This is a genomic window from Psychrobacter sp. 1U2, assembly GCF_051847575.1.
Map to the genome: position 1 here is coordinate 1 of NZ_JBPYDC010000013.1, position 57,671 is coordinate 57,671.

A 57,671-nucleotide genomic window follows, 5' to 3' on the forward strand; every position below is an offset into this window, starting at 1 on the left:
TACTTCTCGCATCGTCTCAATAGATGCGGTATTGTAACTATTATTTATGGCTTATCCAATTGAAGACATGCCCTAGTTTTGATGATACTTCATGAGTTAGCATGTATAGCTCATAAACTCGTCGTAGTAACTAATAAACTGCTGAGAGATATAACTGAGTGAGTATTGTTTTAATCTCACTTTATAATCCATAATCTGTTAGTGTTTCAGGATCCAGACCAAGTAATTAGAGAAGGGGCATAGTTGGATTAGGCTTTTTTATTAGATGCCTATCTACTACAGCCTACTACAGCCCCAAATAAATAATGCGTATAGTATTTGGCTTTGGCATGTTAGCTTACTTTTAACTTTGGTACGAGTAGTAGAGAGAGCAATAGATTATTTGGATCTCTGACAAAGAGGAGCAAGCAAAGGCGTCGAGTCAGCGATTTAATGAGGCTGGCAAACATTATTTATGTGGAATAATAGAATGAATAAGTTATGAAAAACGAAATCAAAACCCAACTTGCTTTTAGAAGATACCCTTCGACAACTGCTCTGCAATGCTTTGAAACCGCTGCTAGGCACTTAAGTTTTACTAATGCTGCGCAAGAGATGCACATGACTCAGAGCGCTATTAGTAAGCAAGTCGCTCAGCTAGAAGAGATGTTAAACCTCTCACTTTTTTATCGTACACCGCACCGAATATCGTTAACACCAGCAGGTAAGACTTATTATCTTGAAGTGTTAGATATTCTCAAACATATCGAAGCGGCAACTACTAGCCTGATGTCAAACAGCGACAACTCAGAAATACTCAAAATTGTCTCACACCCTACCTTCTGCTCGCGTTGGTTGATGCCTGCATTAAGTGGATTTAGCCAAGCGCAGCCGTTGATTAACTTGAATATAAAAGAGCTAGCTGGGCCGTTTTTTTCTGAAGATCAAAATGTCGATGTTGCTTTTTTATATGGTGACGGAATATGGGCAGGCATGGAATCTATCAAGTTGTTTGACGAATATAGTGTGGCTGTCTGTCACCCTGAGTATTTAACAGAAAAATCACCATGCACACATAATTTAGATAACTGCACCTTGTTACAACTCAGCTCACGTCCTAGCGCTTGGTATGAATATTTTAGGCAGCAAGATATCAGCATTGACGGTACCTTTGTGGGTCCACGCTTTGATACTTTTCATACCACTATATCGGCGGCATTACTTGGATACGGTATCGCCTTAGTACCATTACGCTTAGTAGCCCCAGAACTGCGATCAGGCGCACTGGTGACAGCATGGAGCTATGCTGCAAATGGTAGGGGTGCGTATTATATGTCTTATCCTTTATCCTTGGGCAACTCACATAAAGTGAAAGTTATTTTGGAATGGGTCTCAGCTTATCTTGAAAAGTCAAACGAGCATAAGAAAGACTTAAATTTTATACTGTGATTTAGGTTAGATTTTAAGTTGTTGACTCTCAATAATTTTAGAAAATACAGCTAATAGATATATAAATGAGCCGGCTATATGCCGGTTTTTTATGGCAATGAATTAAAGGAATGGAGTCACAACTATTATTCGTTTGCTGATAATAGGTGGTTTTGTTCAAATGAATGTCTAACTTAAGGAAGGTAAGAGACATTCATGGAACAGCTATATAATGTCACCGATGCTTTTACGATGGTGCATCCGTTGACTTTAATCAAAGGTAAAAATGCAAAAGTTTGGGACGATAAAGACCGTTGCTATATTGATTTTGTAGGCGGTATCGGTGTCTTAAACTTTGGTCATTGCCATCCTCACATCGTGAGCGCGATTATCACTCAAGCACAGTCACTCATTCATTATGCTTATAATGCGGCTGCTCATATGCCGTATCAAACCTTTATTCCAAGATTGTGCGAGCTCATTCCTATCAAAGGTGAGCTTGCAGGAATGCTTACCAATTGCGGTGCAGAAGCTACCGAAAACGCTATAAAAATTACTCGTATGAAGACAGGACGCACAGGTGTCATTGCCTTTGATGGTGGCTTTCATGGCCGTACACTAGCGGCCGTCAATTTAAACGGTAAGGTCGCTCCATACAAGCGAGGGCTAGGCCCCTTAACTGGTGGTGTTTACCATATTCCTTTTCCAAGCTCCGATAATGATATCAGTGATCAACAAGCTATCGATGCTTTAGAGCGTTTATTTGCTGTAGAGACAGATATTGGCAACATCGGTGCCATTATTGTGGAGCCAGTACAAGGAGAGGGTGGTTTTCAGTTAATGTCAGCGACATTCGCCAAATATCTACGCGCCTTTTGTGATGACAATGGAATCTTACTCATTATGGATGAGATTCAGTCCGGGTACGGCCGCACTGGTACACCTTTCGCCTTTACGCATTTGGGAATTGAGCCTGACATGATATTGCTGGGTAAAAGCATCGCCGGAGGCTTGCCATTGGGTGCGGTGATAGGCAAAGCTAGTGTGATGAATGGTCTGCCAAAAGGGAGCTTGGGTGGTACTTATTCAGGTAATCCAGTGGCCTGTGCTGCTGCGAATGCGACTATAGATATCATGCAAGAAGATGAGGTATGGCAATCTGCTAATCATTATGCAAAGACTATCGAAGACACAGTAGCTCAGTGGCAGCAACAAGGCATCTCCCCGTGGTTGCATGGACTCACCGGAGTGGGGGCTATGCGTGGTATAGAGCTACGTCATCCTACTTATGGTACGCACCCAAGCGTTATGTCTTATGTACTAAAACAAGCTAGAGAGCGGGGATTACTACTGATGCCAAGTGGAAAGCATCGGCATATTATTCGACTATTACCACCGCTGACTATTGAACCTGACACCTTAACCTCTGGACTCGATATTTTAAAAGAAGTACTCGCTGCTATCCCTAATGAATCACCGAAATCATAGTCTTCAATACGGCCTGATTATTATTACCATCGTATACGGGTACATTATATATTCAATTAAAAACTCTCTATCAAGCAAGCTTTACCTAACAAGGATACTTATCTGTGAAAAATATATTTATAAGCAGTGATGATATTCGCCATGATTTCTCTATAGCGATGTCAGAGATGTACCAAAAAGAAGTGCCATTATATGGTGACCTCATCGATTTAGTGACTGATGTCAATACAGGAGTGCTAAGCAAGCAGCCTGAGATTAGAGAGCAGCTTGAACATACCGGAGAGATTGATCGGCTCAATCTGGAGCGCCATGGAGCAATCAGATTAGGTACCGCCGCTGAGCTTAGCATGATGCGTAGACTTTTTGCAGTGATGGGCATGGTCCCTGTTGGCTACTATGATTTGGCACCAGCTGGTGTGCCAGTGCACTCTACCGCTTTTAGAGCGACTGAAACGCAGTCATTACATAAAAGCCCATTTCGGGTGTTTACCTCATTATTACGCTTAGATCTAATTGCTGACAAGGTCTTAAAACAAGAAGCAGCAGACACCTTGGCTAAACGCAATATTTTTACAGACAATGTAGTTAGCCTAATTGAACGCTTTGAGGAGAAGGGTGGTCTAACGGCTGATGAAGCTGAGCGGTTTGTTAAAGAGGCTCTAGAAACCTTTCGTTGGCATGATAAAACGCCAGTCTCGAAAGAGCTGTATCAAAAGCTATTAGCACAACACGGACTCATAGCCGATGTCGTTGGTTTTAAGGGGCCTCATATCAATCATCTGACCCCTAGAACCTTAGATATAGATGCGGTGCAGGCAGGTATGCAGGCAAAAGGCATTCCGCCAAAAGCTATCATAGAGGGGCCACCAAGAAGAGACTGTCCTATTTTATTACGACAAACCAGCTTTAAGGCGCTAGAAGAAGCGGTTAGTTTTGAGAACTCAGCAGGCGGCTATGATAGCGGTCATCACACCGCGCGCTTTGGTGAGATTGAACAGCGCGGTGTGGCTTTAACCCCTAAAGGCAGAGAGTTGTATGACAAATTACTTAGTCAAGCTCGCAGTCAGTTAGGCGTGACGCCGAATGCAAATAATGCTTCAGAGTATTATCAAAAACTAGAAAAATCATTTAAAGCCTTCCCAGATGATTATCAAACACTACATGATGAGGGACTCGCTTATTTTTACTATCAGGCGGTTAATGATGCTCAAGATGCGAGTAGTGTTAGTTCTAAATCAGGAATAAATGAGTTAGAGGGAAATGGTTCAAATGACATCATCTCAAAACAAGCTATGACTCATTTGATTGAGCAAGGTGCTGTTCGTCTTGAACCTATCGTCTATGAGGATTTTTTGCCAGTAAGTGCTGCAGGGATTTTTCAGTCCAATCTTCATGATGACAAACAAAGCAGTTATGAGGGTAACTCAAACCAACAGGAGTTTGAGGGCGCATTGGGGGCGGGTGTACATAATGAGCTTGAGCTATATCAAGCGATGCAAGCCCAAAGTCTTGAAGCGTGTTTGATGGCATTAAATAGCCATGCTTAGTGTGGCAATAGATGAAAGCATCATATTGATAAGAGAGTTATTTAAGCAGCATTCCAAAAAGGAATGCTAGTAGGAGATTAATTATTTTGCAACTTAGTTTGCTGCAAGGTAACTTAATAAGTCTTCCAAGGAAGTAAAAATCAATATAAAAGGATGAGTTATGATTAAGCAGTATATGTCCGCTATGGGTGTCAAAGAAGAACAATACCAAAATGGCGACTTTGAGGTTAACAGCCCTATAGATGGTTCTGTTATTGGTAAGATTACCCTAGACAGTGTTAGTGATGTCAATACCAAGATTGCTAACGCTAAAAAAGCCTTTAAAGAATGGCGTGTGGTTCCTGCTCCAAGACGTGGTGAGCTAATTCGCCTATTGGGCGAGGTATTGCGTGAACACAAAGAAGACTTAGGAATGCTAGTGTCCTTTGAGGCGGGCAAGATTAAAGAAGAAGGCCTAGGCGAAGTACAAGAAATGATTGATATCTGCGACTTCGCAGTTGGGGTTTCACGTCAGCTCTATGGTCTAACGATTGCATCAGAGCGTCCAGGTCATCATATGCGTGAGACATGGCATCCGCTTGGTGTGATTGGCGTTATCTCTGCTTTTAACTTCCCAGTTGCGGTTTGGTCTTGGAATACAGCACTAGCTATCGTTTGTGGTAACCCTGTAATTTGGAAGCCATCAGAAAAAGCCCCTTTAGTCGCTTTAGCCTGTCAGGCAATGTTTGAAAAAGCCTTAGCCAAATTTGGTGATGCGCCAGATCATCTCTCACAAGTATTATTAGGTAAGACGGATGTTGGTAACGCCTTAGTTGAAAATAAAGACGTTGCTTTAGTTAGTGCAACGGGTAGTACCCGTATGGGTCGCGAGGTAGGACCAAAAGTTGCAAATCGTTTTGGTAAGTGCTTGCTTGAGCTTGGTGGTAACAATGCTATGATCTTGGCGCCAAGTGCAGATTTGGATCTTGCGTTACGTGGGATTTTATTCTCAGCGGTTGGTACAGCAGGTCAGCGTTGTACGACATTACGGCGTGTATTCATGCATGAGTCTGTTAAAGACGATATCTTGCCACGAATTAAATCCGCTTATGAAACCGTCACTATTGGTCATCCATTAGAAGGCAATCTGGTAGGTCCGCTTATTGATGAAGATAGCTTCAATAATATGCAACAGACCTTAAAGAAGGCAAGAGAAGCGGGTGGTAAAGTCACCGGCGGCGAGCGGGTACTCGAAGATAAATATCCTAATGCGTACTATGTGACGCCGGCTATTGTAGAGTTTGATGAGCAAAATGATGTTGCTAGAAGTGAGACTTTTGCACCCATTTTATATGTTATGACTTACAAAGAATTTGATGACGCGATTGAGATGCAAAACGATGTGCCTCAAGGCTTATCATCATGCGTATTTACCAATGATCTGCGTGAGGCTGAAACCTTTTTGAGTGATCGCGGCAGTGATTGTGGTATCGCTAACGTCAACATTGGTACCAGTGGCGCTGAAATTGGTGGAGCGTTTGGTGGCGAAAAAGAAACAGGCGGTGGTCGTGAGTCAGGATCTGATGCTTGGAAAGTCTATATGCGCCGTCAGACTAATACTATTAATTACTCAAAAGAGTTGCCACTGGCTCAAGGTATCAGTTTTGGTTAACTCAAACTTTAATTGTTGATGAGTAAAGGATACTTTTATTCGGTTAAGCGCACTTAAAATGCGCTTAACTGTCCTTGGCTTGAACTGTTCACCATCTAAGCGCTTTTACAATCTAATTGTAGAACGTAAATTAGGTTGTAAAAATAGTGGATAGCCATCTGAAGTAGTATTAATTTTTAACCTTCATTTTTAAATTTCATTCCTTTCTCAAAGTCTATTTTTTCTAATGTCATAGTGTGCTTTTAACGAAGTCATCGAATATTGTCTTGACTGATTTTTAAGGTAGTCCATTTGGAGAACTGACTTCGTTTGTCAGATTCTTTTTAACTGTTCGATGATTAACACTATGCTATGAAAATATACCAATGGATTTGGTTGTAACTACTAAGGATAGGTAGATATATTATGATTGCAGATAAACAAAAAAAGCCACATGACCCTGATATCGATGGTTATGACCCTTCTTCTAGCTTCCTGCTAGATATTGCTCCGCTTGTATTAACAGCCATTATTCTAATGGTGCAATTCTTTGTCTTTAAAGATTTTACTCCGCATATTCCGCTAGCTTGTGGCATCTTAATCACTGGTTTATTTATGAAGATGCGTGGCCGCAGTTGGGATGGTATGGAAGAGCGTTTTTTGAAGGTCATTAAAATCGGTCTGCCAGCCATGATCATCTTGATGGGTGTCGGGATGCTCATCGGTGCTTGGATTATTGCAGGTACCGTGCCAACGATTTTATATTATGGTTTTAGTGTCTTTTCTCCTTCTTCATTTTTAGTCTCTGTTTGTATTATTTGTGCCATCATTTCTGTTGCAACGGGCACCTCGTGGGGCACGGTTGGCACGGTCGGTTTGGCTATGATGGGTATTGGTCTAGGATTAGGCATTCCACCATCATTAACGGGTGGCGCTATCGTCTCTGGAGCTTTCTTTGGAGATAAAATGTCTCCTTTGTCTGACACTACGAACTTGACTCCAGCCGCTGCCGGTATTGAACTTTGGGACCATATCCGCGGTATGTTGCCTACCACTGTTCCGGCCATGATTACGGCTTTGATTATCTATGCTTGGCTTGGTATGAGCTACGGTGCAGAAAATGTTGATTTATCTTCTATTAAAGAAATTCAAACCTCTCTAGCAGCTAATTACAACCTGAGTATTATTACTTTATTACCGGCTCTTGTCGTCATCATTGCAGCCGTTATGAAAATGCCAGCTATACCAACCGTACTATCAGGCGTCGTAGTAGCAGGTTTGATCGCTTTTATTATGCAAGGCGTGGGGGTTAGTGAGATATTTAATGTTCTGCAAAATGGTTTTGTTAGTGAAACTGGTTTTGCTGTCGTCGATCAACTGTTGTCCAAAGGCGGCGTTATGTCAATGACTTGGGTTGTGACCTTGACCATCTTTGCCTTAGCTTTTATTGGCTCAATCGAACATTACGGTACATTGAAGGCCATTATGGCTAAAATTAATAAGATGATTAAATCGAGAGTGGGGTTAGTATCAACGACTTATGCTAGTACGCTCGGGGTCGGTACACTTATTGGTGACGTCTATACCACTTGTGTTTTACCAGGACGTTTATTGCAGGATAAGTACAAAGAAATGGGCTATAAGCGTACGACCTTGACTCGCTCTATCGAAGATTCTGGTACGCTCTTATCGCCACTTATTCCTTGGAATATGGGCGGTAGCTTTGTCGCTGCAACTTTAGGTATTGCGACTTTAACTTACGCCCCATTTGCCTTTGCCTGCTGGCTATCTCCACTATTTGGCTTGTTATGGGTCGTCTTGAATAAATTTATCCCTCGCGAAGAGCCTACTGCTATCAATAATGAGCGCATGATCTCTACTGTACAACAAGTATAATATATAAGGAGTATGAGATGTTGCAAGAGCAATGTTTGTGGAGCCTCACTGCTCCTAAGATTGATCGCTACAACAAACTTACAAGTGATATGCAAACTAGTGTTTGTATTATTGGTGGTGGCTATACAGGGTTATCAGCGGCGATACATTTAGCCGAAAAAGGCGTAAAGGTTATCCTCCTTGAGAGCCAAGCTATTGGTAGTGGAGGCTCAGGGAAAAGTGTAGGACTAGTCAATGCAGGAACTTGGGCACGACCTGATGATCTAAATTTGGTGTTAGGGGATGTAGAAGGTGAGCGTTTAACACAGGCGTTAGGTCAAGCGCCAAGTTTAGTGTTTGATTTAATCAAGCGTTATGATATCGATGCGCAAGCGACTCAGGCCGGTAATCTTCATATGGCCCATAACGCTAAAGGAGAAGCTGACGTTGACATTAGGTATGAACAATTACAGCGACGTGGGGTACATGTTGAAGTGCTAACAGGCAGTCGCTGTCATGAATATTGTGGCACTACTAGTATTAATAAAGCGCTATTAGATCACCGTACTGGTACTTTAAATCCTTTAGCTTATGTAAATGGTCTAGCTAAAGTAGCGACTAGTTTGGGAGTGACTATTTATGAGCAGTCTGCTGTTGATAGTTTAGAGAAATCCGATGGGCAATGGTATGTAAGAACACCTGAGGCTAATGTAAAAGCAGAGCGAGTCATTATCGCTACCAATGCCTATACTGAAGGGGAATGGACTGAGGTTACTAAGACTTTTTACATGGTATCTTACTATCAGATTGCCTCCGAGCCTTTAACTGGCGAGCTGGCAGATCGAATTTTGCCTCATAAAAATGGTGCTTGGGATACTCGTTTGGCCTTGTCCAGTTTTCGCCGTGATCATGATAACCGGCTGTTACTTGGTACAGTAGGGGGTAGTGCTTGTAAGCCCAAATCTTTTTATCAATCATGGGCAAATTGTGTGCAAAAAAGCTATTACCCTTATTTGCCTAAGTTTAATTGGCAGTATGAGTGGTATGGTAATTTTGGCTTTACTCAAGATCATATTTTTCGGGTACTGGAGCCAGATGAAGGCATCTTAACAGCAACTGCCTATAATGGGCGTGGCATTACCACTGGAACACTAATGGGGAAAAGTTTTGCTGATTATATCCTAACCGGAGATAGAAATAGTATTCCGCTACCTTTTAAAACCTTGGAAGAGTCAAAAGTTGCTCTATCAGGCATGAAATCTGGATTTACCGAGTTAGGACTTACTTTGTATCATACAGGGCAGTGCTTAAGAATCATTAGGTAGAACAATATCAATATGAAAACTACCTATACAGTATTTTATATTTAGGTAATTTTTCTATTTTTTATCATACGTAAGGAATATGTCTAGTGAAAGAACTTCTAAAGCCATCTCAAGCCATCATTGAGGTCCTTATACAATCGCTACAAGAAGATTATGGTTATGACTCCAGCCAAATAAAAACCGATAGCGAAAGCTTAGAGCATTGGGGTAAAGACTGGACCAAGCATTTCGCGCCTGCCGCCGCCGCTATCGTCTTTCCGAAATCAACCGAGCAAGTACAAGCGATTGTCTTATTAGCCAACGATCATAACGTCGTCTTGACCCCAAGCGGTGGTCGTACCGGTCTATCGGCAGGCGCAGTAGCTGCTAATGGTGAGATCGTCGTCAGTATGGATAAGATGAATGCTATTGGTCAATTCCATCCCGCTGATCGTATGGTTGAGATCGAAGCCGGCGTGGTTACAGAGCAGCTGCAGCAGTTCGCTGAATCCAAAGATTTATACTACCCTGTCGATTTTGCCTCGGCAGGTTCGAGCCAAATGGGCGGCAACATCGGTACCAATGCTGGCGGTATAAAAGTGATTCGCTATGGTATGACCCGTCAATGGATTATGGGCTTGACCGTGGTCACCGGCAAAGGCGATATCTTGCATCTCAATCGCGGCATGGTGAAAAATGCCACCGGTTATGACCTGCGTCAACTGTTCATCGGTTCTGAGGGCACACTTGGCTTCGTCACTCAGGCGCAGATTAAGCTGGATCGCTTACCGCAAGACTTGAACGTCATGGTGCTAGGTATGGACAGCTTCAACGATGTAATGAACGTACTATCCGCCTTTCAGGCTAAGATTGATCTAACTGCTTTTGAATTCTTCGATGAGGTAGCAATAGATAAGCTAATGGCGCACGGTCAAGTACAAGAGCCGTTTGAATCGCGTACTAAGTTTTATACCCTGTTGGAGTTCGAAGCGCCTTATGAGCCGATCATGGATAAGGCGATGGCGATATTTGAAGAATGTATGGAGCAAGGTTGGGTCGTCGATGGGGTGATGAGTCAGAGCCTGGCGCAAGCGGCTGAGCTATGGAAGCTACGTGAATACATCTCTGAGACTATCTCGGTATTTACGCCCTATAAGAACGATGTGTCGGTACTCATCAGCTACGTACCTGAGTTTATCGAAGAGATTGATGCGATTGTCAGTCACAACTACCCTGATTTTGAAGTGTGCTGGTTTGGACATATCGGCGATGGTAATTTACATCTCAATATCTTAAAGCCTGAAAACATGAGCAAAGATGATTTCTTTCGCGAGTGTCAAATCGTCAATAAATATGTGTTTGAAACCGTACAAAAATATGGCGGCTCGGTATCAGCTGAACATGGTGTGGGTATGACTAAGAAGCCTTATCTACAGTATAGCCGTAGCGCCCTTGAGATTGACTATTTGCGAGAAGTCAAAAAAGTCTTTGATCCCAATAATGTTATGAATCGCGGTAAGATTTTCGATATGTAGTAGAGTTTATTTATTTTATCAGTGAAAGGTCTAAGTATTAACTAATATAAAGTGTCAAGGATTGATGCTAACACTCCTATAAATATTAAGAAATCACTATGAGAATTTTAGACAGCAAAACCGTGAAAGATCAACTGAATATGTCCATGGCTATTGAATCCATCGAGATGTTATTGAAGCTACAAGCGCAACATCCAGAGTGGGTGAAGTGCCCTGAACGCTTAGTTATTCCGACTTTTACAGCCAGCGATAAAAACAGTGGCTCACACTTATCGATGCCTTCGGTACTGTTTGACGGTAATGAAGAGTTTGCTATCGTTAAACTGGTAACTATTTGCCCAGATAATCCACAGCGGGATCTTCCCACGACTACTGCTGTGGTGAGCGTCTCAAATAATGATACTGGTGAAATCCTTGCCTTTATGGATGGTGTTTACGTTACCCAAGTGCGTACGGCAGCACTATCGGGTATCGCTAGCAAGTATCTAGCAAAGCCGGATAGTCAGCAAGTGACGGTAATAGGCTGCGGCGGGATGGCTTATGAGCAGCTGAATGCTGTGCTTACGGTTTGTCCAAATATTAAAACGGTAGTACTTTGGAATCGAACTACTAAGGGTGCCAATATCTTTAAAACCCAATTCGCTGATCAGTATCCAGAGTGGCCGGTGACTATCGAAGTCTGTGAAGATATTGCTACTGCTTTAAAAGATGCCGATATTATTAACTTGGCGACTCGCGCAACCGAAGGGTTGTTTGAACACAGTCAAATCAGAGCCGACGCACATATTAATGCGGTAGGCGCTTATCAGCCTGAGATGAAGGAAGTCAGCGATTCTATCATTGAAGCCTGCTCGCACGTCTTCATCGACGATATTGAAGGTGGTCTTCATGAAGCAGGCGATTTGATTCAGGCGGACGCTGCTGAGGATTGTGACTGGACTTGGAAAAATTTAACTGGCGATTTAGCCGACTTGGTGACAAAAAAAATTACTATCGACCAAGATAAAAAAGGGGTAACACTGTTTAAATCTGTTGGAGCCGCAAGCTTTGATGCTGCAGTCGCTTTAAAAATTGCTCAAAAAGCTAAAACAGCAGGTTTGGGTCAGTTTGTTGAGTTATAAATATTAGCTGTTAATTATTTTATTAATCTTATAAAAGACTACTTAACATTGATAAAATTAACTTGTTATTTGAGAGTACTAATATGCGCTATGACGTGATTGTTATTGGTGCAGGCATAGTGGGAACCTCTATAGCCTGGCATCTGCAAAAGAACAACTCTCAAACTCTTTTGTTAGATAAGAAATCTCCAGGAGAAGAAGCTTCATATGGTAATGCCGGTATTATCACCAGAGAAGCGGTAACGACTAAACCGTTTCCTAGAAGTTTTAAAGAGGTTTTAAGGGTATTGCCTAATAACAGTACTGATATTCGATATCGTTGGTCTGCTATATATAGTCTTCAACGCCCTTTATTACAATACTGGATAAACTCAAGCCCAAAAAAGCTCGAAGAAATCGATAAAGAGTGGGCTACTTTAATTCAGAATTGCACGAACGAGCATAATCTTATGATTAAGGCTTCAGGCGCTGATGAGTTAGTCAGAAAAATAGGCTGGATCGAGCTTCATCGTAAACCAATTAATTTTGAGAAAGCTATTAGCAAAGCATTAAAAGCGGCTGAGCAAGGTGTAGAGTATCAGGTCTTATCACTCGCAGAATTGAAAGAATTAGAGCCAAATGTAAACTTTACAGACTATGTTGGCGGTATACATTGGAAGAACTCATGGCAGATAAAAAACCCAAGCCGACTTGTAAAAACCTATGCTGAAAATTTTGAAAAAATGGCAGGGCAAATAAAGCAGGCTGATGTACAAAGCATCATACAGACAGACGAGGGCTGGCAGGTTGTTACCGATAGTGATACTTACTTTTGTCAGAATCTAGTCATTGCTGCAGGTCCTTGGTCAACAAATCTTATCAAGCCATTAGGTTATAAGATTCCTTTATTTCCTATGCGTGGATACCATCAGCATTTTGCAATCACCGAGAAAAACTCATTTTCTCATAGTTTATTCGATGCTGATAAAGGTTTTGTCATAGGTGCAATGGAGCAGGGCGTTAGAATTACTACTGGCGCTGAAATGGCAATGCTAGGTGCTTCAAAAGACTTTAATCAACTAGAAACAGTGCTCACTTTTGCAAGAAAGGTTCTACCGCTTGAGGTTGCTGTGGAATCCGAAGCGTGGTGTGGTACTAGACCCTGCATGCCAGATATGAAGCCAGTTATCGGACCTGCATCAAAACACGATAGCTTATGGTTTGCTTTTGGTCATGGTCACCAAGGTCTTACCCTTGGACCAGTGACAGGACGTCTCATTGAAGAGATGATCAGTGGTAAGCCATTATTTATTGATGCCCAGCCATTTAGTAGTGAACGCTTTACTTCTAATTTTTAAGAAATATAAATTTTAAGCGGCCTAGGCAGTGCCTTATATATAAGGCTTTTCAAAACGTATAATTGAGGGTGGGGTAATTTATAATATTCACTTTCTCACAATTTGGTCACGGTGCTGATTTTTGAGCTCCTAATATATTAAATAAGCTTAACAATTAAACTGATCAGTTAACATTAAATCTTGCTACAACCCCGAAAAATAGACAAAAAAGAGCCTCACTTCCCATATAAAGAGTAGTGAGGCTTTTTGCTCTGATCGAGCCATATTTGGAGCGGGATAAGAGATTCGAACTCTCGACCCCAACCTTGGCAAGGTTATGCTCTACCACTGAGCTAATCCCGCTGATTCATCGTTTGATTAACTATCATCAGATGATGAAGGCGTATTATACGCAGTTTTTATATTCTGTCAACTAGAAAATGACAAAGTTTCAAATACCTGCTAATGGGTAATGATGTTCAGCGCTAGAAAGAAATCAGTACCATAAGATATTACTAAATAAGTCGTACTATAGCGTAGTAGCTCCTCTCTCAAATATTTAATCCTAAGGTTAGTTAAGCTGTTCCTGTTTTTAGATAACAGACTATAGGTAACAGAAGGACGTTGTTTAACAGCCGTTACCACTCTGTTATATTTATCATAGAGCGATTTTTAAATTTATAAGTGGTTATTTATTAAAATTGCCATAGCCTTAAGGAGAATGTCATGCGTTTATTGTTTGCTGCAAACACAGTGACAAATAACCATACCGCCAGTTATTTATGGAAAGTTTTTGGAGTTTTGGTATTGATAGTTGGCGCCCTTGTCGTTAGTACCTCTACCCAAGCGAGCAGTGGCTATACGTCAGACTACGCCACTCGAGAGATGGTTGCCAATCCTGATAACTTTAAGCGTATCCGTATCAATGGTAGAGGCGTCTCAGAGGCGATAGCGCCTTGTCCTGTCGCTGAAGGGGTTATCAGTTGCGCTGTAGAAAAACTCGCTTTGATCAATCTACCGATTAGCAGCGTGCATGAGGACTATGATCTAGCACAAGTGTTCTATTATCCTAATACCGAACAGCCCAAAACGGCAGTGGTCATCATGCAAAAAACAGGCTTGATGGATGACAGTGTCAGCGGTCATAGATATCGGGTGAGTTTTAAGCTCGAAAAAAGTGATGATTTAAATGCCATTTGGAATTTTGTCCAGTATGGTGAGCAGTTCCAGTGTGCAAGAGGAGATATGGCTGGCAAGTGGCGCAAGGAGGACTGTTTATAATTAGTCTGATTTAAAATCATGATGAGTAATAGGTAATTTAACTAATTATCCAAACTTGCATGATAAGTGAATTATAAAAATTGCTCTGATAGATTAGAGCTTCTGGCATCACACCGTTTAAGAATAGGGAGTGGTTTCTAGGGCTTCTGTTCTCTTTTTTGTAGTATATCTAAGCGCGCTATAGGTTCTAATTTTGTAAAACCAAGGGCCAATAGCGATATCAGTATGATAACTTGATTAAATAGTAACCATGAAAAAACGCTAAAAATAAGGTTGCTTAGCAGTGGCTACTATCAATATCTATAAAGGACGATAACAATGATAAATAATACAATGACTAAACCTTACACTATCGCTGACTATCTATTTGAGCGTATTGCCGAGGCCGGTGCTACCGAAGTCTTTGGCGTACCAGGAGACTATAATTTAGCTTATCTAGATAACATTATTGAGTCTAATAAGCTGCGCTGGGTTGGTAATACCAATGAGCTAAACGCTGGATATGCTGCTGATGGCTATGCTCGCGAGCGCGGATTTGCCGCCTTAGTGACGACTTTTGGGGTGGGTGAGTTGTCGGCTATCAATGCGACTGCCGGCTCGTTTGCAGAATATGCGCCAGTGTTACAAGTAGTTGGCACCCCGACTATGCAGCAGCAACATGACAAGCGCCGTTTGCACCATTCGTTAGGGGACGGCACCTTTAACCATTTTATAAAAATGGTCGAGCCGGTCACTGTCGCCCGTGCCCAGATTACGCCCGAGAATGCCGCTTCTGAGATTGATCGGGTGATACGTATGGTACTCAAAAAGTATCGTCCAGGCTATTTGATGCTATCGCCTGATGTCGCAGCTCTACCCATTTATCCGCCAACGACTAAGCTCGATGACAGTCAAGAGAATATGACCAGCCAAGCGGCGCTAAAAGCGTTTAAAGCGTCTTTAGTAGATTTTCTGCCTAATAAGACGACCACTATCATTGCTGACTTAATGGTGCATCGCTTAGGACTGCAAAACGAGCTTAAGGCCTTGATTGCAGATACTGAGGTTCCTTATACCACGTTATCATGGGGCAAGACTTTGCTTGATGAGCAAGACGAGCGTTGGGCAGGAACTTATGCTGGAGACGCCTCAAGGCCGGTGGTCAAAGATGCGGTCGAGAACTGCGAATGCTTGATTAAGATTGGCGTGCAGTTTACCGATACGACGACAGCCGGATTTAGCCAAGACATTGACGATGAGGTGGTGGTCGATTTGCATTACGAGCGGGCGAGTATCGGCGGGCAGAACTTTGCACCTATCGCGCTTAAAGACTCCTTGCAAGCCTTGCATGACGTGATGATTTCTGGAGTTGAGATTACGCCAAAACCTCTTAGCGAGGAGGTGCATGCCTTTGAGCAACAAGGCGGCGATGATGAAGCGATTCGTCAAGACGACTTGTGGCATATCATTGCTCAGCATCTACAAGCAGGTAACGTGGTATTTGCCGATCAAGGAACATCCTATTTTGGCATTAGCGATGTGCGCTTACCTGATGGGGTGACTTGCTATGGGCAGCCGATGTGGGGTTCAATTGGTTATACCTTGCCAGCGAGCTTAGGCGCTAGTGTGGCATCGAAACATAAGCGTAGCGTGCTGCTCATTGGTGATGGTTCAGCGCTGTTAACGATTCAAGAGATAGCGGTGATGCTGCAACAGCGCACTAACCCTATTATCGTATTGGTTAACAATAGCGGCTATACCGTTGAGCGCGCGATTCATGGCGAAAATGCCCGTTATAATGATATTCCTACCTGTGACTGGCAGCTGATGCCGCAAGCATTTGGCGGTAATGAAGACAACAGCCTATCACTGCAAGCGAATACCGCAGGCGAGCTCAAAGAAGCGCTGAAAACGGCAATGGCGACCACTGATAAGCTTGTTATGCTCGAGGTCATGACTGATAAGCATGACATACCGCCGATGCTAGCCAAAGTCACTGCGGCACTCAAGTGAGTGTCGACCAACACTCTAATATGATAAAAACAGCTTCACTGTATTTTTAGAAAAAATAGCACAATACAATAAAGTTAGGATAATAAAATGACTCATCAAAAAATCAATCCAAGCACTATTTATGACAGCCTACAGTTTGGCTTCTCGCACGCGACCAAAGCAAAGGGCAGTACCGTCATTCACTGTGCAGGTCAGCTGGCATGGGATAAAGCAGGTCAAATAGTAGGGGAAGAGGACTTAGCGAAACAAACCGAGCAGGTCTTTAATAATTTGCAAACGGTGTTGCAAGAAGCAGGAGCGACACCGGCAGATGTGGTACGTATGCGCACTTATATCGTCGATCTCAAGCCTGACGATTTAGAAGTTGTCGGGGCAGCTATCGCGAGCTTCTATGGTGAAGCGACCCCTCCTGCCAATACTTTGCTTGGCGTACAAACCTTAGCTATGCCCGGTCTGCTTATTGAGATTGAGATGACAGCGGTAATCGATTAAGCCGCCTTAATTGAAAGGAGTAATGAGCATGGCGGTCTATGTTGATTATGTGAAGATTGAATTTAGAGGCTATCAGTGGTGTCACATGCTAGCCGATAGTCTGCAAGAGCTGCATGATTTTGCCATGCTCATCGAGGTTGATGCGCGTCTGTTTCATCGTCATGCTAGCTATCCGCATTATGATATCACGGTGCAGATGCGAGAAGCTGCTCTCAATCGAGGTGCTATCAAAGCCACCAGAAAGCAAATTATCGACGCCGCCAAAAAGTTAAAGATTGAATTAAACCAAGCCTAATGGTTTTATCTTTATTCAAAAAAACCTGCTTTATTCTCAACATAATAGTCAGAAGAAAGCAGGAAGATTGAAATTCATCTCGCAAGAATATCTAATGACAATTACTCTGGCATATCTGCTAATTGATTGAGGATGCTAGTAAAATTCTCTACTCCTTGCGCACCGCTGACTAAATGACGCTCGTTAAAGACAATGGCAGGCACACCTTGTACCCCTTGGCGCTGCCAATGTTGCTCAATCTCTCGCACCTCTTCTGCAAAGCGCTGATCCGCTAGTACGGCTAACGCTTCCGCGCGATCAAGACCAGTCTCTGCCGCTATATCAGCGAGCACTTCCTTATCTGAGATATTACGACCATCCGTGAAGTGCGCTGTAAATAGGGCTTGCTTTAACTCATGCATACGCCCTTGCGTTTGTGCCCAATGCAGTAGCTGATGCAAATTAAAAGTATTATGCATGCGCAGCTCATCAGTGAAGTTAAAGTCGAAGCCGACATCAGCCCCTGCTTGAGTGATTCTAGCGCGGCTAGCGTCTGACTCTTGCGGAGTCGAGCCGTATTTTTCAATGATATGCTCGCGCATATTCTGTCCCTCACTTGGCATGCTTGGGTTTAATTCGAACGGATGCCAATAGATTTCGTAGTCAGTATCAGTCTGCTTTAGTGCTTGTGCTAGTTGTTTATAGCCGACCACACACCAAGGGCAGACCACGTCTGAGACGATATCGATACGAAGGGGTTTATTGGTAGTATTCATCATTTTTCCTTATGTTTTTGCTTTATTAGCTACTAACTATATAACTGCGAACGATACGACTCATTTTCAAGACGGGTCGTTTTTTAATCGACTATATAACTCAACCCATTAAAAGACAATTCATTAAAAGACATAATAACGAGAAATTCAAAATTTAAGTCTGATAAGTGGTTGATTTAAGGGTATAACGCTACTTGTGCTATATATTTATTTAGCGCAAGATAAGTAATGACTATTCAAGATAATAGCTATAAAAACAGACGACTTTTTGATGATTGGACTATGAACCGATTTCGATACCCCTCACTAATTGCCAAAGTATTATGATAAATAAACCATTTTATCGGCCTGTTCATGTATGGGTAATGATTTTGGTTATTGCCTTACATGGATTAGTAGTATGGGCGGGCATGTTGACTGAACCTATAGAGCGACCTAGTATAAAAGCTAAGTCGTCAGCACTCATTCAGTTGGAGCTTGTCACGCTTGATTCAATTGGCTCAGCCGCCGCTGAAACTTCCAGCGATGCAGACCCTCAGACTAAAAAAACGGTATTACCAAAACAAAAAGTCGCATTAGAAGAAAAAGTTAGCACTGCAAAAGCGAGCATCGTAAAAGCTGCCGAGCCAAAAGAGGCCGTTGAGACAAAACAGCCGCTTGTAGAGAAAAAGACACTTGTAGAAAATAAAGAGGTCACAAAAGAGCTAAACACTGAGCAAGCTGACTTAGCAGATGAAACTAATCAAAGCCAGCCAGTAACAGATAACCGTGAAGTGCTAGCCGCTAAAGCCTCGGGCAACCCGACTAATACTGATGTTATGGCATCTGCACAAAATAGCTCGAATGAGTCTGAAGCCGAAGATGATTTGTCAGCGATGATCCGAGCAGTAACCGTGCAATTCAATCGCGAACAAGCCATACAAAAACGCGCTGCCACCCAGCAGAGCAATCGCAAAATATCTGCGCAAGCGCAGTGGCAAGCACAAGCGGACGAGGAGGCTATCACCAAAATATTAGCGCTAGCTGCAGAGCAAGCCGCTAATCAAGACCTAAATCAAGAGCGAGAACCAACCGCTGATACTGATGTAGACAGTTTAAGCAATACGAACGCCGATGACAAAACGCTGATCCCTTTTTTGGAAGAGCAGGGCAGCTGGCTTGAGAAGCATCAGCCTATCACCGATGTTCCTCTACTGATTTGGCGCAGTACTGATGCTATCCCTGGCGACGTGTTTATTGTGCTTTTAGAGCTCTCTGTAGATAAAGAGGGCGTTATCACTGAAGTGCAGCTGCTTGAAACCTCTGGTAGTCCTATCATCGATGCGGTTGCCACGACTCAAGTTAGGACAGGTCAGCTCACGCCTTTACAAGTAGATGGCCTTGCAGTCGACGCTACCATTCCTATGTCTTTGGTCTATCAACGACCTTAATGGAATGAAAGTATAATAGTTGAGTAGCCCTCATAGGTATTCATTAAAAATATGACAGCCACTCGACCTCTTAAGAAGTTCTAAAGCTCACAATGCGCAAGCTAGCCTATAAACGCTCGCTCTACAAACCACCACAGAGCAATAACAATACTCACGAGTGAGCCAAGGTAAAAGATGACCGTTTTATAAAAACGAGTATGGCGTAATAATAAAGCTAGCGGAAAGACTAAAATGATGAAAGCAAGCTGTCCAAGCTCAATCCCCACATTGAAGCTCAATAATGCCAAGACGCGCTCGCTAGTCGCTAGAGGCAAATCAACTAAAACATTGGCAAAACCGAAACCGTGTATCAAACCAAATACAAAGGCCAAATAAACGGCTCTAACGCGCAGCATCGGTACTAAATTATTCAAGGCTGCAAAAGCTATCGATAATGCAATCAAGGATTCGATAAAGCGGGCAGGGATGCTAACGAGACCGAGCGCCGCTAGGCTCAAGGTGATGGAGTGCGCAAGCGTAAAGGAAGTGGCGATCCAAAATACCTCTATCAACGCCGACTTAGGCTTGGCAACAGCAACCAGTTGTTTTTGTTTACGCCGGTACACAGCAGGAACCAACAGCACAAATAGGAATAGTAAATGATCGATACCAATCAATAGGTGATGAACACCGCTTTGCAAAAAGTTGCTTACTATAGATAGCCAACCTGCGCCAGCGTCCTCACTAGCACCTAGTGGCGTTTGACCAACGCTGAGTACCTGTACAGGCAACTGACTATCCACTTGGGTCAAAATTAGGCGGTGATTGGCATCAATCCCTGCAAGTATCTGATAATCAAGGTTGTCGATAGGCGCATCACAGCTCAAAGTAAAATTGCTATATAAGTAATTAAAGCCGCCACGAGTATTAATGGCTAATGGGGCAAAGTTAGTCGTTTGGCAGTTATTACCATCACTTTGTAATTGTACTTGCGCCGCAATTAACTGAGCGATAAGCGTTTGTTGCGACTTGACTTCCGCCCAGCTCACTTGCTGATCGCCGTTACCGTCTATATCTACCAGCAAGGCTAAATCTCTGAGTGACACCTCATATTCTGCGCTATAGTTATTTTTTGCCGTATTGTCAGTATCAGCCACCGTTAAGTTTAGATAAGCAGTGCTAGCCTCATGTGCTTGCACTAAGGTGGAGCTCATCGCCAACAGCATGACTAATAAGGGCGCTAGCAGATAACGATAGCTTTGATGCCAACTTATTGTCTTTGATCCTCTAAACGCCTTTGACTCACTAACTTTCTTTAACCCACTAAATTTCTTTAAAAGGCTCATAAGTGCGTCTCCTTGCTGAGATGGCGTTTATTTAGACTACGCTCTAGGGCTGGATATTCAAAACCAGTCTCTTTTATAAACTGTTCTACGATGTCAATATCAGCCTGACTATTAGCCTTGATAGCAGCGGTGGTATAAATAGCAATATCAGCAGTTTCTCGTTGCTGTTGCCAGTTTTCCTGCGCTAGCTTCAGCGCTAAGTTGGTCTGGTTACTAAGCAGAGCATAGTTTGCCTGTTCTCTTTTGTGGGCGTTTTCTTGACGAATACGCCAAACCTCAATACGGTCTTGCATCAACGCTAAGTTTTGCTGCGCCTTAGGATCCTCTAATGCAACTTGTGCGCTAATGAGCTTTAGCAATAAAGCGTCTTTGTCAGTATGGTCTTGGAGCAACTGCCGCACCTTGTCATATTCGCCTTGAGCCAATAACCAATCTGCGCGAGCCATCAGTGTAGGTACGGTTTGACTATCCATCATGGCAAAGACTTCTTTTGCTAGCGGCGCGTCTTGGCTACGCAGCGCCGCATCCGCTTGAATAAGGTATATCCACCGCGCGGTCGCAGCATCAAGCCCAGGAGCTAAACTCGCCAATCCGCTTAAGGTCTCCTTCGCTTGCGACAGCTTGCCTGTCATGCTATTGATTTGAGCCACGCAGGCCAGTTGATAGACTCGAAGTGAGGCGTCATTCAGTCTATTACAGTAGCTCATCGCCTCATCAAATTGACCTTGTACTAATAGCAAAGAAGATAGCGTCAATAGCGCATCAGGGTCGGAGGGGTTTTGACTGAGTATCTGCTCTAATACTCCTTTGGCCTCATCGAATTTATGCGCCGCTTGTAAGGCGCGTGCTCGCAGCATAAGAGTTTCAGCGTTTTGGTCATCAGATTGATCTAGCTGCGCTTGTGCTTGGCCTAGCGCGCGGGGATCTCCTTGCAAATACGCTCGTTCTAATAACTGCCGAGTCTGCTCGGGACTAGTGTTTGTGCTACCAGAGACAAAGTCGCTAACCGTTGAGTAACGCGGCGGCGGTGAATCAGTAGGTAAGGTCGCTAGAATTTGCTGATCATCATCAGGGGTGAAAGGCGCGGCAAAAAGTGTAGGACTAGCAGTAGCAAATAGCGCTAATGATATAAAGAATGATTTTAACCTGTGCATAGTATCTCTCAGCTTTTGACATAAATAAGCACCCAATCAGTAGAATGATCAGGTGCTAGGTTAATCTGCCAGTGCTCTACAGTGAAGCGTTTGCATCAGTGATAGCAACGGGTTCAGCGGTGTTAGCCTCAGGTAATATAATTCGATCTATATCTTGCGGCTCATCAGTGTTGACATCGTTGCTAGCATCAATGACATCTGATGTTCTATCAACAGCTAATTGAGCATTCGCTTGATCAACTGAATTAGCATTTTCATTTTGATTATCAAAGTCAAAGTCGTTATTGTCACTGTCAGAGCAACCAATAAGAGCAGCTGATCCAGTGACCAATACGGCTAAAAATAGATAGCGCATAGTATTTCTCCTTGGGTTAGATTCAGCTTATCGGCTACCTGGATTCGGAGTCGTTAAATATGGGAAGACCGAATCAAATTCAGTAGCAGGCTTAAGAGCGCCGTCGGTGAAGAGCGCTTTACCGGCTGCGGCATCTGCAGGCACACACGTTACTGCTGCTGGTAAACCGGCATGACAGAGCGCACCCATAGAGACTCGAAGCGCGATATCGGTGACGTCATCACCCGGACGTCTACCATTCGGAAAGCCTGCGACATCATCGGTATTGGCATTAGGTCGACCATCGTCTTGACCTGGGATAATACTAAGAACGCCTAGATCGTTTTGATTGGCGGCGGCGACAGCGGCGATGCTAGTATTGAGACGAAGCATATCTGCCGGTACTTGTTTTGTATTAGCCGGTTTGTTGACTGTGGGGACCCCGGTCAAAAAGGCAGTGACTAGATCTTGACGCGGGAAGTTGGTAGGTGCCGGTGCACTTGGGTATAGCGTCTCAATTAGTGCAGGAAGCGTCGGATAGAAGACGTAAGGCGCAAATTTGGCCACATCATCTTTTGGTTCTGAGGCGTTGAACTTATCTTTATCTTTTAGACCGATAACGACTTCGTTGACTAGTGGCATACCCAATCTGGACACTTGCGTCCAAGCACCGCCTTTTTTGGCAGTGGTATTAATACCTGAACCAGGATTGCCATTTACTAGGGTCGCTTGACGGACACTAGCAGTCGTCCAAGCGCCAACGACAGGGTCTGAACCAGCAGTTAAACAAGCCTTGGGCACTTCCATAGCGATAGAGGTGACGTTTTTGTTGGCTAAAATGTTAGTACCGCCATCTCGCTCGCCTAGTGGGTTGAGGTTGATAAGGTCAAATACTTTACCCAAATCAATAGCAAAACCTTCAGCACGTTGACCGACAAACACTTTACCATTACCACAGCTACCTAAGTTTAAATTCTTGATAAAACTTCTAGCATAAGTAGGATAGTCAGGGAAAGATTTGGTACCAATGTAATCAAAAGGCTTATCAAAACTGCCTAAAGACGTGCGTGAACCACTACGGCGATCTCCTTTCACCATAGTGACTTCATACGTCTCATTGGTTTGCACATTGGCTGGATTTGAGGCATCGCCAGCATTAACTAGCGGTATGGCTACATTTGGCGTTGAAGAATCACCATCTGAGTCAATTTCAATGCTGTTTAGGTTTTGAGTAAAGTCAAACTGAAAAGTGATATCTTCGACGGCATCGCCGTTATTATCGATATGAATCTCATAAAGTGCGTCTGGATCTAAGGCAAAATAATTGGGTCCGCCATAAGCATCCTGCAATGGCAAATAGTTGGCGATGATAGTGACGTAGTCTGCTCGCCCATTCTCATAACTATTGAACATGTAAAGGTCAGTGGCATCGACTTTTGGGGTTTTAGTAATGGAAGGAGCTTCTCGGTGACTAGAAGCGACAGCGCTTGCACTAAGGCATATGGCCATCGCTGAGATTAAGGCCTTGGTAGTGTATTTCATACGAATCCTTGTAGAAAAACTAATGAGTTAGAGGCTGGCAGAAACTTTAAGCTTGAACGTTAAATCATCCTTATTAAGTTTAGGTAAAATACAAACTCAGCAAGTTAATATAAACTATACTCCTATTCGACTCTAATTCTTACACCATTCATCGGAAATATTGTTGTTTCCATCGGTTAAGGTAAATCCTTATTTTTATTAAGGTTTTTATGGCTTATCACTGCTTAAGTTAGGATTAAATGGATACAGTAGCAGTCATTTGCGCGCAGATTTGCTATCATAAGCGCTGCTATTTATAGGGTTTTATTGTTGAGTGGTTAGGATAGGCCCTAGTATTCAGCTCACAGGTATTCCGTTATTGGTGATAAACTGCTAGCACAAAAATGGCTATGTAGAGCATTTATGTCTAGATATCTATATAGTACGGCAGTTAAGTCTGGATAAAAGGTAACGCTTTCTATTTTAAGGGTGAAGTATGGACCAAGTTCAATCTAGGGTAGCTCCGCTAAACAAATGGCCTATGATCAGCCGTGTTTTTCATTGGATAAGCGCGCTGCTATTATTAGTGACGTGGGCGCTGATGTTTCTTTATGACACTACCGATGACTCGCTTTATATTGGCTTGCATAAAGCTTTTGGCGTTAGTTTATTGTTTTGGATGCTGGCCCGGGTCATTAGCCGAGTATTTGTAAAAGCGCCGCCTGACGCCCCAATGCCCAAATGGCAAGACGTCATCGCTAAGTTCACCCATTTTGCACTTTATGCGCTACTGATTGCGATGCCGATTGCAGGACTGCTGATGTCCGTTTATGGCGGCCGCGCGGTCGATGTGTTTGGCCTGTTCGAGATTCCAGTGTTCGTCACTCCAGATCGCGGTTTAGCGCGTACCTTTAATGACTGGCATACAGAGATCATTTGGCCGTTGATTTTGGCGTTTACCGCCGCTCACATTGGCGCGGCGCTATACCATCAATTTATCAAAAAAGATAAGCTGATGAAGCGTATTTGGTAGCGCTGCATGATGATGTTTATAGTGATTGCCCGATGGTTAGCTAAATACTGCTGTAGTTAGGATAGTGATCGTTATGCGTACCAAAAAAGACCGTATCCGCCATACTTTAAGCTTTGAGATTATCGGGTTGCTCATCTTTGCGCCACTGGCAAGTTTTGCCTTTGGCTTTGAGCTTCATACGATGGGCGCTATAGCGCTAGTAGGTTCTATTGTCGCTACGGTGTGGAACTATTTTTATAACATCCTATTTGATAATACTATGCTAAAACTGCGCGGCAGGGTGCAAAAAACCGTGCCAATAAGAGTGTTGCATGCCATCTTGTTCGAAGGCGGCTTGCTACTGTTATTTTTGCCATTCATAGCGATATATCTAAACATTAGCCTTTGGGAGGCTTTTAAGATGGATATTGCTATGGCGACTTTCTATTTGCTATACGCCTTTGTTTTCAACTGGGTCTATGACAAAGTATTTCCTATCCCCAATACCGTAGCGGCTTAAACCTGCCTATAGTTGTTAGTGTTTTTTTTATGATAAATAGATAAATAAAAGGGGCTTGCTCATTGGGCAAACCCCTTTTTATTTATACTCAATTATTCACTAAGACCTTGTCTTAAACCCTTAATCAGATTACTTGGCAATAGCAGCTTGGCTAATACCATTGAGCGCTTTGGCGATATTAGCCAGCTCTTTATCGCACCCTTGTAGGTTGTGACGGTTTTTGAGGTATTGAGGATCGTTATAAGATAGCCAAACTCTCTGCTGTGCATCTTCAGTGATTAACACTTTTTGTGGTAAATCTATCGCGATGCTTTGCTCGCAATTCATCAGCGGTGTGCCCGCTTTGGGATTACCAAACATCACCACTTGTGTGGGCCGTAAGGATAAATTAACCCCGGCGGCGTTCTTTTGATGATCGACTTGCGCAAAGACTGTCATGCCTTTGTTCTCGATGACTTTGGTAAGCTTGTTGGCGGTGTCTGAGACAGAGTGCTGACTTTGCAAAGTGATCAAGCCTTTTTTGGCATGGGTAGCAGGCGTTGTCATAGTGGTAGCGTGTTCGGTATTATTTGGCAAAATGTTTTCGACACTAGCACAAGATGTCGCTAGCAGCGCCAAAGCGGCAATAGGGATGATTTTTAGCATAAAAATTCCTTTTAGTAGTGATTGATATAGTATTGATTAACATAGTATTGATTTACAGAGGTTTTGGATTGAGAAGTCGTTGTCAGTAGAGTTTAGTATAGTTACTTATGACAGCTCAGTGGCAAAGCGCTGACGTATTTGCTTAAGATAAAGGCTAGGGGCGATACGCCAAAGGATACTGCCAAAGCGCGAGACAGGTTCGGGCAAGATCCAGCGTTTACGCTGCGCTAGACCTTGAGCAATCCTCTCGGCCATCCACTCAGCGCTCCGAATACTGCCAATGACTGAGCGTTGATGCTTGGCAATATTGCCATCATGACCGAGCGCATGATCCTCAATAGGGGTGTCCAAAAAGCTAGGATACACCATTAGGATATGAATACCATCAGCCTCTAACTCTAAGCGCAATACTTCAAAAAATTGCGTCAGCGCGCTTTTGGCAGCGCAATAAGCGGCTCGTCCCGGCACTGGCATCCAGCCCGCCATGGAGCCGATACAGACGATCTGACCACGAGACTCTCGCAATAAAGGCAATGCCGCCATAGTCAGCTCTACCGCGCCTTGCCAGTCTACTGCCATTACCTTACGAAACACCGCAGGATCAGTCTGATGCGCCGGTGAGCGGTGAGTGATGCCAGCATTGTTTACCAATATATCAAGACGGCCAAAGTGCGCACTTACCTGATTTATGAGCAAGTCAATATCGTCAGCTTGCGTGATATCGGTAGCTACTGCCATGATTCTTGCGCTATCTGAGAATTCAACCGCCCTTGCCGACAGCGCCTCTGAATCTATGTCGGCAAGCACTAAGTGATGACCAGCAGCGTACCAATGACGAGCCATTGCTAACCCTAAACCGGACGCTGCGCCGGTAATTAATGTGACGGTCATAATGAGGCTCTCCTATGACGTTTTCCCTATAAAAGTTATGCAGTAGTGTTAAGGTTTATCCAATCCATTGGCCGCCATAAAATATTCAAACGTCTCAGCAGAAGTCTTGGCAGGCTGATAGCCGAACTCTTCTTTTAGACGTCGATTAGCAAGCACCGGACGATAACGCAAAAAATTGACTTGTTCAGGACCGGTAGGTTTACCGCGCCATTTAGCGACTTGTAGCGCTGCTTTGATCACCCAAACTGGCAATGTCAATAGCAGTTTATTCAGCTTATCCGCAATCTGTTTCATCGTTAGTGCGCCATCGCCTGCCATATTATAGATGCCAGTTTTATCCTCTGTAATCCCCATCTCCATCGCATTGAGTACATCTTGATCCCAAATAAAGACGAAAGGCGAGTCACTGCCTTTGAGCGCTAGAATGCGCGGTGCCATAAACAAATCTGTAATTTGATTACGGGTATCAGCGCCTAGCACGGTGCCGGGCCGAAATATCAGCTGTTGTAGCTCTGGGTGCTTTTGCCGAAACGCCTTGAGTAGCTCCTCAATTTGCCGCTTATGATCTGAATAAGCAAATTCGCTATTACCGCGCAGCGCATCTTGTTCATCGATCCAAGCTGGGTTATCGGCATGATAACCGTAAGCCGCGCCTGAGCTGGTGATAGTTAAATGTTGCACACCCGCTTTTATACAGCACTCAAGGACATTGCGCGTGCCATTGACGTCGATATCGAAATCGCGTGCTCGATTTTTCGAGGCTTGCAAAATAGAGGCTAGATGTACGACGTGAGTGATCTGCTCATCTATCAGTAACTGCGCGAGTTTATCTTCACGTATATCTAAGATTTTTATAGCAAAGTCTAAATGCTCACGAGTGCAAATATCAGTGCCTATGACCGAATAATGAGCGGCGAGTCGATTACCGAGTTGATGGCCGATGTAGCCTGCTGCGCCAGTGATAAGGATGCGTTTAGTCATAGGGCCTCCGTGCCCAAATTTGGGAAAGTGTCAAGCCTGAGACGAGATGCCATACGCCCCAAAAAGCGGTGATGAGCATCATGCTGCCTGCTTGCGGAAAAAAAGTAAACAAGATGACTAAGCCGAGCCCTGAATTTTGAATACCGACTTCCATGGTGACGGCACGGCGATCAGCAGTAGGGAGTTTCAGCGCTGTGCCCATACCGTAGCCAAGTGATAACGCCAATAAGTTGTGAGCGACTACCAACCAAAAAAAGCTATGAAAACGTTCAATAAATAACTCAAAATTATTAGAAAAAGCGATAGCGACAAAGGCCAAAAAAACCAGTAGTGAGATAATGCGTAACGGTTTTTCGCTGCGCGCGACTAGCTTTGGAAACTTGCGACCGGTCAACATACCGAGCACCAAAGGCACAGCGAGCACTAACAGTACTAATAATAAAATGCTACTAGGCTCAAGGGTGATTTGGGTCAGGTAGTCGCGAGTATGTGGGTTAAGCCAGCCATAAAAGGCAAAGTTCAGCGGCGTCAGAACCGTCGCAGCCAAGCTCGATACTGCGGTCATACTGACAGAGACCGCCACATTACCGCGACCAAGCCAAGTCATGATATTAGAAAAGCTGCCACCAGGACAGGAGGCTACCAAAATCATCCCTAAAGCCAGTTCCGGCTCGATATTTAGCGCCCAAGTAAACAGGCAAGTCGCTAGCGGCAGTAACAAAAACTGAGCGAACAGGCCTGCTATAGGTGCAACAGGCGCTAATATAATACGTTTAAAATCCTCAAAACGTAGCGTCAGTGAAACCCCAAACATCATCAGCGCCAAAATAACGTTAAGCACAATTAAGCTAGCAGGGTCGAAGACTATCGGTAACGCGCCACTCATCTTGAGGAGTCCGGTTTGTGCTTTTGCCTATTAAATAGCCTGCTTTTGAAGCGGCTCGCTTTAGAGCTACTGTTATTCGAAGTTTTATGCTTAGCTTCTGCTATATCTTCATCTGCTTGCAACTCAGCGATATGCTCAGCGAGAGTGGTTAGGTATTCGTCTTTATTGACGTAATAAGCCATGCGTGCCAGCTTAATATAATCGTAACCGCCATCGAGCGTTACGTTGCTACGCGCGCGTTTGATCTCATCGAAACGACTAGCCGCGACGCTGTTTTGCTCGCGCTGCTTGATATATAACGCGACTAAGCGCGCTTGCTGATTGCGACCCTCCCAGCCGAGACCTGCCGCCTCAACCATGCCCATCATAAATAAAGTATCATAATCCGGATGAAAGACATTCATATACAGCTGCGGTGCGTCTTGCTCAGCCGGCCAATTGAGATGCTTACGCTCAATAAAAGGATAATCAAGCAGATAGCCAGTCGCCATTAAGATCAAGTCGTAATCGCCGCTATTGCCATCACTGAATGTCACCGTATGACCTTCGATAGCACTGATATTTCGTCGCGGTGTGATATCACCATGACCTAAATGATGCAGCACTAAGGAATTGATAACTGGATGCGACTCGTACATTCGGTAGTCAGGATCGGGCAGACCATAATCGGAGGGCTTGCCAATAATCGTTCGAATCATTGCCGCATCTAAGCGCTGTTTGGCTTTTCTTGGGAGCTTAAGTTTGCTGCCTAAAGTGTCGATAGGGCGGCCATTGATGAATTTTGGCAGGAAATAATAGCCACGCCGCAAGCTGATATCTACCGACTTAGCATGATGCACCGCGTCTACGGCGATGTCCGCACCAGAATTTCCGCAACCGACGATAAGTACACGCTTATCTGTAAATACAGACGGGCTACAATACTGGGATGAATGCATAAACGTACCGGAAAAATCACCCGGCAGGTTTGGCATATTAGGCTTGTGCAAAGTACCATTGGCAATCAGCACGCCTGTAAACACTCGAGATTGCTGTTTGCCATTATGTTCGCTGACTAGACGCCAGCCATCGCCTTCAGGCTCAAGGCTGATGACGCGAGTGGAAAATTCATAACAGGATTTGAGATTGAAGGTATTAGCGAAATCTTGGAAGTATTGACGCAGCTCTGAATGATGAGGATAGCTGGCTACAGAGTCCGGCATCGGAAACTCGCTGAACTCCGTCATATGCTTGGAAGATATCAGGTGCGCTGTCTCGTACATGGTACTATGCGGATTATCGATATCCCATAAGCCGCCGACATCACTATGTCCCTCAAAACCAACGAAAGGAATATCGAGCTTTTGTAAATTACGCGCCGTAGCTAGCCCCATCGGACCGGCTCCAATGACAGCATACATAGTTATTCCCTTAAAATAAGCATTGAGTGTTACCCTTCCTAATTGGGTAGTATCATTATACTAGTCTAACTGCGTTAAGCGTTCAACATGTGCTCATAAATAAAAGCAAGAATACCTTGTTACTTTTGTCGTGGTTAGGGTATTTGCCACTTAGATAACCTTGATTGCAGAATAAGAAAACCATCCTTCTAGTCTTTTGCCTAAGTGAGACAGAGCATATAATATATACCATGTTAATATATGTTATTGTATATTGATGAAGACTAAAATCCTGTGTTATCTTCGAAGTCAGTCATGACTTATATCGTACAAGGAGATAACTATGCTATTTGAAAAGATAAAAACCCCCGGGCTCTCGCACCTATCCTATCTGTTTGGCTCGAACGGGCAAGCGGCAGTGGTTGACCCGCGTCGTGACTGTGCGATTTATATCGAAAAAGCACGAGCCGCCGGGCTTAAGATTACCCATATATTTGAAACGCATCGTAACGAAGACTTAGTCTCAGGCGCTCCTATATTAGCGCAGCTTACTGGCGCAAGCGTCTATCACGGCCCCAATCCAGAGCGCGAAATCGTTTATGCACAAACGGCACGAGAAGGAGACTGTTTCAAGATTGGTCAGCTTGAGATACAAGTGCTGGAGACCCCTGGGCATACCTTTGATCATTTAGCCTATGTTATGTTTGATAGCGCTTATCCTACCAATGCAGTGGGCGTATTTACGGGGGACGCGCTGTTCGTCGGCGATGTGGGGCGCACGGATTTTTATCCTGACAAGCGCGAAGAAGTTGCCGGTCTGCTTTATGATTCGCTACAAAAGATCATAGCCCTAGGCGATCAGGCGATGATTTATCCAGCGCATGGTGCCGGCTCGGTTTGTGGCTCAGGTATGGCAGAGCGTGAGTTCTCAAGCGTCGGGCATGAAAAATTGAATAACCCAAGACTGCAAATTGAGAGCAGAGATAAGTTTATCCGAGCGAAGATTAACGAAAATCATTACCAGCCGCCTTATTTTAAGCTCATGGAACGAATCAACATGGAAGGAGGCGATGCCGCGCCGCGCATTATGCGCCCCCTTAATTTATCGCTTGAACAACTCAACAACTGCGATGTCGATCATCTGATTGATATTCGCGAGCCGCTCGCTTATGCTTCAGTTCATTTGCCGGGTTCTATGAGTCTGCCTGTCGGTATGATTTCTGCTTTTGCAGGCTGGTTCATCGCTGAGGGTGAGAGCATAGCGCTGGTTGCCGCTGATGAGGAGCAGCTGGCGACGGCGATGACGCATCTGGTCAGGATTGCTCTTGACAATATCGTAGGCGGCTATGTCGGTCTAATCTCCGCGGCCAAACAAGGCGAGAGTATAGAGCAGACCCCGATGATAGCAACCGAAGAAGTAAAATCGCGGCTTGCAGGTAACACTGATTTTACAGATAACGCTACTAATGCGAAAAACAGCAGGACTTGGACATTACTCGATGTCAGAGATCTTGATGAGCGCAGCGAGTCTGCGATAGAAGAGTCTGAACACATCTATGTCGGTCATCTTAATGAGCGTTGGCGTGATCTGGACCGAGATCACCATTATACGTTGATGTGCGCTAGTGGTCAGCGAGCGACGGTAGCGGCAGGGTGGCTGGCAAGCCAAGGCTTTCAGCACCTCGATATTTATCTTGGCGGGATGAGTGCTTGGCAGGCTGAGCAAGAGTAATACTTGTTAGCTTGTATTAATAGTACAGGCTTTACCATCAGCACTTCGGCCAAGCATGAGTTAACTTGCTTTAGTAAAAAAAGCGTACCAAAGTTCACGGCCCTTTGTATTAAACTGCCGCACGGTGTCGAAAAAATGCTGACGAGCTTTTTCATCGACTAAAGGCGCGGGCAATAAAGGGTCGAAAACGACATTGCGAATAGCGAAATCGCCAAGAAGATAAGCCTCGCGAAGTGCCGTCTCATTATCAAGGGTATGCCGAGTCTTCTGCCAATCGCTTAGCTGTTTTGATAGCTTCTCATAGTGTGATTCCAGTTGCATATCCGCCCAAAGGCCAAGTGATTTTTTTTGCCGATCTTTATCAAATTGACTTGCCTGAAACACTGCGGCTTCTGGCTCTAATTGCAAATCGAATAACCGTGCTCGTATTCCCTTAACACCGCCACTCAAGTTATTAGGGCGGATATAGAGTCCGGCATCTAGCTCACGAAAGCCCAATAAAGTGAGCGCTCTGGTACGGGCCCGCAGTATTTTGCGATCGCTACGCGGTAGCCCGCCGGTAGTCACCGCTATCCAAGAACTATCCCATGTCATAACGCGCTTATCCGCGTGCTCCCAAGCGGCAACGTCAGCGCCTAACTTCTTAGCTTTCGGGCCCAAACGATAAATAGCAGAATCCACCGCTTCAACCAATTGTGCTTGCGCCAGACGAGCCATAGTCACTCGTATATTATTTTCTTTGATCGCAAACAGCCTACCGGCACGAATGATCTCAGCTATGCTCAGCGTCTCATTATTAGCTACTGTCAGTAAGCGCAAAATGAGATGGCGAGCGGCTGGCCATTGATGATTACATTCTTTGACAATATATGATTCCATGTGTAATACTCTGGGTTGAGTGATTTATTATTTAGTGATTTATTATAATGCAAGATATAGTCGAATTACTTTAAAAGTGTCATAGCGCTGCTGGGATGCTTTCTTTTAAAATATTATTTGCACAGCATCGAAAGATAACAGCACGCAAGTAAAATTTATACCAGTAGCGCGTTCAAATTTATAACAACTTTATTTTGAACTGACTATAAGCAATCATGAGTGGTAAGTAAAATAAGGGACAAATAATAAGGCAGGTGACAAGGATAGTTAGCCAAGCCTTAGGAAGGATTACTATGAAGGATACCGAGAAGATGTCAACGACCAATCAATTCAGCACCCATGAAGTCAATAATCAACCAGTCGCTTTAGCGAATTATAACGCTTGGGAGACCGATGACGCGCTAAAAGAAGCCGTTATTCGAGAAGGAGCGTCGTGGGCCAGTGCTCATTTGAGCGAATTTGGTGCCCGTACCGGTGGTGATATGATAGATAAGGGGTTTGCTGCCAATGAAAACCCTCCTAAGTTTCGACCTTTTGATCGTTATGGTCACCGTATAGATGAAGTCGAATTTCACCCTGCTTATCATGAGCTAATGACAGCGGGCATATATTATGGCATGAGTAATTTTGCTTGGCGCAACGAGAGTCGCCAGAGTGCGCATGTAGCGCGAGCGGCCGTGATGTATCTTGGCTCACAAGCGGAAGCGGGATTTGGCTGTCCGATGTCAATGACTTACGCGGCTATTCCGGCTTTGCGTCATAATGCAGAGCTCGCTGAAAAATGGATACCGAAACTGCTATCGACAGAATACGATCCTCGTAGCTTACCTATGGAGCAAAAGAGCGGCTGCACTATTGGCATGGGGATGACTGAAAAACAAGGCGGCTCTGACTTACGGCGTAACAGCACCAGAGCTATCAAGCAAAACGATGACAGTTACCAAATCGTTGGTCATAAATGGTTTTATTCTGCGCCTATGTCTGACGCTCATTTAGTATTAGCCCAATCTGAAAACGGGCTTAGCTGTTTTTTAGTACCGAGGTTTCGTCCTGATGGTACGCTCAATGCAGTAAGGATTCAACGCCTGAAGGATAAGCTAGGCGACTGGTCGAATGCTTCCTCCGAGGTGGAATTCGCCGGGGCTTTTGGTGAATTAGTAGGAATAGAGGGCAGAGGTGTCGCTACTATTATTGAGATGGTGGCCTTAACGCGGCTAGATTGTATGATAGGCTCAGCGGCGCAAATGCGCCAAGCAGTCGTACAAGCGATCCATCATACTTCTGGACGTGAAGCTTTTGGCGATTTGTTAATTAATCAACCGCTTATGCGCAATGTGCTCGCTGATTTGACCTTAGAGTCTGATGCAGCATTAGCCTTGACCATGAGAGTGGCGCGCGCCATCAGTCTGATTGAAACTGACCCTCATGAAGCAGCGCTGGCGCGTATCGCGACTGCTATTGGTAAATATTGGATATGCAAGCGTACGCCCGTGTTAGTCAATGAAGCACAAGAATGTCTCGGCGGTATCGGTTATGTCGAAGAAAATATTATGCCGAGGCTTTATCGTCAGGCACCGCTCAACTCAATTTGGGAGGGTAGCGGCAATATCCAATGCCTTGATGTGCTACGCGCATTAAATAAAGAACCGGCTACTCGCGAGGCGTTATTTACTGAGCTGCAAACCGCTGCCGGCAAAAATAGGTATTTTGATAAAGAGCTTGAGAAACTAGCGAGTTATTTTGAGGATACGGAAACTTTAGAGTTTAGAAGTCGCTACGTCATAGAGCGCTTGGCGTTGATGCTGCAAGCTTCCATCTTACTCAATACGGAAAATAAAAATATAGCAGCAGAATTCTGCCGCTCTCGTCTAGGCGGCGAGCACGGACTGGCTTTTGGCACGCTCGGTCCAAAAGCCCCTGTAGATCAACTGATCAAACGCGCTGCGGGTGCTACAAGGTCAGTGACTTAGCACGCTCTGCTTAGCGTTATTTACTAGTTACTTATTCAGCTCGATAGTACCGTTGGCGGTAACAGAGACGGTACTATTACCTGATTCAAATTTTTGACTCGGTACGGATGAGGACTCAGCATCAGCGCGCATGCTACTATACATAGGACGCGGATAGTTATTATTGCCGGTATTGAGATTGACACTTACCACTCGATAACCGCGCGCATCCCAAGCACGAGTTAAGTTTTTGGCTTGTTGCTGAAAAGCTCGAGACGCTTCAGTCATTAGCTTTTGCTCCAGCGCATCTTCTTTACTTTCTGAAATACCAAAGTTTAGATTGTTCATGACTAAAGTTTCTTGTAGATCTGCAATAAGCTGACTGGTCGCAGTGAAGTCAGTGCTTTTTAGGTCTATATTAGCCTGACCTGTCCAACCGATGATCTTATCGTTTTTATCGTAACGCGGATAAGTGCTTTGCTGACCGGTACTGACGGTGACGCTAGGGTAGCGCTTAGCAATCGCTAAGGCTCTATTAATTGAAGTGTTCAGTGTCGTCGCTAAGCTCTTAGCGTCGCTTGCTTGTGCTTTTTTATAGAGGCTGGCGCGTACTTCATCATTGGCGATCTCTTCCTTAACTTCTGTCTGAAAGGTAAGCTGATCATAACCTGTAGGCTCAGCGTGGGCGCTGCTAATTGCTGCACTCAATAAAAAAGCGCTGCCAGTCATTAAAGCCAGTTTATTCGCGGGTAAGTTTTTCATCATAGCTCCTTGAATGAATGATTTTTAAAAGCAAATAATTTAATAGTATTTTTAGAGATTATTAACATAACAAATCTAATAATAAATAATATAAGTGTTTTGTCACAACCTTGCTGCTTTCTAGCAGGCTTAAAACCAACCATGGCGTTTAACTATCGCACGAAAAGCTAACGTTTATAGCGTTAGGGCTTGTAAAATAGAAAAAAGTAAGTATAATTTGCAACTGGTGGCTCCATTGGTAGCCTCGCAACAGTGTTCTATGAACCCCGCCAGGACCGGAAGGTAGCAACGGTATTAGATTCATTGTGTGCCGAGGATGTGCTGATGGAGTCGCTTTTTTTTGTCTATAAAATAACTACAGGATCGATGCAGCCCTTATTTGTAAAGGGTTTTTTTTGGTCAAAAATTTGTCATAGTCTTGCATAGTATCTGCTTAAAGGCTACGATATTGACTCTAAATAAGTAGGATAATTCATCCCAATGAGCGATAGCCAAACGACTTCATTATCTACTGTGCAGCGACAGCGCTCAGAGCTTTATGCTCGCTATCAGCAAGCTCAGCAACGACAGATTTTGGCGATGATGGGTATCGGACAATGGGTGCGACCAGACTCACCAACGCTAAAAATAAGCGATATCGAGAACCGCGCCGGTGAAGAGCAAGCATCAGCTGCATTAACCGAGCAGCAGCCAGTGTTAGATGAGCAAGTTGAGTCAGGCGTAGCAATTGATCATTTAGTAGATAAACGCTCTATGACTGCGCCAGTGGCTTTAGACGATGAGGCCACAACTACTGAGCACGCACCACCTAATAGCTTTAGTGAAGATGGTTTTGATGTTGATAAGGCTAACACCTCTAACAACAACGACAGCTTAAATGCCTCAAGCAAGTCTTATAACTTTGATGATCTAAATACCTTTTCTGAACCCTCTAGCGTAGAGCAAGCTAATACTGCTAGCGCTAGTTCTGACTTAGCTCCTGTTAGTTCTGAGAAAGTTGCGCCTTTTGATTTGCAAGGCGCACGTTTTGGCAATTGGGTGCTAATCGTGGATATTCAGGCGCTCAATGACGCCAGTCAAAAGCTTTGGCAAAATATCACGCAAGCGCTATCATTAGACTGTGAGACCAGCTCTTTTCCAATATGCGCGGGTATGGATACCGCTGAGCTTGCTAATGCCAGTCTCGCCGGTTATATCTTTAAGATTGCACAGAGCGAAGATATTCAGGTGGCTGTATTGACCGCTTTGCCCGACGGTTTGTCTCATCCTAAATTTGCGACGACGCCTAGCTTAGAGGCGATGCTTGAAGACAGTCTGCTTAAGCGTGAGTTTTGGCAGCAGATTTCCGATTAGCTCGTTGTTTTTGATTGCTATATGATTTAGCTCAAAATAGCTTTACGCGGTTCTAAAATTTATACTTAACTTTTTCTCTATTTCTTTGTTACTGCTTGGAATCCTTATTATGTCTGAACATACTGCTCCACATCGAACTCCCAACTTTTCTGCAGGACCTGCTACTATTCCTACTGAGGTTCTACAGCGCGCACAAAGCGAGATGCTAGATTGGCAGGATCGCGGCGTCTCAGTGATGGAGGTCAGCCACCGCAGTAAAGAATATATCGCTATTACCGAAAAAGCGGAAAGTAAACTGCGCTCGCTAATGGATATCCCTGATAACTATAAAGTGCTGTTTTTACAGGGCGGCGCTAGTCTGCAGTTTTCGGCTATTCCTTTAAATCTATTAAACAATGGCCGCGCTGATTATCTCTCGACAGGGACTTGGTCGGATAAAGCCATTAAAGAAGCTAAGCGTTACGCTAAACTAGGCTTAGGTGAGATAAACGTAGTCGCTAGTGGTAAAGAAAACAAGTTCACGGACGTACCCGCTTCTGATGAGTGGACTTTAAGCGAGGATGCGACCTATTTTCATTACTGCGCCAATGAGACCATTCATGGCTTGCAAATCTTTGAGCCGCCAAAGGTCGATGCGCCGCTCATCGTTGATATGTCATCAAATATCTTGTCGCAGCCGATTGATGTCTCTAAGTACGGCATGATTTATGCCGGCGCACAAAAAAATATCGGTCCAGCAGGCCTCGTTATTGTCATTATCCGTGAGGATCTACTAGGTAAAACGAGCGATTGGTGCCCTCTGCTGATGAACTATACCCATCAAGCCGAAAAAGAGTCGATGTCTAATACGCCAGCGACGTATTCTTGGTATCTAGCAGGTTTAGTATTTGACTGGTTAGAAGAGCAGGGCGGAGTCGAGGCTATCGGTAAAATCAATCAGCAAAAAGCAGATTTGTTATACAAGACCATCGATGACAGCGATTTTTATAATAATCCTGTCGCTAAAGAGTACCGCTCGATTATGAACGTGCCTTTCACCTTGGCAGATGACAATTTAGATAAAGTATTTCTTGAAGAGTCAGAAAAAGCGGGCTTGCTACATCTAAAAGGTCACCGTGACGTCGGCGGTATGCGCGCTAGTATCTATAACGCGGTATCGCTTGAGTGGGTGCAAAAGCTCGTAGACTTCATGCAGGACTTTGAAAAGAAGTATGCTTAAACTATTGAAGATAGCTGTTCTTTTCGTTTAAAGAGCGAAATATTTTTATAGTAAATAAAGACGCAACTTATTGAGCTGCGTCTTTTTTGTTGGACAGATTCATCTACGCATTTGATTAGGTGAAAAAAGCGAAGTTTGGTATGATAAAATTTTGCAACACCGCTAGAATTAAGCTACTGTCAAAAGTCTGCTTTGATAAAAAGTGCCGATAGCGCCCTAATGATAGACAAGCTATGATCAACAACGCTCCGATACAAGCTATATTATACCAATCATATAAGGCCGCTACTTTGAGCCTATTGCTTTGCTGCGCGTCTATCAGTCAAGCTGAGGTTATTACGACTAAAGCGCTTGGCCATAACAGTAGCGCTGAATATATTGATGCGCCTTATATGCCGTACGCCAATCCTGAGGCGCCAAAGGGCGGTACACTGTCATTGGATGCTCGCGGCACCTTTAATGCGGCTAATAAATGGATGACGACCGGCGTGGCGATGGTTGGCACCGATTATCTCTACGATACTTTGATGACCGGCTCATTGAACGAAGCTTTTACGATGTATCCGCAGCTGGCAACAGGCGTGACTTACGATACTGAGGACACGAGTTGGATTATTTATCATCTTAATCCTAAAGCTAAGTTTTGGGATAGATCGCCAGTCACTAGTCAGGACGTCAAGGCCACTTATGAGGCGATACTCACTAAAGGTCCAATGTACATCCGCAGCTATCTAGGCGATATTAAAGAAATACAAATTATTGATAAACATAAAGTGAAGTTTGTCTTTGCATCCAGTGATAACAAAGAGATTTTGCTAACTGTGGGTCAGTTTCCTATCTTTGCCAAGACCTCTATTGATGCCGATTTTGAAAAGATAAGCTTAACGCCGTTGATGGGCAGTGGTCCTTATCAGCTTGGTCGCGTCGAAGCAGGGCGTTCAGTCAGCTATGTGCGCGATCCCAACTATTGGGGCCGTAATCTTGCGGTCAATCGTGGGCGCTACAACTTTGATATGATCAAGTTTGTCTATTATCAAAGCGATGAGATTGCCTTTGAGGGCTTCAAGTCTGGGCAGTATCGCTTTCGTCCGGAAAATAAAGCCTCGAATTGGGCAACCGGCTATAATTTCCCTGCCGCAAAAGCGGGGATGATTGTCAAAGAGTCGATCGATAGTCAAAATCCTGTACCGATGCAGGGGCTAGTGATGAATATGCGCAGGCCTTTGTTTCAAGACATTCGGGTGCGCGAAGCGCTCAGCCTAGCGTATGATTTTGAATGGATGAATAAGACCCTATTTCATGGTCAGTATGAGCGCTTACAGAGTTTTTTTCATGGCTCGGAGCTGGCGGCTACTGGTACGCCATCTGCTGATGAGATGGCAGTACTGACGGCACTACTCAGTGAGCTGGAACCTAGGCAGCGCCAAGGTGTGCTGAGTGATTGGCAACTGCCTAAGAGCGATGGTAACGGTTTTAATCGTGACAGCTTACTCAAAGCCCGGCAGTTATTACTCGATGCAGGATTTTATTATCAAGATATGCAGCTGTATCAGCCAAATGGTGAACGCGCAAAAATTGAGATTTTGATGACGGGTGATACTCTGGGCCGGGTGCTGTTGCCTTATATTCGTAATATTGAGCGCTTAGGGTTTGAGGCAAACCTGCGTCAAGTTGACGGGCCGCAATACTATGAGCGCACGCGCAGTTATGACTATGATATGACCACCGATGTGTTTGCGCAGAGTTTATCTCCCGGCGCTGAGCAAGCCGCCTTTTGGGGCAGCGCAGCGGCCGATGAAGTCGGTAATCGCAATACGATCGGCATCAAAAATCCGGCGATAGATAAAGTTGTAGAGGATCTTGCAGATGCTGAGAGCCGCGATGAGATTGTCCTTTATACCAAAGTGCTTGATCGGTTATTACGCGCCGGTCATTACTTAGTTCCGCTATATGGTAAGTCTGGCACCAATGTGGCTTATTGGAATCAATACCGCCATACTACCTTGCCGACTAATGCGGTTGGCATAGACTATTGGTGGGTGGATAAAGAGGCAGAAGCTAAGGTTAATAGCTATTTGAAGCGTTAAGTTTAAAACCTTAAGTTACAAATCAAGCGAAATGCTAAGCGCTCAACACAAACGAGACCGTTAATGACAGTCATCTAAACACAAAGACACAAACAAGAAGATGTAAACACGACAATATAAACACAAGTCTAAGATAAATGAGTAAAACCAGTTTTAATCAATAAGGGTTCGATATGAGTATTCAAATTATTCCAATAAAAGCATTTAATGATAATTATATTTGGACGCTGATCAATAAAAATAATAAGCAAGCTATCGTTATTGATCCCGGCCAAGCTCAGCCTGTAGCGGACTACATGGAAGAGCAAGACTTAGAGATGACCTCAATCTGGACCACGCATCATCACTTTGATCATGTCGGCGGCGTGATGGAGCTACAAGAGCACTTTCCAATGACGCATATCGTCGCACACAGCGATCATGGCGTTGAGCAAGATCAAACTATCAAAGACGGCAGTACGGTCAGTGCTTGGGGCTGCTCAGCGCAAGTTTGGGATATCCCAGGACATACGGCAAGTCACATGGCTTATGTGTTAGATATAGAGGGTCAAAAGCACTGCTTTTGCGGTGATACGCTGTTTAGTGCCGGCTGCGGGCGTGTCTTTACTGGCACTATTGAGCAGCTTTATGAGAGCTTTAAACGCCTAAATGGTTTGCCTGCTGACACGTTATTGTATCCTGCCCATGAATATACGGCTAATAATCTGCGCTTTGGGCTGTCTATTGAGCCTGGTAATATGGCGATGCAGCAGGCGTTAGAGCGAGCAGAAAACCAGACGCAGCAAGGATTTTGTACGCTACCGGTCACTTTGGCACATGAGCGCGAGGTCAATGTGTTTTTGCGCGCGCATGAGCCTAGCGTCATTGCTGGAGTGAAAGCCAAAATGGATATCGACAATGAAGAGCGTTTGACAGTGTTTGCTGCGCTACGAGAGCTCAAAGACAACTTTTAAAATCCTACATCAAGCATCCGCTGATTGTTATCTGTTATTTTACCTCTATTAGGAAGTCGACAATATGGGTCGTTATATCTCAAAAAGACTACTGCTGATATTACCGACCTTGTTTTTGATCCTATTAGCGAACTTTGTAATTGTACAAGCTGCACCTGGTGGCCCTGTTGAACAGCAACTGGCACTGATTGAACAAGGGGCTAAAGATAACGCGGTTAATAGTGGCGTAGGGGCAGGTGGTTCTGGCGGTAATACCAGTACTTATCAAGGTACGCGCGGACTATCAGAGGAGATGGTTGCAGCGATTAACGCGCAATATGGCTTTGATAAATCCGCACCGGAGCGCTTTTGGATTATGCTTAAGAGCTATGCCAAGCTTGATTTTGGTGAGTCGTTCTTCAAGGGGCAATCGGTTACCGATTTGATCATTGAGAAGCTGCCGGTTTCTATCTCCTTAGGCTTATGGAGTACGCTGCTGATCTATATGATTGCTATCCCATTAGGGGTTTATAAAGCTATGCATCATGGTTCGGCGGTAGATAAAGCGACGGCGATGCTATTAGCAGTTGGCCATGCGATACCAGTATTTGTGTTTGCAGTGATCTTGCTGGTGTTTTTTGCAGGTGGTAGCTACTGGAATATATTTCCGCTGCAAGGGTTGACCTCAGAGAATTTCGATCAGCTCAGCACTTTAGGTAAAATCAAGGACTACTTTTGGCATTTGGCTTTACCGCTACTTGCCAGTACCGTAGGCGGCTTTGCCGGTTTGACTTACTTGACTAAGTTTAGTTTTTTAGAGGAGCTGGGCAAGCAGTACGTGTTGACTGCGCGCGCTAAAGGCTTAGGGGAGCGCCAAGTCCTCTACGGTCATGTTTTCCGTAATGCGATGCTGATTGTTATTGCCGGTATACCCGCCGCTATTGTCGGTATTTTCTTCGCAGGCAATTTTCTTATAGAGATTATTTTTAAGCTTGATGGACTGGGTTTACTCGGTTTTGAGGCCATTCAGCAGCGCGACTATCCGGTGATCTTTGGGACGTTGTTTATCTTCACTTTGCTCGGCCTGTTATTGCAACTTATCAGTGATTTAAGCTATCACTTGATTGATCCTCGTATTGACTTTGAGGGTCGCTAATGTCTAATTATTCTACTTCTGCAGCGCCACCGGCTATAACTAAAGCAAAAGCTAAACGCCTCAATCCTATTTGGCAGGCGCGGCTTAAGCGTTTCCGCAGTAATCGCTTGGGGCTGATCTCTCTTATTATTTTTAGCTTAGTGTTTGTTATTTGTATGGCAGTTAATGTTATTGCCAATGACAAGCCGCTACTAGTCAGCTATGACGGTGACTACTATGTACCCGTGCTAAAAGCATACCCTGAGACCACTTTTGGTGGGGTCTTTGAGACTGAAGCCAACTATAAAGATCCTGCAGTAAAAGAGCTAATCGAGGCTAAAGGCTTTTACGTCATGCCAGTAATTCCCTTTGCCGACCAGACGCCGAACGTAGAGTTGGGCCTACCATATCCTGCCGCGCCTAATTCTCAGAACTGGCTCGGTACTGACGATCAAGGACGTGATGTGCTGGCGCGCATTCTCTATGGTATGCGTGTCTCTCTCTTATTTGGTATAGCGTTGACGTTAGCCGGGGCGCTGATAGGCATCGTTGTAGGGGCGGTTCAAGGCTACTATGGCGGCTGGGTGGATCTAGCAGGTCAGCGCTTTATGGAAGTCTGGGGCGGGATGCCGCAGCTGTTTATGATTATCATTTTGGTCAGTCTTTTCAGTCCTAGCGTATACGTATTATTTGCCTTGATGTTACTGTTTGGCTGGATGGGTCTAGTCGGCTTAGTGCGTGCTGAGTTTTTGCGCGCGCGTAACTTTGATTATGTGCGCGCGGCGCGTAATTTAGGCGTCTCTGATAGCCAAATTATGCGCAAACATATTTTACCCAACGCTTTGGCTTCTAGTCTTTCGCAGCTGCCGTTTATCTTAACCGCGAATATCATTGCTTTGACCGCGCTTGACTTTTTGGGTTACGGATTGCCGCCTGGTTCACCGTCACTAGGCGAGCTGATGGTACAAGGCAAAAATAACCTTGATGCGCCTTGGCTAGCGTTATCAGGGTTTTTTAGTTTGACCTTTATTTTATCCTTGCTTATCTTTATCGGCGAAGCGTTACGTGATGCCTTTGATCCAAGGCGCAGCTGATATGACTGATAATTCTATGCTAGAGACGCCGATTTTATCTGTCACAGATCTCAGTATCGTTACTGACAACGGTGCGATATTGGTGGATAACTTATCTTATCAGCTGTATCAAGGGCAGACGCTCGCTATCGTTGGCGAGTCAGGGTCAGGTAAGTCTATCGCCAGCTTAGCGTTACTGGGCTTACTACCAAATAGCCTAAGCATTAGTGGAGATGTCCTGCTAGATGAAGCAACGCCGTTACCCATTACCAATAACCATAGTAAATATAAGGCACAAAATAGAGCATTCAGATCCATTCGTGGTCAGCGCATCGGTATGATATTCCAAGAGCCGATGACCGCGCTGAACCCACTACATACCGTCGCTAAACAAATCGCTGAATCGCTGCGCCTAGACGGCATATCAAAGCCGCTGTGGCGCGAGCACACCATCCAGCTGTTAAAAGACGTCAATATCACCGACCCTGTTGATAAGCTCAACCGCTACCCGCACGAGCTGTCAGGAGGTCAACGCCAGCGGGTGATGATTGCGATGGCATTAGCACAGCAGCCTGATATCTTGATCGCCGATGAACCAACCACTGCTCTTGATGTGACCCTGCAGCATGACATATTAGCGCTACTAAATAGCCTAAAGTCTGAGCATAATATGGCGATGATCTTGATCAGCCATGATCTTAATCTAGTCAAACGCTATAGCGATGAGATTATCGTTATGCAGCAAGGGCAAACGATTGAGCAAGGCAAAACCGCTGCTATTTTCGCCCAGCCAAAAGCGGATTATACTCGTACGCTGATGCAGCAGAATTTTGGCTCAGCGCTGACTCTCACGAATGAAGCAGCCAATGACAATCGAGTTTTAGTCGTCAATAAGCTACAAGTTGATTTTCCGATAGAAAAAAACTTATTTGGCGGTACTAAGCGCTGGTTTGAAGCAGTAAAAGGGGTCGATATGACCTTACCCGCTGGTCAAGCGTTGGGTATCGTTGGTGAGTCTGGGTCTGGTAAGACTACTATTGCATTGGCACTGAGCAATCTGCTGAGTAATCAAGCGCGTGTGCGCGGACAAGTGCTCATCGATGGTCAAGACCTTTTTGCTTTGAGTAGCAGCGAATTACGTCAGTTTCGCTCGCAGATGCAAATGGTCTTTCAAGACCCTTTTGCTAGTATTAATCCGCGTATGACCGTGATGCAGGTTGTCGAAGAGGGCTTATTAGTGCAAGGCGCCACTAAGGCGGCGCGTCAGCAAGCCGTGTTAGAGAGTCTTGAAACGGTGCATCTACCAGCTGATTTTGTTCATCGTTATCCGCACGAGTTATCTGGTGGTCAGCGCCAGCGGGTTGCGTTAGCAAGAGCACTTGTGATGCGGCCGAAGCTGCTGATATTGGATGAGCCGACCTCAGCGCTCGATAGCACCACGCAGGTGACGGTGGTGACGCTACTACGTGAGATTCAAGCTAAATTTAACATCAGCTACGTGTTTATCAGCCATGACTTAAAAGTTGTGCGAGCGCTGTGTCAGCATATTATGGTGCTAAAACAAGGCGTTTGCGTAGAAGCAGGCACAACTGAGCAGTTATTTAACCATCCGCAGCATCCTTATTCTCAGCGCCTGTTACAGGCCAGTGTTACTTAGTATAAGACGTTAACTGACAACAAAAACTTTTTAGGCTTGTAAAAATGCCTTTGATAATCTCCAAAGTACATTAGCAGTCATTTCTAAATATTGACTAGAACATGTGAGTTCATAATAATCGCAATATATATATAATGACAATGATACAATTCATACCAACAGTCGTTTAGTGTTTGCTTCACTTACCGCCGCATTATTGAAAAGGATATTTCTATGGCCGCTACAAATTCTGCTCTTGCAAAACTCATGAACAACGATAAATTGCAGCATGCTGGCTACTTAGCCGTCGCAAAAACTCGCGCTAAAGCGCTAAAAGTATTCTCGCACCTTATTCCGCTACCAAGACCTTTATTATTCGTCGGTGAAGATGCTTGTACTGAGCTGTGCGATATGGTCATTAATGAAGGCGGCACTAACGTCTTTATCGTGACCGACTCGGTACTCAACAAGCTTGGCATTCCAGCAAAAGTCACCGACTATCTAGACAAGCACAATATCCGCTATCAAGTTTACGATGGTATTACTCCAGACCCTACTTTTGCAGTAGTAGAAGAGGGTTTAAGCCAAACGGTCAATGCTAAGTGCGATGCGATAATCGCTATTGGCGGTGGCTCAGTCATTGATGCTGCAAAGATGATCGCCATGTCACAAGGCAATAACTGCAAGCCGCAAAAGCTCATCGGAATCTTGAAAGCCAGAAAGAAAGGCGTACCGTTGTACTGTATTCCGACGACCGCTGGAACTGGTTCAGAGGCGACGCTTGGCGCAGTGGTATCGGACAACGAGACTCATCAAAAAGCGTTATCAATCGATCCTAGAATGATTCCATTAGCGGCGGCTATCGATCCCGTCATTATGAAAGGGATGCCTAAGCACATCACCGCAGACACCGGTATTGATGTCTTAACTCATGCGCTAGAGGCGTGGATGAGTGCTAATGCTAGCGTTGAGACAGACTATTATGCCGCTTCTGCCGCAAAAGCGGTGATGCAATATCTGCCCATCGCCTATGAAAACGGTGAAGACTTAAAGGCTCGTGAAGAGATGGGCATAGCCGCGCATTACGGCGGTATCGCCTTTAATAAAGCAGGTCTGGGCTATGTACACGCAATCGCTCACCAATTAGGCGCGCATTACAGTATTCCTCATGGTCGTGCTAACGCTATCGTCCTGCCTTATGTATTAGAGGTCAACCGTAAAGGATCAGAGAAAAGATTGGCTAAGCTAGCCCGAAAAACAGGCATTGTTAAAAGCGGCCAAGCGACAAAAACGGATAAAGAGTTGGCTAATTATTTTATCGAGCAAGTTCGTCAGTTGATCGAAACAGTCGGCATTGATCCTACCGTTAAAGGTATGAAAAAGACGGATTATAACGATATAGCTAAAGCTGCCGCCAAAGAAGTTAGCGACACTTATGCAGTGCCCACTTATATGCCACCAGCGGGTATCAAGAAGATCTTACAAAAAATTCAAACTGCTAGTGAAGATCGGCCGAATAATGCCACTCAAGATAAAAAAACCGCTTGATTGATCTTATGAGTGCTCCCATTTGAGCCTATTCTTTATTAGTATCATTAGAGTCTATCACCGCAAGGTAATAGGCTCTTTTTGTTGAGAATCAACACTTGTAGATCGTTTAATAGACGTTAACCAGAAAGATTGACTATTTAGAAACTATAAATAATAAATATATAACAAGAATAGAATATTTTTGTAATACCTAAGCGTTATTATAGTTCAATAAGGCTATATTATTTAAACAAAGTAGCAAACAAAAAATGTTAGGAGCTTCTATGAGTTTTCAACGACAAATTAAAGTCATGAGTATGGCGGTATTGGCCAGTAGTGCTCTGGTAGCAGGCTGTGCCTCTACAGAAAATAGCTCTACCATAAAAAACCCTAATGCTGATAACCCTTATGCCCCTACAGATCCAAATCTAGCAGTAGCGACGGTAGCAGGTGGTTGTTTTTGGTGCGTAGAGGCAGGCTATGAGAAGATCCCTGGCGTAGTAGAGGTCGTCTCGGGCTATAGTGGTGGCCAGACTGACAACCCAACCTATAGCGCTGTGTCAGCGGGTGGCACTGGCCATACTGAGGCCGCTCAGGTCTATTATGATCCTACCAAAATAACCTACAATGGTATCGTACAAGCCTTATGGCGTATCGCTGATCCCACTGATGACCAAGGTCAATTTGTCGATAGAGGTACTCAGTATCGTCCAGCTATTTTCTATCACAACCAGAAAGAAAAGCAAATAGCAGAAGCAGCTAAAAATGATCTGCAAGCCTCTGGCGTGTACGAAAAACCAGTAGTGATAGAGATCGTACCTGCGAGTACTTTTTATCCTGCCGAAGAGTATCATCAAGATTATTATAAAAAGAATCCACTACGTTATAAGGCTTATACCTTCAACTCAGGGCGCTATCAGTTTATTGAGAGTGTCTATGGTAAGGATTACGAGCTAGACTTTAGTCAGTTTAAGCCTAAAGACGCCGAGGTTACTATGAATAACACACAGCAAATCAGCTCCACGACAGCGGCAAGCTCAGGCTTTGACCCTGCGTCATTCGTAAAGCCCAGTAAAGAAGAGCTGAAGCAGTCTTTAAGCGATATCCAATATAAAGTCACGCAAGAAGACGGGACTGAGCGTGCTTTTAACAATGAATATTGGGATAATAAAGAGCCAGGATTATACGTCGATGTGATATCAGGAGAGCCTTTGTACTCTTCTCGCGATCAATTCAAATCTGGTACCGGTTGGCCGAGCTTTACAAGGCCGTTGAATCCTGAGATGGTCGTTGAAAAAGAAGACAAAGGGTTTTTCTCAACGCGTACCGAGATCCGTAGTCGTTATGCCGACTCACACGTTGGTCACGTATTTAATGATGGTCCTGCGCCAACGGGCAAACGCTACTGCATGAATTCAGCAGCGATGCGTTTTATTCCTTTAGCGGATATGGAAGCAGAAGGGTATGGTAAGTGGGTAGATGAAGTAAGAGTGGCAAGTTAAGCTCTAAAATCATATGTCAATAAAAAGGACGCACTTGAGCGTCCTTTTTATTGAGTTCGTATTTTGTGTTGGTTATCTATCTAACCATTTAAGAAGCTCTAAAACGCCGCTTGACGGGTAGGCAGAGCATTCAAAAACTCATTGCGCGCTTGGTTATCATGGACATATTCGCCAAGCATAGCTGTACTACGAGTGGTAGAGTGCTGCTTATTAACGCCGCGCATCATCATACACATATGCGAGGCATCCATTACCACTGCCACCCCGCGGCAGCCAGTCACATCCATAATGGCCTGCGCCACTTGCTCGCTGAGGTTTTCTTGAATTTGCAGGCGCCGCGCAAACACATCCACAATCCGAGCAAATTTTGATAGTCCTAAGACTTGGCCGTTAGGTAAGTAGCCAATATGCGCAACACCATGAAAGGGTAGCATATGGTGCTCACACAGAGAATAAAACTCTATATTCTGAACCAACACCAGCTCACGATTACTCGATGGAAATACCGCATCATTGACGATATCGCTTAGATTTTGATGATAGCCTTGGGTCAGATGAGCAAAAGCCTTTGCCGCCCGCATAGGCGTATCTTGTAAGCCCGGACGTTCTAGGTCTTCACCGGTTGATCCTATCAGTTGACGATAAGATTCGATGGTTTCTTGATAGTTTGATGCTAGAGTTGAGTCATTACTCATAATTTTGACAGCCATCCAAAATGTGGGTATCGCTTAACGCTAAAGCCTTTTGCACCCAAAAGAGTTATCTTGGACTGCTAAGGATTTATAAAGAATGTGCAAGCTTGGAAGGGTTGTGATTATACTTGAAATCAAAGCAACTTCATACCGCTGTCAATTACGCTAGTAGTATTTTAGTTTACGACTGTTTACTTAAATTGATTCGTGTATAATAAGAACCCGTAGATTTAGATAATTATAACTGCTTTATAAGGACCTATTATGTTACTTCAAGGACAACGTTTTGTCGTCACTGGTATCGCCAGCAAACTCTCTATTGCTTGGGCTATCGCTGAAGCATTACACCGCGAAGGTGCCTCATTAATTCTGACTTACCCCAATGACAAAATCAAAAAACGCGTCGATATGGCTGCAGAGAAGTTTGAAGCAGACTTAGTCCTTGAATGTGATGTCGCCTCTGATGCTTCTATCGCTGCTTGCTTTGAGCAAGTCACGGCGCATTGGGGTGATGGCATCGATGGGGTGGTGCATGCTATCGGCTTTGCCCCTATGGAGCAATTAGACGGCGATTTTGTCAGTGCCACCACCCGTGAGGGCAGCCATATCGCTCATGACATCTCAAGCTATAGCTTTGTCGCTTTAGCCAAACAAGCTCGCGAATTGTTAGCGATGCGTCACGGCTCTATGCTGACGCTAACCTATGAAGGCAGCATCTCAGTACTGCCAAATTACAATGTTATGGGCATGGCAAAAGCAAGCTTAGAGGCGAGCGTGCGCTACTTAGCAACCTCTATGGGCGGTGAAGGGATTCGGGTCAATGCCATCTCAGCAGGGCCTATCCGTACGCTCGCCGCTAGTGGTATCAAGTCCTTTCGCAAAATGCTCGATATTAGCGAAAAAATAGCGCCACTACAGCGCAATATTAGCCAAATGGAAGTCGGTAACGCCGCGCTATTTTTATTATCACCTTGGGCATCTGGTATCACCGGTGAGATTATGTTTGTAGATGCTGGTTTCAACACCGTTGCGATTAGTGAGCAATTGATGATGCTTGATGAGGCGGATAAATAATATCTATTTATAATAAGATTGGTGAATTTATAAAGTAAACCACTAGGGCGTGTCTTCAATTCATTTTACAATGAACGATAGTACACGCCAGATAAAGCATTGACTTAAAATTACGAGCTAACTTCTCATAGCGAGTGGCGATACTACGAAAGTGTTTAAGCCTTGCAAACATATTCTCTACTAAATGACGCAGCTTGTATAAGTAGCTATCAAATTCTGGATTAGGTGCTTTAGCATTGCTTCTTTTGGGAATTATAGGAATCATGTCATGCATGCAAGCTTTATCCCTGATCGCTTGTGAATCATAGCCCTTATCAGCGATAAAGTAATCAGCCTGTCCAATCATGTCAATCAATTCACCTGCAACTTGACTGTCGTGGACGTCACCCCCAGTGATTTTAAAATGGAGCGGATATCCATCGGCATCACAGGATAGGTGTATCTTTGTAGTTGCGCCGCCACGGCTTCGTCCAATTGCTCTATCTTCACCACGCCGAGCTCCACTTGCATGCTGATGACAGCGAACATAGCTTCCGTCTGTGAATACCCATTCCGTATCAATTTCTTTTCGTAAGCTAAAAAAAAATCCGCCCATAAGCCAGTTTTCGACCAGCGGTTGAAACGACTATAGGCTGTTTTCCACGAACATAATTCTTCAGGTATGTCACGCCAAGGCGCGCCTGTACGGAGTTTCCACAGTATGGCTTCCATAATCTCTCGGCTGTTTTGAGTTTGATAGCAGCCGTACTTTATCATCGTCGATTGCAATTGATCCCAAAGCGTATCTGTTAATGCTTTTCTTGCCATAGCTTGTATTTCTCGCATCGACTCAATAGATGCGGTATTGTAACTATTATTTATGGCTTATCCAATTGAAGACATGCCCTAGTTATTATTCTAATATTGAGGCAGCCATTAGGCTGTCTTTTTTTATGAGTTAGTTTTAGTGTATGATGAGCTGTTTTGAATCAGCGCGTAGGCGAGAGCTATGATAACCAAACTACCAAAATGGATACTCTGGGGCGGGGCAGTACTAGCTTTTAGTGCTGGCAGCGTCAATAGTGTGGCGCTCATGGGCTTTACTAATTTATCTGTATCGCACGTCACGGGTAATGTGAGTTTATTCTCGGCGGCCATCGCACATTTTGATGGTCCTAGTGTATTGTTTATTGGCGCTTCTTTGATCGCTTTTTTGATAGGCGCGGTATTAAGCGGCTTTATTATCGGACAAAACTCCTTAAAATTAGGCCGGCGTTATGGACGCGCACTATATTTAGAAGCGCTACTCTTAATAGCGAGCTATTGGCTCTATCAGCAGCACGCTTATCTAGGTCAGCTAACCGCGGCAATGGCTTGCGGATTACAAAATGCCATGGTAGCGACTTATAGTGGCGCGGTGATTCGTACGACGCACTTAACAGGACTGACCTCAGATATGGGCGCTGCTATTGGCAATTGGCTGGCGGGACGCGCTATTAGTAAGCCAACTTTAGGTTTTCAGGCCATCATTTGGTACTGCTTTTGTGGCGGCGGCGTAGTAGGGGCTTTTTTATTTGCTAAAGTCGATTATGCTGCTTTTATCGTTCCTATCGTTATCGTCTTAGCGGCGGCATTTATGTATAACCAAGCTTTGGACCGACTGCCTGAGCGACGTCCGCCTGCTTTATAAATCCCATCACACCGTTATAGAGCACAGAGCATAGAACAAAGTATTTATTCACTAAAAAGCGCCTATCGTCATGATAAGCGCTTTTTAATACCAATTGTTTAATAGCTATATTTGTTAGCTGTAAAAGTCTAAACAATAAAAATCATCGGCAATTTGTCTATCTTATTCATTCTCATCTTTATGATCTTCATGCTCGTGCATACCTTGCATCATATCGAGAGCTGAATCGTCAGTACGCTGTTGATCTTTTTCAGCAAGACCATCTTGATTAATATCATTAGGTGCCATTTTGGTAGTTGCATCAGTTTTATCGCGATTTGACATAAGGTGCTCCTATTGGTTTTGTTTCATATTTATAAGTATACTTAATGAGTATGATTCAAGCCTAAAGACATGTACACGGTATAACTGCATAACTTTAGTGACTGAGTGTAACATATCTATCTGATTCGCTGAGACTGTAACTCATCCAATAGATTTACTTCAGTAAATGGTCTTTTAGTCATACAAGTCACTGCTGATATATTCAAAAATTATCAGCAACATTCACCCACACCCAGCCGTTCTCTAACCATTCCATTAAGTCATCAGGCTCAATGTCTGCGACATCATCCGCTTGCAAAGCTTCACCATCTGCTAATCGCTGCAGTATTTGTATTGCAATAGTATCGAGACCATCAAGGCGTTGACCGTTGGCGTATAAGCTTAATCCATCGGCGCTTTTATGATAGAGCAGCCGATTACTATAATCAGCTTGTAGGGTCGCGCCTTCCGCTAGGGCTTGCATCAGCTCATCAGTATCTAGCGTCTCTTCTGGAACGAGTGCATCATATTGGCGCTTGCTGACGACCTCGCTTACCGCTTGACCAATGATATCATCGCCGCGCGCAGACTCTAGCAGTTGCAATAACTGATCTTTGATCGCACTGATACTCTCCGCTTGCAGCTCACCAGAGGGTTGCCGCGTTTGTGGTAATAGCAGCGGAATAAATAAATCACTATCGTTAGTGGCGATATCTGCTAGGCTGTCGATAATTTGCATCAAATTAGGGCGACGGCAGCCAAAAGAGAAGGTTAGGCAATCATCTTGGGCCACGCCGAAATGCGAGAGCTTGGGCGGTACATATAAGACATCTCCTGCTTGTAGCACCTCATCGAAGATAATCTCACCCATGTCATCAAATAGTCTTATCGGCTCGTCTTTGACAAACTCCGTGTTCTTATCACAGTATTTACCCAGCTGCCAACGACGAGACCCGTAGCCTTGTGCCAAAAACACATCGTAGTCGTCGTAGTGTTTGCCGACAGAGCCGCCTTTGGGCGCGTAAGAGACCATAATATCGTCGCGTTGCCACTGAGGTATAAAGTCAAACGCTTGCCATAACTGCCCAAGTTCAGGAGACCATTGTTCCATATTCTGAACGAGTACAGTCCACTGCGCTGGCAAATTATCAAAATCGGTTTCGCTTAAAGGGCTTTTTTTAAGCTGCCACTGCGGCTTATCAGCTGGCTTGGTTGGCGCTTGGGTCAGTAGACGCGCCGAAGACTCTTCGTCTAACGCTAGGCCGAGCATATCGTCAGGCTCAAACATATCTATCAGTTGCGGCAGACCTTGCTTGATGAGTAATGGCTTTTTTTGCCAGTATTCGCTCAAAAACTGCTCAGGCGTCATAGTGTCGGGTAAACAAAGCGGAATAAAAGTCATAGCTAGTCCATATCTAAAATAGGGATAAGATTAATAATGAGGATGGGTTTATAGAAGGGGTTTTATAGTTTATGATTATCGCCTAGCTGATTGCTCATACTGATGCTATCAACGCTTTTAATAAAAGCCTTTCAATCCATAGGAATATCATGAAAAAACTGCATTTTATCGTTATTATCGCAAGCGTGTTTGTCCTACAAGCTTGTGTACACAAAATTGTTACTGTACCGGCTAAAGTCGCCTATAAAACCACCAAAGGGGTTGTCAAAGGCACAGTCGCTGTCGGTAAAGCCATTATACCAGGCGATAGTGATGATGATAAAAAAGACGATTAATTCGCGCTTACTTAGCCGTTATTTGCGGGTGTCGAGCATTTAGGACAGAACCTCCTGCCGCTATTAGCCCGCCGAAGAGTGCCAAAGCCATATCCTTATGGGCGTCCCACATATCGCCTTGTTGACCGTTGTAGGCTTCGGCCGCTTCGGGTGACATCGTCATCGCAAGGCTCCATTCAAACAACTCGTAAAGTAAGCTAGTTGACATGTTAAGCATTAAGGTGATGGCAATCAGTGCTTTTACTGATTTAACTTTAAAAATATGTTCCAAACTGTCATACATCGCCGCAAATAATAGCAGCCCATAGCTAAAATGTACAAGTCTGTCATACATATTGCGCTGCCAGCCAAATATATCATTTAACGATATTCCAAATAGCCACTGCGTCCACTCATCATAAGGCACGTACGAATATAGATAACGCGCCCCAATAATATGAATGATTAAAAACATCATCGCTTGTACATAAGCGCTGTTACTGAGATGCCAGTGACGATACAAAAATAGCATCACAGCTATAAACAGCAAAGTACCGGCTTGGTGGAGCAGGTAACTCGACCATGCCAGTGGCTCAATACTCGCCAGCACTATGGTAATCAATACTAGAACAGTGCTAGCAAGCATGGGCTTTGGCAGTAAAATCATGATTAAATTAAATCATAAACTACAGCTTAGCAATCCAGTCATTGATAGAGCGTGCTTGTTCTGCAGCATTACCGGTATAAGTGGCAGGCGTTAGGTTACGTAAGCGCTCTTTATCGGCGTCACTAACGGCAGACAGCTCATCGCTCTCTACAAAGGTGAGCATCGCTTCACGGGTCATCGCATTACCACGAGTTAAAGCTTTTAATTTTTCGTAAGGGTTCTCAACGCGATAGCGGCGCATCACGGTTTGGATAGGCTCTGCGAGTACTTCTTGCGCTTGCTGCAAATCATCATTTAAACGCTGAGGATTGACTTCTAATTTCCCTACACCCTTGAGGCAAGCATCATAAGCAATCATACTTTGCGCAAGGCCGACACCGATATTACGCAGTACCGTAGAATCTGACAAGTCGCGCTGCATACGTGAAATTGGCAGCTTCTCACCTAGATGCGCAAGGGTTGCATTGGCGACGCCTAAGTTACCTTCTGAGTTTTCAAAGTCGATAGGGTTAACTTTATGCGGCATGGTAGATGATCCTACTTCGCCGTCTTTTAGACGCTGCTTAAAATAGCCTAAGCTAATGTACTGCCAAATATCACGGTTAAAATCGATCAAAATCGTATTGAAGCGTTTAACCACGTCGAACAGCTCGGCAATATAATCATGAGGTTCAATCTGCGTAGTATAAGGATTAAAGGTCAGCTCTAAGCGCTGATTGATGAACTGCTCAGCATGGGTCTGCCAATCCACCTCAGGATAAGCTGAGAAGTGAGCGTTATAGTTACCGACTGCACCATTGATTTTGCCCAACAGTTCAACTTCACCGATTTGTTTGATTTGCCGCGCCAAGCGATAAGCGACGTTTGCCATCTCTTTACCAAGCGTGGTTGGGCTGGCAGTTTGACCATGGGTACGTGACAACATCGGCTGATCGGCATGAGTAATCGCTAAATCAACGATGCTATCGGTTACTTGCTGCATTTTAGCGACAACCAATTCACGGCTGTCTTTTAGCATTAATGCATATGATAGATTGTTGATATCTTCACTGGTACAGGCAAAATGAATGAACTCTAGGCTATCTTCTAACTGCTGATTGCCGCGAAACTTATCTTTAATAAAGTACTCAACTGCTTTGACATCATGGTTGGTCGTCGCTTCGATATCTTTGATCGCTTGCGCGTCGCTTTCACTAAAATTATCAACAATACTGTTCAAAAAATCATTAGTCTCATCGTCAAATGCTGCTAATTCTGTAATCGCACCATTATCCGCTAAGGATTGTAGCCAACGAATCTCAACGGTGACACGGGCTTTAATGAGACCGAACTCAGATAGGTAAGGACGTAAGCTATCAGCTTTTGACGCGTAACGACCGTCGATTGGGGAGAGTGCGGTAAGTGGAGTCATAACATTGCCTTAAATTGTGGAAGCATAAACTTTAAAAAATAAATCAAAAGACATCATAAATTTCGTGCGCCAATTATAACCTGAAACAGCAAAAATGTCGGCGCGATTTTTGCTTATTCAAAAGTGCCCAGTTAAGCGGGTATAATTATATTGAGGAAGGCTTCTAAGGAGGTGACTGACTATCGCCATATTTGGTATTGAAATAGAAAACTTTTTGCATTGTTGGTGCTATCGAAAATGAATTGGTAATGACAGGACCGTTTTCGCCAATCGCGATACTATCGCTAGCATAGTCAGTGGCATTAAACCTCGGTTCTACCAATATTGATGTGACAGTAGCGTTTTTCTCGCCAGCTACTTGCAGCTTATCTCTCATTACAAAGTTACTGATAGCTAGGTTAGCTCGGTTTGTCGCAGTGATTCTATAAGCGATGCATTGTCCAGGATCTACATCTCGCAACTCTATTTTGCTATAACTGAGGTTGTTTTGGGCAGAAGGCAGTAGCGTTGTGATACTGCAATCATTAACGGCTTGTTCTTTTTCGAGTACTAAAGCTTTATTAGCAGCAATAACTCTGCCAAAATTAATATCTTGGTAAAGGTATTTATTATCGATAAAAGAAATCGGATTTTTAGCGCTCATCGTACGAATAGGGTAATCAGTATTATTACCTTCAATGATGCAGATTGAATTGGTAGGATTGATAGAGCTAATGGGAACCTTAAAATTATACTTGCCGTTAGCTGCCGTTATCGTTTGAGTAGCAATAATGTTAGGGTTGGGGCTATTACAATTACTTGCTAAGCTAACTGTACTGCCAGCGATACCTGACTCATTGCTATCAAAAGTACCATTAAAATACTGCTCGTTGTTATAGATACCGCCTATTGTATCGGGGTTGTCTTTTGCAAACTGATCGTCAATACCACCATTATCATTAAAAACCGTACCTGAAAAGATATAATTTACCGCTACACTCTCTACCCCAAAGCTGATCCACTCATTATAAGTTTCACCCACCACGTCAGCCTCAAGTGCACTATTGCCTTGCATAATGCCTTCGTAGGTCAATGTAACTGATTCAGCATTTCTAACAGCAATCACATAATTGCTTGTGACGTTTTCAACCCCATAGCTGACATAGCTACCATTATTAGGAATAACGGTGCTGGTATTGAGAGCAGAGTATGAGGTTTGATTATTAGGGTTGGTGGAGCTCTCTTTTAAAATGTTTTTAAAGGTAGGAGTAGGGGGCAAGATACCTCTTTTTCGACCAGATGCAAAAGATACTTGTCCATTAGCATTGGTAGTAGGTGTAAACGAGCTACTATTGCCAGTACCATTCAAAGCTGTCAGGCTATAATAGTAGAGGTTGTTCTTGTCACTTGAGCTATCAACACGCAATTGTGGTCGAATTATTTTATTATTAGAACTAAAGCTATTTCCTGCCAGTTTTTTACCCATAAAGTAATCACCCATGGCACCGAAAAAGTAGTCAACTTCGGTATTTTCTCTAACTGTCGCTTGCACAGGTATATTGATCTGAGTACTTTCAGTAAAACTTAGTGTTTGACGAGCAAGCTCCGAATTACCTTCTGTAGCATAGCTGGCTTGACCAATAACTATAGTATGGATAGATGTCCTGTCATCTGGCGTAATAGTTATCGTATAGGTAAATTTATCTCTGTCATTACCAGAGTTAGAATTATTTTTAATTTCAACACCATTATCTCCAACTTCAATTGTCCTACCACTATAACCCTTGCTATCGCCTGCTGAGATAATATAGGTCCCAGTAGCACCAGTTAGTGTTTTATAGCTGCCGGATGCAATACCTTTAGGTGAATTATCAAGTGTAAAGTCCCCAAAATCTGCTGGCGTGGCATAGGTCTGGCACGAAGCAAAAACTAGAATACATGCAATAGAGTATTTGATTGGCGTATTTAAAGTTTTTATAGAATCACTAATAGGTAAAAAACGATAACTCATGAAATGTCCTAACAGAATTATTTATGAGTCGGACGCTAATGAGCGCGGTGCATCAATAGATTCAATCACCCCGCCGCCCAAGCACACCTCATCGATATAAAATACTGCCGATTGACCAGGAGTAACCGCGCGCTGCGGCTCATCAAAGACCACTTTTACTTGCAAGCCTTGCTCGTCGATAGCAAACACATGGCACGCTTGATCTGGTTGACGGTAGCGTGATTTTGCCATACAACGTAGGCCA

The 57,671-nt window shown here is 44.1% G+C and carries 50 protein-coding genes, 1 tRNA gene and 1 other RNA gene (1 of these 52 running past the window's edge); 31 read left to right on the forward strand and 21 right to left on the reverse strand.

Annotated features, from left to right (window positions below; all coding sequences use genetic code 11):
• The first annotated feature begins 480 nt into the window (after nt 1-480).
• The 9 genes from ACS8FD_RS07735 to ACS8FD_RS07775 all read left to right on the forward strand — a co-directional run bounded on the left by ACS8FD_RS07735 (nt 481) and on the right by ACS8FD_RS07775 (nt 13,244).
• Nucleotides 481-1,428, forward strand: coding sequence for a LysR substrate-binding domain-containing protein (locus ACS8FD_RS07735; protein ID WP_439275263.1), 948 nt, complete (start codon nt 481-483; stop codon nt 1,426-1,428).
• Between the two features lie 195 nt (nt 1,429-1,623).
• Nucleotides 1,624-2,895 (forward strand): 2-aminoadipate transaminase, encoded by a 1,272-nt coding sequence (locus ACS8FD_RS07740; RefSeq protein ID WP_439275264.1) that lies wholly within the window; start codon nt 1,624-1,626, stop codon nt 2,893-2,895.
• Between the two features lie 104 nt (nt 2,896-2,999).
• Nucleotides 3,000-4,442 carry a 2-oxoadipate dioxygenase/decarboxylase HglS gene (gene hglS / locus ACS8FD_RS07745; RefSeq protein ID WP_439275265.1) on the forward strand — a complete coding sequence of 481 codons (1,443 nt, stop codon included), beginning with the start codon at nt 3,000-3,002 and terminating at the stop codon, nt 4,440-4,442.
• A 160-nt stretch (nt 4,443-4,602) separates the two neighbouring features.
• Nucleotides 4,603-6,093, forward strand: coding sequence for an L-piperidine-6-carboxylate dehydrogenase (amaB, locus tag ACS8FD_RS07750; protein ID WP_439275266.1), 1,491 nt, complete (start codon nt 4,603-4,605; stop codon nt 6,091-6,093).
• Between the two features lie 405 nt (nt 6,094-6,498).
• Nucleotides 6,499-7,968: a Na+/H+ antiporter NhaC gene (nhaC, locus tag ACS8FD_RS07755; RefSeq protein ID WP_439275267.1), complete on the forward strand. Its 1,470-nt coding sequence runs from the start codon at nt 6,499-6,501 to the stop codon at nt 7,966-7,968.
• A gap of 17 nt (nt 7,969-7,985) precedes the next feature.
• Nucleotides 7,986-9,272 carry an L-pipecolate oxidase gene (gene amaA, locus ACS8FD_RS07760; protein ID WP_439275268.1) on the forward strand — a complete coding sequence of 429 codons (1,287 nt, stop codon included), beginning with the start codon at nt 7,986-7,988 and terminating at the stop codon, nt 9,270-9,272.
• A 116-nt stretch (nt 9,273-9,388) separates the two neighbouring features.
• A complete protein-coding gene (locus ACS8FD_RS07765; protein WP_439275336.1) occupies nt 9,389-10,786 on the forward strand; it encodes an FAD-binding oxidoreductase in 1,398 nt (465 codons plus the stop codon).
• A 98-nt stretch (nt 10,787-10,884) separates the two neighbouring features.
• Nucleotides 10,885-11,907 carry an ornithine cyclodeaminase family protein gene (locus ACS8FD_RS07770; RefSeq protein ID WP_439275269.1) on the forward strand — a complete coding sequence of 341 codons (1,023 nt, stop codon included), beginning with the start codon at nt 10,885-10,887 and terminating at the stop codon, nt 11,905-11,907.
• A gap of 83 nt (nt 11,908-11,990) precedes the next feature.
• Nucleotides 11,991-13,244, forward strand: a complete 1,254-nt coding sequence (locus tag ACS8FD_RS07775) for an NAD(P)/FAD-dependent oxidoreductase (RefSeq protein WP_439275270.1) — start codon at nt 11,991-11,993, stop codon at nt 13,242-13,244.
• 267 nt (nt 13,245-13,511) lie between these two features.
• Here ACS8FD_RS07775 and ACS8FD_RS07780 read toward each other — a convergent pair.
• A tRNA-Gly gene (locus ACS8FD_RS07780) sits at nt 13,512-13,586 on the reverse strand.
• Nucleotides 13,587-13,949: 363 nt separating this feature from the next.
• Between ACS8FD_RS07780 and ACS8FD_RS07785 the strand changes: the two genes are divergently transcribed.
• The 4 genes from ACS8FD_RS07785 to ACS8FD_RS07800 all read left to right on the forward strand — a co-directional run bounded on the left by ACS8FD_RS07785 (nt 13,950) and on the right by ACS8FD_RS07800 (nt 17,283).
• Nucleotides 13,950-14,504: a hypothetical protein gene (locus ACS8FD_RS07785; protein WP_439275271.1), complete on the forward strand. Its 555-nt coding sequence runs from the start codon at nt 13,950-13,952 to the stop codon at nt 14,502-14,504.
• A gap of 333 nt (nt 14,505-14,837) precedes the next feature.
• Nucleotides 14,838-16,496: an alpha-keto acid decarboxylase family protein gene (locus ACS8FD_RS07790; RefSeq protein ID WP_439275337.1), complete on the forward strand. Its 1,659-nt coding sequence runs from the start codon at nt 14,838-14,840 to the stop codon at nt 16,494-16,496.
• Nucleotides 16,497-16,583: 87 nt separating this feature from the next.
• Nucleotides 16,584-16,988, forward strand: a complete 405-nt coding sequence (locus ACS8FD_RS07795) for a RidA family protein (RefSeq protein WP_439275272.1) — start codon at nt 16,584-16,586, stop codon at nt 16,986-16,988.
• A gap of 28 nt (nt 16,989-17,016) precedes the next feature.
• Nucleotides 17,017-17,283 carry a DUF4031 domain-containing protein gene (locus ACS8FD_RS07800; RefSeq protein ID WP_439275273.1) on the forward strand — a complete coding sequence of 89 codons (267 nt, stop codon included), beginning with the start codon at nt 17,017-17,019 and terminating at the stop codon, nt 17,281-17,283.
• A 101-nt stretch (nt 17,284-17,384) separates the two neighbouring features.
• On the opposite strand, the gene ACS8FD_RS07805 is transcribed toward ACS8FD_RS07800, so the two are convergent.
• A complete protein-coding gene (locus tag ACS8FD_RS07805) occupies nt 17,385-18,038 on the reverse strand; it encodes a DsbA family oxidoreductase (RefSeq protein ID WP_439275274.1) in 654 nt (217 codons plus the stop codon).
• 323 nt (nt 18,039-18,361) lie between these two features.
• On the opposite strand from ACS8FD_RS07805, the gene ACS8FD_RS07810 reads away from it, so the two are divergent.
• Nucleotides 18,362-19,468, forward strand: a complete 1,107-nt coding sequence (locus tag ACS8FD_RS07810) for an energy transducer TonB (protein WP_439275275.1) — start codon at nt 18,362-18,364, stop codon at nt 19,466-19,468.
• A 101-nt stretch (nt 19,469-19,569) separates the two neighbouring features.
• Here ACS8FD_RS07810 and ACS8FD_RS07815 read toward each other — a convergent pair whose 3' ends face one another.
• From ACS8FD_RS07815 to ACS8FD_RS07830, 4 genes are all read right to left on the reverse strand, one after another.
• On the reverse strand, nt 19,570-20,793 hold the full coding sequence (locus ACS8FD_RS07815) for a HupE/UreJ family protein (RefSeq protein ID WP_439275276.1): 1,224 nt from the start codon (nt 20,791-20,793) through the stop codon (nt 19,570-19,572).
• Nucleotides 20,790-21,947 (reverse strand): tetratricopeptide repeat protein, encoded by a 1,158-nt coding sequence (locus tag ACS8FD_RS07820; protein WP_439275277.1) that lies wholly within the window; start codon nt 21,945-21,947, stop codon nt 20,790-20,792. Before ACS8FD_RS07820 ends, ACS8FD_RS07815 begins: the two co-directional genes overlap by 4 nt.
• Before the next feature lie 76 nt (nt 21,948-22,023).
• Nucleotides 22,024-22,302 (reverse strand): hypothetical protein, encoded by a 279-nt coding sequence (locus ACS8FD_RS07825; protein ID WP_439275278.1) that lies wholly within the window; start codon nt 22,300-22,302, stop codon nt 22,024-22,026.
• Between the two features lie 27 nt (nt 22,303-22,329).
• Nucleotides 22,330-23,823 carry a DUF4331 domain-containing protein gene (locus ACS8FD_RS07830; RefSeq protein ID WP_439275279.1) on the reverse strand — a complete coding sequence of 498 codons (1,494 nt, stop codon included), beginning with the start codon at nt 23,821-23,823 and terminating at the stop codon, nt 22,330-22,332.
• A 475-nt stretch (nt 23,824-24,298) separates the two neighbouring features.
• Between ACS8FD_RS07830 and ACS8FD_RS07835 the strand changes: the two genes are divergently transcribed.
• Together ACS8FD_RS07835 and ACS8FD_RS07840 are read left to right on the forward strand one after the other, a co-directional pair.
• Nucleotides 24,299-24,835, forward strand: a complete 537-nt coding sequence (locus ACS8FD_RS07835; RefSeq protein ID WP_439275280.1) for a cytochrome b — start codon at nt 24,299-24,301, stop codon at nt 24,833-24,835.
• Nucleotides 24,836-24,908: 73 nt separating this feature from the next.
• On the forward strand, nt 24,909-25,334 hold the full coding sequence (locus ACS8FD_RS07840; RefSeq protein ID WP_439275281.1) for a PACE efflux transporter: 426 nt from the start codon (nt 24,909-24,911) through the stop codon (nt 25,332-25,334).
• Nucleotides 25,335-25,463: 129 nt separating this feature from the next.
• Here ACS8FD_RS07840 and ACS8FD_RS07845 read toward each other — a convergent pair whose 3' ends face one another.
• From ACS8FD_RS07845 to ACS8FD_RS07865, 5 genes are all read right to left on the reverse strand, one after another.
• The gene (locus tag ACS8FD_RS07845; protein ID WP_439275282.1) at nt 25,464-25,979 is read right to left on the reverse strand and encodes a DUF302 domain-containing protein; all 516 of its coding nucleotides are present in this window, start codon (nt 25,977-25,979) and stop codon (nt 25,464-25,466) included.
• A gap of 105 nt (nt 25,980-26,084) precedes the next feature.
• Nucleotides 26,085-26,870: an SDR family oxidoreductase gene (locus ACS8FD_RS07850; RefSeq protein ID WP_439275283.1), complete on the reverse strand. Its 786-nt coding sequence runs from the start codon at nt 26,868-26,870 to the stop codon at nt 26,085-26,087.
• Nucleotides 26,871-26,918: 48 nt separating this feature from the next.
• On the reverse strand, nt 26,919-27,851 hold the full coding sequence (locus ACS8FD_RS07855) for an SDR family oxidoreductase (protein ID WP_439275284.1): 933 nt from the start codon (nt 27,849-27,851) through the stop codon (nt 26,919-26,921).
• Nucleotides 27,844-28,737 carry a bile acid:sodium symporter family protein gene (locus tag ACS8FD_RS07860; protein ID WP_439275285.1) on the reverse strand — a complete coding sequence of 298 codons (894 nt, stop codon included), beginning with the start codon at nt 28,735-28,737 and terminating at the stop codon, nt 27,844-27,846. The genes ACS8FD_RS07855 and ACS8FD_RS07860 overlap by 8 nt, the downstream gene beginning before the upstream one ends.
• On the reverse strand, nt 28,734-30,137 hold the full coding sequence (locus ACS8FD_RS07865) for a flavin-containing monooxygenase (RefSeq protein WP_439275286.1): 1,404 nt from the start codon (nt 30,135-30,137) through the stop codon (nt 28,734-28,736). The genes ACS8FD_RS07860 and ACS8FD_RS07865 overlap by 4 nt, the downstream gene beginning before the upstream one ends.
• A gap of 322 nt (nt 30,138-30,459) precedes the next feature.
• Between ACS8FD_RS07865 and ACS8FD_RS07870 the strand changes: the two genes are divergently transcribed.
• Nucleotides 30,460-31,848 carry an MBL fold metallo-hydrolase gene (locus ACS8FD_RS07870; RefSeq protein ID WP_439275287.1) on the forward strand — a complete coding sequence of 463 codons (1,389 nt, stop codon included), beginning with the start codon at nt 30,460-30,462 and terminating at the stop codon, nt 31,846-31,848.
• 60 nt (nt 31,849-31,908) lie between these two features.
• On the opposite strand, the gene ACS8FD_RS07875 is transcribed toward ACS8FD_RS07870, so the two are convergent.
• Nucleotides 31,909-32,727, reverse strand: a complete 819-nt coding sequence (locus ACS8FD_RS07875) for a PaaX family transcriptional regulator C-terminal domain-containing protein (protein ID WP_439275288.1) — start codon at nt 32,725-32,727, stop codon at nt 31,909-31,911.
• Nucleotides 32,728-33,020: 293 nt separating this feature from the next.
• Between ACS8FD_RS07875 and ACS8FD_RS07880 the strand changes: the two genes are divergently transcribed.
• The gene (locus tag ACS8FD_RS07880) at nt 33,021-34,697 is read left to right on the forward strand and encodes an isovaleryl-CoA dehydrogenase (protein WP_439275289.1); all 1,677 of its coding nucleotides are present in this window, start codon (nt 33,021-33,023) and stop codon (nt 34,695-34,697) included.
• Between the two features lie 27 nt (nt 34,698-34,724).
• On the opposite strand, the gene ACS8FD_RS07885 is transcribed toward ACS8FD_RS07880, so the two are convergent.
• Nucleotides 34,725-35,438, reverse strand: a complete 714-nt coding sequence (locus ACS8FD_RS07885; protein ID WP_439275290.1) for an SIMPL domain-containing protein — start codon at nt 35,436-35,438, stop codon at nt 34,725-34,727.
• Between the two features lie 233 nt (nt 35,439-35,671).
• Between ACS8FD_RS07885 and ffs the strand changes: the two genes are divergently transcribed.
• The 10 genes from ffs to msrB all read left to right on the forward strand — a co-directional run bounded on the left by ffs (nt 35,672) and on the right by msrB (nt 47,905).
• Nucleotides 35,672-35,768: signal recognition particle sRNA small type (gene ffs / locus ACS8FD_RS07890), an RNA gene on the forward strand.
• A 150-nt stretch (nt 35,769-35,918) separates the two neighbouring features.
• Nucleotides 35,919-36,791 (forward strand): hypothetical protein, encoded by an 873-nt coding sequence (locus ACS8FD_RS07895; protein ID WP_439275291.1) that lies wholly within the window; start codon nt 35,919-35,921, stop codon nt 36,789-36,791.
• 109 nt (nt 36,792-36,900) lie between these two features.
• The gene (gene serC / locus ACS8FD_RS07900) at nt 36,901-38,010 is read left to right on the forward strand and encodes a 3-phosphoserine/phosphohydroxythreonine transaminase (protein ID WP_439275292.1); all 1,110 of its coding nucleotides are present in this window, start codon (nt 36,901-36,903) and stop codon (nt 38,008-38,010) included.
• A 233-nt stretch (nt 38,011-38,243) separates the two neighbouring features.
• A complete protein-coding gene (locus ACS8FD_RS07905; protein ID WP_439275293.1) occupies nt 38,244-40,097 on the forward strand; it encodes an extracellular solute-binding protein in 1,854 nt (617 codons plus the stop codon).
• Nucleotides 40,098-40,270: 173 nt separating this feature from the next.
• Entirely contained in the window at nt 40,271-41,050 is a 780-nt protein-coding gene (gene gloB, locus ACS8FD_RS07910; protein WP_439275294.1) for a hydroxyacylglutathione hydrolase, read from the forward strand.
• Between the two features lie 64 nt (nt 41,051-41,114).
• Nucleotides 41,115-42,185 carry a microcin C ABC transporter permease YejB gene (gene yejB, locus ACS8FD_RS07915; RefSeq protein WP_439275295.1) on the forward strand — a complete coding sequence of 357 codons (1,071 nt, stop codon included), beginning with the start codon at nt 41,115-41,117 and terminating at the stop codon, nt 42,183-42,185.
• Entirely contained in the window at nt 42,185-43,258 is a 1,074-nt protein-coding gene (locus ACS8FD_RS07920; protein ID WP_439275296.1) for an ABC transporter permease, read from the forward strand. Before yejB ends, ACS8FD_RS07920 begins: the two co-directional genes overlap by 1 nt.
• Nucleotide 43,259: 1 nt before the next feature.
• Complete coding sequence (locus ACS8FD_RS07925) at nt 43,260-44,894, forward strand: ABC transporter ATP-binding protein (RefSeq protein WP_439275297.1); 1,635 nt, start codon at nt 43,260-43,262, stop codon at nt 44,892-44,894.
• Between the two features lie 213 nt (nt 44,895-45,107).
• The gene (locus tag ACS8FD_RS07930; RefSeq protein WP_439275298.1) at nt 45,108-46,421 is read left to right on the forward strand and encodes an iron-containing alcohol dehydrogenase; all 1,314 of its coding nucleotides are present in this window, start codon (nt 45,108-45,110) and stop codon (nt 46,419-46,421) included.
• Between the two features lie 266 nt (nt 46,422-46,687).
• Nucleotides 46,688-47,905 (forward strand): peptide-methionine (R)-S-oxide reductase MsrB, encoded by a 1,218-nt coding sequence (gene msrB, locus ACS8FD_RS07935; RefSeq protein ID WP_439275299.1) that lies wholly within the window; start codon nt 46,688-46,690, stop codon nt 47,903-47,905.
• Between the two features lie 98 nt (nt 47,906-48,003).
• Here msrB and folE read toward each other — a convergent pair whose 3' ends face one another.
• On the reverse strand, nt 48,004-48,600 hold the full coding sequence (gene folE / locus ACS8FD_RS07940) for a GTP cyclohydrolase I FolE (protein WP_439275300.1): 597 nt from the start codon (nt 48,598-48,600) through the stop codon (nt 48,004-48,006).
• Nucleotides 48,601-48,861: 261 nt separating this feature from the next.
• On the opposite strand from folE, the gene ACS8FD_RS07945 reads away from it, so the two are divergent.
• Complete coding sequence (locus ACS8FD_RS07945; RefSeq protein ID WP_439275301.1) at nt 48,862-49,671, forward strand: enoyl-ACP reductase FabI; 810 nt, start codon at nt 48,862-48,864, stop codon at nt 49,669-49,671.
• 55 nt (nt 49,672-49,726) lie between these two features.
• Here the strand turns inward: ACS8FD_RS07945 and ACS8FD_RS07950 are convergent.
• Nucleotides 49,727-50,478, reverse strand: a protein-coding gene (locus ACS8FD_RS07950; protein WP_439275338.1) for an IS5 family transposase whose coding sequence is annotated in 2 segments (ribosomal slippage) — nt 49,727-50,271 and nt 50,271-50,478 — 753 coding nt in all. Because the reading frame shifts where the segments join, the coding sequence is not laid out codon by codon here.
• A gap of 181 nt (nt 50,479-50,659) precedes the next feature.
• Between ACS8FD_RS07950 and ACS8FD_RS07955 the strand changes: the two genes are divergently transcribed.
• Nucleotides 50,660-51,340, forward strand: a complete 681-nt coding sequence (locus tag ACS8FD_RS07955) for a YoaK family protein (RefSeq protein WP_439275302.1) — start codon at nt 50,660-50,662, stop codon at nt 51,338-51,340.
• A gap of 162 nt (nt 51,341-51,502) precedes the next feature.
• On the opposite strand, the gene ACS8FD_RS07960 is transcribed toward ACS8FD_RS07955, so the two are convergent.
• Together ACS8FD_RS07960 and ACS8FD_RS07965 are read right to left on the reverse strand one after the other, a co-directional pair.
• Nucleotides 51,503-51,664, reverse strand: a complete 162-nt coding sequence (locus ACS8FD_RS07960) for a hypothetical protein (RefSeq protein WP_439275303.1) — start codon at nt 51,662-51,664, stop codon at nt 51,503-51,505.
• Nucleotides 51,665-51,866: 202 nt separating this feature from the next.
• Nucleotides 51,867-53,045, reverse strand: coding sequence for a JmjC domain-containing protein (locus ACS8FD_RS07965; RefSeq protein WP_439275304.1), 1,179 nt, complete (start codon nt 53,043-53,045; stop codon nt 51,867-51,869).
• Between the two features lie 149 nt (nt 53,046-53,194).
• Here ACS8FD_RS07965 and ACS8FD_RS07970 point away from each other — a divergent pair, with 149 nt between their 5' ends.
• A complete protein-coding gene (locus tag ACS8FD_RS07970) occupies nt 53,195-53,380 on the forward strand; it encodes an NF038104 family lipoprotein (protein ID WP_439275305.1) in 186 nt (61 codons plus the stop codon).
• 7 nt (nt 53,381-53,387) lie between these two features.
• On the opposite strand, the gene ACS8FD_RS07975 is transcribed toward ACS8FD_RS07970, so the two are convergent.
• The 4 genes from ACS8FD_RS07975 to mnmA form a co-directional block, all read right to left on the reverse strand.
• Nucleotides 53,388-54,005 (reverse strand): DUF2238 domain-containing protein, encoded by a 618-nt coding sequence (locus ACS8FD_RS07975; protein WP_439275306.1) that lies wholly within the window; start codon nt 54,003-54,005, stop codon nt 53,388-53,390.
• A 40-nt stretch (nt 54,006-54,045) separates the two neighbouring features.
• Nucleotides 54,046-55,437 carry an adenylosuccinate lyase gene (purB, locus tag ACS8FD_RS07980; protein WP_439275307.1) on the reverse strand — a complete coding sequence of 464 codons (1,392 nt, stop codon included), beginning with the start codon at nt 55,435-55,437 and terminating at the stop codon, nt 54,046-54,048.
• Nucleotides 55,438-55,600: 163 nt separating this feature from the next.
• Nucleotides 55,601-57,427 carry a hypothetical protein gene (locus tag ACS8FD_RS07985; RefSeq protein ID WP_439275308.1) on the reverse strand — a complete coding sequence of 609 codons (1,827 nt, stop codon included), beginning with the start codon at nt 57,425-57,427 and terminating at the stop codon, nt 55,601-55,603.
• A gap of 21 nt (nt 57,428-57,448) precedes the next feature.
• Nucleotides 57,449-57,671, reverse strand: the final stretch of a protein-coding gene (mnmA, locus tag ACS8FD_RS07990) for a tRNA 2-thiouridine(34) synthase MnmA (protein WP_439275339.1). It continues 983 nt past the right edge of the window; the window shows 223 of its 1,206 coding nt (coding positions 984-1,206); its start codon lies off the right edge, out of view — the gene reads right to left on this strand; it ends in the stop codon at nt 57,449-57,451.

What these genes read in the sequence shown, in the direction of transcription:
- ACS8FD_RS07875 (WP_439275288.1), bottom strand. Translation starts at nt 32,727, where the DNA reads ATGGAATCATATATTGTCAAAGAATGTAATCATCAATGGCCAGCCGCT.
- ACS8FD_RS07920 (WP_439275296.1), top strand. Translation starts at nt 42,185, where the DNA reads ATGTCTAATTATTCTACTTCTGCAGCGCCACCGGCTATAACTAAAGCA.
- ACS8FD_RS07925 (WP_439275297.1), top strand. Translation starts at nt 43,260, where the DNA reads ATGACTGATAATTCTATGCTAGAGACGCCGATTTTATCTGTCACAGAT.
- ACS8FD_RS07830 (WP_439275279.1), bottom strand. Translation starts at nt 23,823, where the DNA reads ATGAAATACACTACCAAGGCCTTAATCTCAGCGATGGCCATATGCCTT.
- ACS8FD_RS07820 (WP_439275277.1), bottom strand. Translation starts at nt 21,947, where the DNA reads ATGCACAGGTTAAAATCATTCTTTATATCATTAGCGCTATTTGCTACT.
- ACS8FD_RS07955 (WP_439275302.1), top strand. Translation starts at nt 50,660, where the DNA reads ATGATAACCAAACTACCAAAATGGATACTCTGGGGCGGGGCAGTACTA.
- ACS8FD_RS07840 (WP_439275281.1), top strand. Translation starts at nt 24,909, where the DNA reads ATGCGTACCAAAAAAGACCGTATCCGCCATACTTTAAGCTTTGAGATT.
- ACS8FD_RS07770 (WP_439275269.1), top strand. Translation starts at nt 10,885, where the DNA reads ATGAGAATTTTAGACAGCAAAACCGTGAAAGATCAACTGAATATGTCC.
- ACS8FD_RS07885 (WP_439275290.1), bottom strand. Translation starts at nt 35,438, where the DNA reads ATGAAAAACTTACCCGCGAATAAACTGGCTTTAATGACTGGCAGCGCT.
- serC (WP_439275292.1), top strand. Translation starts at nt 36,901, where the DNA reads ATGTCTGAACATACTGCTCCACATCGAACTCCCAACTTTTCTGCAGGA.
- ACS8FD_RS07880 (WP_439275289.1), top strand. Translation starts at nt 33,021, where the DNA reads ATGAAGGATACCGAGAAGATGTCAACGACCAATCAATTCAGCACCCAT.
- ACS8FD_RS07945 (WP_439275301.1), top strand. Translation starts at nt 48,862, where the DNA reads ATGTTACTTCAAGGACAACGTTTTGTCGTCACTGGTATCGCCAGCAAA.
- ACS8FD_RS07970 (WP_439275305.1), top strand. Translation starts at nt 53,195, where the DNA reads ATGAAAAAACTGCATTTTATCGTTATTATCGCAAGCGTGTTTGTCCTA.
- ACS8FD_RS07905 (WP_439275293.1), top strand. Translation starts at nt 38,244, where the DNA reads ATGATCAACAACGCTCCGATACAAGCTATATTATACCAATCATATAAG.
- ACS8FD_RS07865 (WP_439275286.1), bottom strand. Translation starts at nt 30,137, where the DNA reads ATGTATGCTGTCATTGGAGCCGGTCCGATGGGGCTAGCTACGGCGCGT.
- ACS8FD_RS07835 (WP_439275280.1), top strand. Translation starts at nt 24,299, where the DNA reads ATGGACCAAGTTCAATCTAGGGTAGCTCCGCTAAACAAATGGCCTATG.
- msrB (WP_439275299.1), top strand. Translation starts at nt 46,688, where the DNA reads ATGAGTTTTCAACGACAAATTAAAGTCATGAGTATGGCGGTATTGGCC.
- ACS8FD_RS07965 (WP_439275304.1), bottom strand. Translation starts at nt 53,045, where the DNA reads ATGACTTTTATTCCGCTTTGTTTACCCGACACTATGACGCCTGAGCAG.
- gloB (WP_439275294.1), top strand. Translation starts at nt 40,271, where the DNA reads ATGAGTATTCAAATTATTCCAATAAAAGCATTTAATGATAATTATATT.
- ACS8FD_RS07960 (WP_439275303.1), bottom strand. Translation starts at nt 51,664, where the DNA reads ATGTCAAATCGCGATAAAACTGATGCAACTACCAAAATGGCACCTAAT.
- ACS8FD_RS07850 (WP_439275283.1), bottom strand. Translation starts at nt 26,870, where the DNA reads ATGACCGTCACATTAATTACCGGCGCAGCGTCCGGTTTAGGGTTAGCA.
- ACS8FD_RS07810 (WP_439275275.1), top strand. Translation starts at nt 18,362, where the DNA reads ATGATAAATAAACCATTTTATCGGCCTGTTCATGTATGGGTAATGATT.
- ACS8FD_RS07740 (WP_439275264.1), top strand. Translation starts at nt 1,624, where the DNA reads ATGGAACAGCTATATAATGTCACCGATGCTTTTACGATGGTGCATCCG.
- ACS8FD_RS07825 (WP_439275278.1), bottom strand. Translation starts at nt 22,302, where the DNA reads ATGCGCTATCTATTTTTAGCCGTATTGGTCACTGGATCAGCTGCTCTT.
- ACS8FD_RS07895 (WP_439275291.1), top strand. Translation starts at nt 35,919, where the DNA reads ATGAGCGATAGCCAAACGACTTCATTATCTACTGTGCAGCGACAGCGC.
- ACS8FD_RS07790 (WP_439275337.1), top strand. Translation starts at nt 14,838, where the DNA reads ATGACTAAACCTTACACTATCGCTGACTATCTATTTGAGCGTATTGCC.
- ACS8FD_RS07855 (WP_439275284.1), bottom strand. Translation starts at nt 27,851, where the DNA reads ATGACTAAACGCATCCTTATCACTGGCGCAGCAGGCTACATCGGCCAT.
- amaB (WP_439275266.1), top strand. Translation starts at nt 4,603, where the DNA reads ATGATTAAGCAGTATATGTCCGCTATGGGTGTCAAAGAAGAACAATAC.
- ACS8FD_RS07860 (WP_439275285.1), bottom strand. Translation starts at nt 28,737, where the DNA reads ATGAGTGGCGCGTTACCGATAGTCTTCGACCCTGCTAGCTTAATTGTG.
- ACS8FD_RS07930 (WP_439275298.1), top strand. Translation starts at nt 45,108, where the DNA reads ATGGCCGCTACAAATTCTGCTCTTGCAAAACTCATGAACAACGATAAA.
- ACS8FD_RS07845 (WP_439275282.1), bottom strand. Translation starts at nt 25,979, where the DNA reads ATGCTAAAAATCATCCCTATTGCCGCTTTGGCGCTGCTAGCGACATCT.
- yejB (WP_439275295.1), top strand. Translation starts at nt 41,115, where the DNA reads ATGGGTCGTTATATCTCAAAAAGACTACTGCTGATATTACCGACCTTG.
- ACS8FD_RS07805 (WP_439275274.1), bottom strand. Translation starts at nt 18,038, where the DNA reads ATGAATACTACCAATAAACCCCTTCGTATCGATATCGTCTCAGACGTG.
- ACS8FD_RS07775 (WP_439275270.1), top strand. Translation starts at nt 11,991, where the DNA reads ATGCGCTATGACGTGATTGTTATTGGTGCAGGCATAGTGGGAACCTCT.
- ACS8FD_RS07785 (WP_439275271.1), top strand. Translation starts at nt 13,950, where the DNA reads ATGCGTTTATTGTTTGCTGCAAACACAGTGACAAATAACCATACCGCC.
- folE (WP_439275300.1), bottom strand. Translation starts at nt 48,600, where the DNA reads ATGAGTAATGACTCAACTCTAGCATCAAACTATCAAGAAACCATCGAA.
- ACS8FD_RS07795 (WP_439275272.1), top strand. Translation starts at nt 16,584, where the DNA reads ATGACTCATCAAAAAATCAATCCAAGCACTATTTATGACAGCCTACAG.
- amaA (WP_439275268.1), top strand. Translation starts at nt 7,986, where the DNA reads ATGTTGCAAGAGCAATGTTTGTGGAGCCTCACTGCTCCTAAGATTGAT.
- ACS8FD_RS07735 (WP_439275263.1), top strand. Translation starts at nt 481, where the DNA reads ATGAAAAACGAAATCAAAACCCAACTTGCTTTTAGAAGATACCCTTCG.
- ACS8FD_RS07800 (WP_439275273.1), top strand. Translation starts at nt 17,017, where the DNA reads ATGGCGGTCTATGTTGATTATGTGAAGATTGAATTTAGAGGCTATCAG.
- purB (WP_439275307.1), bottom strand. Translation starts at nt 55,437, where the DNA reads ATGACTCCACTTACCGCACTCTCCCCAATCGACGGTCGTTACGCGTCA.
- ACS8FD_RS07870 (WP_439275287.1), top strand. Translation starts at nt 30,460, where the DNA reads ATGCTATTTGAAAAGATAAAAACCCCCGGGCTCTCGCACCTATCCTAT.
- ACS8FD_RS07815 (WP_439275276.1), bottom strand. Translation starts at nt 20,793, where the DNA reads ATGAGCCTTTTAAAGAAATTTAGTGGGTTAAAGAAAGTTAGTGAGTCA.
- ACS8FD_RS07985 (WP_439275308.1), bottom strand. Translation starts at nt 57,427, where the DNA reads ATGAGTTATCGTTTTTTACCTATTAGTGATTCTATAAAAACTTTAAAT.
- ACS8FD_RS07975 (WP_439275306.1), bottom strand. Translation starts at nt 54,005, where the DNA reads ATGCTTGCTAGCACTGTTCTAGTATTGATTACCATAGTGCTGGCGAGT.
- nhaC (WP_439275267.1), top strand. Translation starts at nt 6,499, where the DNA reads ATGATTGCAGATAAACAAAAAAAGCCACATGACCCTGATATCGATGGT.